This window comes from Pseudomonas sp. UBA6276 (assembly GCF_002438365.1).
In the GTDB taxonomy this organism is placed as follows: domain Bacteria; phylum Pseudomonadota; class Gammaproteobacteria; order Pseudomonadales; family Pseudomonadaceae; genus Aquipseudomonas; species Aquipseudomonas coleopterorum.
Genome location: NZ_DJUS01000084.1, coordinates 1 through 55,549, shown reverse-complemented (window position 1 = coordinate 55,549; position 55,549 = coordinate 1). Strand labels below are relative to the sequence as shown.

The 55,549-nt window shown below is 59.3% G+C and carries 50 protein-coding genes and 2 pseudogenes; 31 read left to right on the top strand and 21 right to left on the bottom strand.

The genetic code is table 11. The annotated features are described in order from the left end of the window. A pseudogene (locus tag B2V21_RS10100) lies at nucleotides 1-413 on the bottom strand (transposase); the annotation flags it as partial. Between the two features lie 373 nt (nucleotides 414-786). Here B2V21_RS10100 and B2V21_RS10095 point away from each other — a divergent pair. The 13 genes and pseudogenes from B2V21_RS10095 (at nucleotide 787) to B2V21_RS10035 (ending at nucleotide 15,528) form a co-directional block, all read left to right on the top strand. Then, nucleotides 787-2,289, top strand: coding sequence for an MFS transporter (locus B2V21_RS10095; protein WP_286916768.1), 1,503 nt, complete (start codon nucleotides 787-789; stop codon nucleotides 2,287-2,289). Between the two features lie 296 nt (nucleotides 2,290-2,585). Beyond that, nucleotides 2,586-3,311: an autoinducer binding domain-containing protein gene (locus B2V21_RS10090; protein ID WP_286916767.1), complete on the top strand. Its 726-nt coding sequence runs from the start codon at nucleotides 2,586-2,588 to the stop codon at nucleotides 3,309-3,311. Nucleotides 3,312-3,493: 182 nt separating this feature from the next. Beyond that, nucleotides 3,494-4,033: an acyl-homoserine-lactone synthase gene (locus B2V21_RS10085; protein WP_286916766.1), complete on the top strand. Its 540-nt coding sequence runs from the start codon at nucleotides 3,494-3,496 to the stop codon at nucleotides 4,031-4,033. A gap of 131 nt (nucleotides 4,034-4,164) precedes the next feature. After that, nucleotides 4,165-5,595, top strand: coding sequence for an NAD(P)/FAD-dependent oxidoreductase (locus B2V21_RS10080; protein ID WP_286916765.1), 1,431 nt, complete (start codon nucleotides 4,165-4,167; stop codon nucleotides 5,593-5,595). Continuing rightward, on the top strand, nucleotides 5,592-6,437 hold the full coding sequence (locus B2V21_RS10075) for a N5-glutamine methyltransferase family protein (RefSeq protein ID WP_286916764.1): 846 nt from the start codon (nucleotides 5,592-5,594) through the stop codon (nucleotides 6,435-6,437). The genes B2V21_RS10080 and B2V21_RS10075 overlap by 4 nt, the downstream gene beginning before the upstream one ends. After that, the gene (locus B2V21_RS10070; protein ID WP_286916763.1) at nucleotides 6,434-7,705 is read left to right on the top strand and encodes an aminotransferase class I/II-fold pyridoxal phosphate-dependent enzyme; all 1,272 of its coding nucleotides are present in this window, start codon (nucleotides 6,434-6,436) and stop codon (nucleotides 7,703-7,705) included. The genes B2V21_RS10075 and B2V21_RS10070 overlap by 4 nt, the downstream gene beginning before the upstream one ends. Before the next feature lie 18 nt (nucleotides 7,706-7,723). Beyond that, complete coding sequence (locus tag B2V21_RS10065; RefSeq protein WP_286916762.1) at nucleotides 7,724-8,059, top strand: chorismate mutase; 336 nt, start codon at nucleotides 7,724-7,726, stop codon at nucleotides 8,057-8,059. A gap of 2 nt (nucleotides 8,060-8,061) precedes the next feature. Continuing rightward, nucleotides 8,062-10,086 (top strand): aminodeoxychorismate synthase component I, encoded by a 2,025-nt coding sequence (gene pabB, locus B2V21_RS10060; RefSeq protein WP_286916761.1) that lies wholly within the window; start codon nucleotides 8,062-8,064, stop codon nucleotides 10,084-10,086. 4 nt (nucleotides 10,087-10,090) lie between these two features. Continuing rightward, complete coding sequence (locus B2V21_RS10055) at nucleotides 10,091-10,975, top strand: prephenate dehydrogenase dimerization domain-containing protein (protein ID WP_286916760.1); 885 nt, start codon at nucleotides 10,091-10,093, stop codon at nucleotides 10,973-10,975. 197 nt (nucleotides 10,976-11,172) lie between these two features. Then, nucleotides 11,173-11,520, top strand: a pseudogene (locus B2V21_RS10050) (GNAT family N-acetyltransferase); the annotation flags it as partial. A 300-nt stretch (nucleotides 11,521-11,820) separates the two neighbouring features. Beyond that, nucleotides 11,821-12,987, top strand: a complete 1,167-nt coding sequence (locus B2V21_RS10045; protein ID WP_286916759.1) for an SMP-30/gluconolactonase/LRE family protein — start codon at nucleotides 11,821-11,823, stop codon at nucleotides 12,985-12,987. Between the two features lie 201 nt (nucleotides 12,988-13,188). Beyond that, nucleotides 13,189-14,760, top strand: coding sequence for a gamma-glutamyltransferase family protein (locus B2V21_RS10040; RefSeq protein ID WP_286916758.1), 1,572 nt, complete (start codon nucleotides 13,189-13,191; stop codon nucleotides 14,758-14,760). Between the two features lie 75 nt (nucleotides 14,761-14,835). Next, complete coding sequence (locus B2V21_RS10035; protein WP_192000891.1) at nucleotides 14,836-15,528, top strand: GntR family transcriptional regulator; 693 nt, start codon at nucleotides 14,836-14,838, stop codon at nucleotides 15,526-15,528. Between the two features lie 21 nt (nucleotides 15,529-15,549). On the opposite strand, the gene B2V21_RS10030 is transcribed toward B2V21_RS10035, so the two are convergent. From B2V21_RS10030 to B2V21_RS10015, 4 genes are read right to left on the bottom strand one after another with little or no spacing between them, the layout of a single operon-like run. Then, nucleotides 15,550-16,773 carry an amidohydrolase family protein gene (locus B2V21_RS10030; RefSeq protein ID WP_286916757.1) on the bottom strand — a complete coding sequence of 408 codons (1,224 nt, stop codon included), beginning with the start codon at nucleotides 16,771-16,773 and terminating at the stop codon, nucleotides 15,550-15,552. After that, nucleotides 16,770-19,262: an ATP-binding cassette domain-containing protein gene (locus B2V21_RS10025; protein ID WP_286916756.1), complete on the bottom strand. Its 2,493-nt coding sequence runs from the start codon at nucleotides 19,260-19,262 to the stop codon at nucleotides 16,770-16,772. The genes B2V21_RS10030 and B2V21_RS10025 overlap by 4 nt, the downstream gene beginning before the upstream one ends. Further along, complete coding sequence (locus tag B2V21_RS10020; RefSeq protein WP_286916755.1) at nucleotides 19,259-20,128, bottom strand: branched-chain amino acid ABC transporter permease; 870 nt, start codon at nucleotides 20,126-20,128, stop codon at nucleotides 19,259-19,261. The genes B2V21_RS10025 and B2V21_RS10020 overlap by 4 nt, the downstream gene beginning before the upstream one ends. 3 nt (nucleotides 20,129-20,131) lie before the next feature. Further along, a complete protein-coding gene (locus tag B2V21_RS10015; RefSeq protein WP_056843876.1) occupies nucleotides 20,132-21,325 on the bottom strand; it encodes an ABC transporter substrate-binding protein in 1,194 nt (397 codons plus the stop codon). A 185-nt stretch (nucleotides 21,326-21,510) separates the two neighbouring features. On the opposite strand from B2V21_RS10015, the gene B2V21_RS10010 reads away from it, so the two are divergent. The 3 genes from B2V21_RS10010 (at nucleotide 21,511) to B2V21_RS10000 (ending at nucleotide 23,611) form a co-directional block, all read left to right on the top strand. Continuing rightward, nucleotides 21,511-21,909 carry a nuclear transport factor 2 family protein gene (locus B2V21_RS10010; RefSeq protein ID WP_043185044.1) on the top strand — a complete coding sequence of 133 codons (399 nt, stop codon included), beginning with the start codon at nucleotides 21,511-21,513 and terminating at the stop codon, nucleotides 21,907-21,909. A gap of 218 nt (nucleotides 21,910-22,127) precedes the next feature. Then, nucleotides 22,128-22,946: a hypothetical protein gene (locus B2V21_RS10005; RefSeq protein ID WP_286916754.1), complete on the top strand. Its 819-nt coding sequence runs from the start codon at nucleotides 22,128-22,130 to the stop codon at nucleotides 22,944-22,946. Between the two features lie 56 nt (nucleotides 22,947-23,002). After that, a complete protein-coding gene (locus tag B2V21_RS10000; RefSeq protein WP_236690546.1) occupies nucleotides 23,003-23,611 on the top strand; it encodes a hypothetical protein in 609 nt (202 codons plus the stop codon). Between the two features lie 43 nt (nucleotides 23,612-23,654). Here the strand turns inward: B2V21_RS10000 and B2V21_RS09995 are convergent, their stop codons facing one another. Beyond that, nucleotides 23,655-23,879, bottom strand: a complete 225-nt coding sequence (locus B2V21_RS09995) for a DUF465 domain-containing protein (RefSeq protein WP_049862317.1) — start codon at nucleotides 23,877-23,879, stop codon at nucleotides 23,655-23,657. Nucleotides 23,880-24,084: 205 nt separating this feature from the next. On the opposite strand from B2V21_RS09995, the gene rnd reads away from it, so the two are divergent. The 3 genes from rnd to B2V21_RS09980 all read left to right on the top strand — a co-directional run bounded on the left by rnd (nucleotide 24,085) and on the right by B2V21_RS09980 (nucleotide 26,509). Beyond that, nucleotides 24,085-25,218 carry a ribonuclease D gene (rnd, locus tag B2V21_RS09990; RefSeq protein WP_049862316.1) on the top strand — a complete coding sequence of 378 codons (1,134 nt, stop codon included), beginning with the start codon at nucleotides 24,085-24,087 and terminating at the stop codon, nucleotides 25,216-25,218. Further along, the gene (locus tag B2V21_RS09985) at nucleotides 25,215-25,508 is read left to right on the top strand and encodes a YcgL domain-containing protein (protein ID WP_049862315.1); all 294 of its coding nucleotides are present in this window, start codon (nucleotides 25,215-25,217) and stop codon (nucleotides 25,506-25,508) included. Before rnd ends, B2V21_RS09985 begins: the two co-directional genes overlap by 4 nt. Nucleotides 25,509-25,573: 65 nt before the next feature. After that, entirely contained in the window at nucleotides 25,574-26,509 is a 936-nt protein-coding gene (locus B2V21_RS09980) for a D-2-hydroxyacid dehydrogenase (protein ID WP_049862314.1), read from the top strand. 56 nt (nucleotides 26,510-26,565) lie between these two features. Here B2V21_RS09980 and B2V21_RS09975 read toward each other — a convergent pair whose 3' ends face one another. Continuing rightward, a complete protein-coding gene (locus B2V21_RS09975) occupies nucleotides 26,566-27,159 on the bottom strand; it encodes a nitroreductase family protein (RefSeq protein ID WP_043185056.1) in 594 nt (197 codons plus the stop codon). A gap of 188 nt (nucleotides 27,160-27,347) precedes the next feature. Between B2V21_RS09975 and B2V21_RS09970 the strand changes: the two genes are divergently transcribed. Further along, nucleotides 27,348-27,797, top strand: coding sequence for a YcgN family cysteine cluster protein (locus B2V21_RS09970; RefSeq protein ID WP_056843871.1), 450 nt, complete (start codon nucleotides 27,348-27,350; stop codon nucleotides 27,795-27,797). Nucleotides 27,798-27,872: 75 nt separating this feature from the next. Here the strand turns inward: B2V21_RS09970 and B2V21_RS09965 are convergent, their stop codons facing one another. From B2V21_RS09965 to B2V21_RS09955, 3 genes are all read right to left on the bottom strand, one after another. Then, entirely contained in the window at nucleotides 27,873-28,244 is a 372-nt protein-coding gene (locus B2V21_RS09965; RefSeq protein WP_286916753.1) for a YgaP family membrane protein, read from the bottom strand. Between the two features lie 65 nt (nucleotides 28,245-28,309). Further along, entirely contained in the window at nucleotides 28,310-28,780 is a 471-nt protein-coding gene (locus B2V21_RS09960; protein ID WP_056843870.1) for an RNA methyltransferase, read from the bottom strand. Nucleotides 28,781-28,788: 8 nt separating this feature from the next. Further along, the gene (locus B2V21_RS09955) at nucleotides 28,789-29,154 is read right to left on the bottom strand and encodes a YajD family HNH nuclease (protein ID WP_043185061.1); all 366 of its coding nucleotides are present in this window, start codon (nucleotides 29,152-29,154) and stop codon (nucleotides 28,789-28,791) included. A gap of 157 nt (nucleotides 29,155-29,311) precedes the next feature. Between B2V21_RS09955 and tcdA the strand changes: the two genes are divergently transcribed. After that, nucleotides 29,312-30,124, top strand: coding sequence for a tRNA cyclic N6-threonylcarbamoyladenosine(37) synthase TcdA (gene tcdA / locus B2V21_RS09950; RefSeq protein WP_286916752.1), 813 nt, complete (start codon nucleotides 29,312-29,314; stop codon nucleotides 30,122-30,124). A 29-nt stretch (nucleotides 30,125-30,153) separates the two neighbouring features. Here the strand turns inward: tcdA and B2V21_RS09945 are convergent, their stop codons facing one another. From B2V21_RS09945 to B2V21_RS09920, 6 genes are read right to left on the bottom strand one after another with little or no spacing between them, the layout of a single operon-like run. Further along, on the bottom strand, nucleotides 30,154-30,555 hold the full coding sequence (locus B2V21_RS09945) for a SufE family protein (protein ID WP_286916751.1): 402 nt from the start codon (nucleotides 30,553-30,555) through the stop codon (nucleotides 30,154-30,156). Then, the gene (locus B2V21_RS09940; RefSeq protein WP_286916750.1) at nucleotides 30,552-31,757 is read right to left on the bottom strand and encodes an aminotransferase class V-fold PLP-dependent enzyme; all 1,206 of its coding nucleotides are present in this window, start codon (nucleotides 31,755-31,757) and stop codon (nucleotides 30,552-30,554) included. Before B2V21_RS09940 ends, B2V21_RS09945 begins: the two co-directional genes overlap by 4 nt. 55 nt (nucleotides 31,758-31,812) lie before the next feature. Continuing rightward, the gene (dapD, locus tag B2V21_RS09935) at nucleotides 31,813-32,847 is read right to left on the bottom strand and encodes a 2,3,4,5-tetrahydropyridine-2,6-dicarboxylate N-succinyltransferase (protein ID WP_049862305.1); all 1,035 of its coding nucleotides are present in this window, start codon (nucleotides 32,845-32,847) and stop codon (nucleotides 31,813-31,815) included. Nucleotides 32,848-32,882: 35 nt separating this feature from the next. Then, entirely contained in the window at nucleotides 32,883-33,230 is a 348-nt protein-coding gene (locus tag B2V21_RS09930) for an ArsC family reductase (protein WP_049862304.1), read from the bottom strand. A gap of 56 nt (nucleotides 33,231-33,286) precedes the next feature. Then, complete coding sequence (locus tag B2V21_RS09925) at nucleotides 33,287-34,627, bottom strand: ATP-binding protein (protein WP_286916749.1); 1,341 nt, start codon at nucleotides 34,625-34,627, stop codon at nucleotides 33,287-33,289. 44 nt (nucleotides 34,628-34,671) lie between these two features. Next, on the bottom strand, nucleotides 34,672-35,373 hold the full coding sequence (locus B2V21_RS09920; protein ID WP_286916748.1) for a response regulator transcription factor: 702 nt from the start codon (nucleotides 35,371-35,373) through the stop codon (nucleotides 34,672-34,674). A 151-nt stretch (nucleotides 35,374-35,524) separates the two neighbouring features. On the opposite strand from B2V21_RS09920, the gene B2V21_RS09915 reads away from it, so the two are divergent. The 3 genes from B2V21_RS09915 (at nucleotide 35,525) to B2V21_RS09905 (ending at nucleotide 41,529) form a co-directional block, all read left to right on the top strand. After that, nucleotides 35,525-36,688, top strand: coding sequence for an efflux RND transporter periplasmic adaptor subunit (locus tag B2V21_RS09915; protein ID WP_313661457.1), 1,164 nt, complete (start codon nucleotides 35,525-35,527; stop codon nucleotides 36,686-36,688). Further along, nucleotides 36,688-39,792, top strand: coding sequence for an efflux RND transporter permease subunit (locus tag B2V21_RS09910; RefSeq protein WP_286916746.1), 3,105 nt, complete (start codon nucleotides 36,688-36,690; stop codon nucleotides 39,790-39,792). Before B2V21_RS09915 ends, B2V21_RS09910 begins: the two co-directional genes overlap by 1 nt. Nucleotides 39,793-39,882: 90 nt before the next feature. Further along, nucleotides 39,883-41,529, top strand: a complete 1,647-nt coding sequence (locus B2V21_RS09905; protein WP_049862303.1) for a Na+/H+ antiporter — start codon at nucleotides 39,883-39,885, stop codon at nucleotides 41,527-41,529. 78 nt (nucleotides 41,530-41,607) lie between these two features. Here B2V21_RS09905 and B2V21_RS09900 read toward each other — a convergent pair whose 3' ends face one another. Beyond that, nucleotides 41,608-42,765 (bottom strand): sensor histidine kinase, encoded by a 1,158-nt coding sequence (locus B2V21_RS09900; RefSeq protein ID WP_286916769.1) that lies wholly within the window; start codon nucleotides 42,763-42,765, stop codon nucleotides 41,608-41,610. 117 nt (nucleotides 42,766-42,882) lie between these two features. Here B2V21_RS09900 and B2V21_RS09895 point away from each other — a divergent pair, with 117 nt between their 5' ends. The 7 genes from B2V21_RS09895 to B2V21_RS09865 all read left to right on the top strand — a co-directional run bounded on the left by B2V21_RS09895 (nucleotide 42,883) and on the right by B2V21_RS09865 (nucleotide 50,209). Then, nucleotides 42,883-43,746, top strand: a complete 864-nt coding sequence (locus B2V21_RS09895) for a LysR substrate-binding domain-containing protein (RefSeq protein ID WP_286916745.1) — start codon at nucleotides 42,883-42,885, stop codon at nucleotides 43,744-43,746. A 144-nt stretch (nucleotides 43,747-43,890) separates the two neighbouring features. Further along, nucleotides 43,891-44,967, top strand: a complete 1,077-nt coding sequence (locus B2V21_RS09890) for a putative 2-aminoethylphosphonate ABC transporter ATP-binding protein (RefSeq protein ID WP_286916744.1) — start codon at nucleotides 43,891-43,893, stop codon at nucleotides 44,965-44,967. Between the two features lie 16 nt (nucleotides 44,968-44,983). Further along, complete coding sequence (locus B2V21_RS09885) at nucleotides 44,984-46,693, top strand: putative 2-aminoethylphosphonate ABC transporter permease subunit (protein ID WP_376787124.1); 1,710 nt, start codon at nucleotides 44,984-44,986, stop codon at nucleotides 46,691-46,693. A gap of 15 nt (nucleotides 46,694-46,708) precedes the next feature. Continuing rightward, nucleotides 46,709-47,536 (top strand): phosphonoacetaldehyde hydrolase, encoded by an 828-nt coding sequence (gene phnX / locus B2V21_RS09880; RefSeq protein WP_286916742.1) that lies wholly within the window; start codon nucleotides 46,709-46,711, stop codon nucleotides 47,534-47,536. Between the two features lie 52 nt (nucleotides 47,537-47,588). Continuing rightward, a complete protein-coding gene (locus tag B2V21_RS09875) occupies nucleotides 47,589-48,599 on the top strand; it encodes a putative 2-aminoethylphosphonate ABC transporter substrate-binding protein (protein ID WP_286916741.1) in 1,011 nt (336 codons plus the stop codon). A 13-nt stretch (nucleotides 48,600-48,612) separates the two neighbouring features. Beyond that, nucleotides 48,613-49,752 (top strand): TIGR03364 family FAD-dependent oxidoreductase, encoded by a 1,140-nt coding sequence (locus B2V21_RS09870; RefSeq protein WP_286916740.1) that lies wholly within the window; start codon nucleotides 48,613-48,615, stop codon nucleotides 49,750-49,752. A 139-nt stretch (nucleotides 49,753-49,891) separates the two neighbouring features. After that, nucleotides 49,892-50,209, top strand: a complete 318-nt coding sequence (locus B2V21_RS09865) for a hypothetical protein (RefSeq protein ID WP_286916739.1) — start codon at nucleotides 49,892-49,894, stop codon at nucleotides 50,207-50,209. Here B2V21_RS09865 and B2V21_RS09860 read toward each other — a convergent pair. The 4 genes from B2V21_RS09860 to map all read right to left on the bottom strand — a co-directional run. Continuing rightward, nucleotides 50,206-50,940 carry a M12 family metallopeptidase gene (locus tag B2V21_RS09860; protein WP_286916738.1) on the bottom strand — a complete coding sequence of 245 codons (735 nt, stop codon included), beginning with the start codon at nucleotides 50,938-50,940 and terminating at the stop codon, nucleotides 50,206-50,208. The genes B2V21_RS09865 and B2V21_RS09860 overlap by 4 nt on opposite strands. Nucleotides 50,941-51,006: 66 nt before the next feature. Beyond that, nucleotides 51,007-52,203 (bottom strand): succinyldiaminopimelate transaminase, encoded by a 1,197-nt coding sequence (gene dapC / locus B2V21_RS09855; RefSeq protein WP_286916737.1) that lies wholly within the window; start codon nucleotides 52,201-52,203, stop codon nucleotides 51,007-51,009. A gap of 1 nt (nucleotide 52,204) precedes the next feature. Beyond that, nucleotides 52,205-54,907, bottom strand: a complete 2,703-nt coding sequence (locus B2V21_RS09850; protein WP_056843854.1) for a [protein-PII] uridylyltransferase — start codon at nucleotides 54,905-54,907, stop codon at nucleotides 52,205-52,207. Nucleotides 54,908-54,960: 53 nt separating this feature from the next. Then, nucleotides 54,961-55,549, bottom strand: a 589-nt coding sequence (map, locus tag B2V21_RS09845) for a type I methionyl aminopeptidase (RefSeq protein ID WP_286916736.1), incomplete at its 5' end; no start/stop codon positions are given.

The window sequence follows — 55,549 nt, the reverse complement described above, 5'->3', positions numbered from 1 at the left end:
GCGCCTGCGGTCGCTGAGGAAACTCAATTCAGTGTCCGGGATCAGTTGACCACTATAGACCGAGCGCAACAAATCAACTGGCTCCTGTAAGCGGAATTCATCGGCTAACGCAAGCGCTAGGGTCCCTGGGCCATCAAGAGCGCGGTAGGCTTTTTTTTAAACCGATTTCTATCGTTCCAGACTGCGGATTTGAGCTCCCAGCTCCTGGATTTTCTGCTGCTCAGGTTTCAACGCTTTGCTGGTCGGTGTAGCACCGCCTCGTTCCGGTTGAAGCTGGTCGACCCACCGGCGCAAAGCCGACTTTACCAACCCAAGCGACAGGACTGCATCAGCGTGGCTGTAACCTGGTCGAGCACTGGGCTGGCAGTTTCGCGCTTGAACACGGGGGTAAAGGCACGTCTTTGCTTGCTCATCAAATCTCTAGGTCGCGATGCTTGCCGCCTAAAAAGGTGTCCGGGGTTTTCAAATCACTACAAGTCATTACGCAGCTCGCGTAGACGCCGGTCTCTTATACTTTGGCAATACCTTCACGGTCACGCTGCACGATGATCGAGCGTTCTCGCCAGCTCGGTCGTTTGCCAGTTGCACGAGGGACGCTCGACGTAAATCTTGACACAATCTAATCGACCAATAAGTTGCGACCCTCTTGATCTGGCAGTAATTTCGATCTCCCCACACCAAGGAGGGTGTGACAAACAGGCGGTAACCTTAACCCCGGGCACATTACGCCCAACCTAATTGGCGTAGCCTGCGCCCGATACTTTGACGTTCAGGGAGAACCGATAAATGCCAAAAACTTCAAGCCCGCTGCTGTCCATTATCACCGACCGCTCCAAACTTGCTGGGCTGTTGACGATTCTGCTGCCCGTGCTGCTCGTCACCCTCGACAACACTATCGTTAACTTCGCTCTACCCAAAATCGCCGGCGCCCTTGGCCCCTCGGCTGCCGAACAGCTATGGGTAATCGATGCCTATTCATTAGTGCTCGCTGGCCTTTTGATCACCATGGGCAGCACTGGTGATCGCGTAGGCTACCGGCGCCTGTTGTGTGTGGGGTGCACTGGTTTCGCCGTTGTCTCGGTTGTCATTGTGTTCTCTCAACAGGCCTGGCACCTAATCGCTGGCCGTGCAGTATTAGGGTTGTTTGGCGCGATGATCTTACCTGCGACGCTCGCCCTGATCCGCACCGCTTTCGATGACCGAGAAGAAAGGCGCCTTGCCGTCGCGGCATGGGCGACTTGCCTGACATTGGGTGCGGCGGCTGGACCACTGCTCGGTGGTGTGCTGCTCCAATTCTTGAGTTGGCAGTCGGTGTTTCTTGTTGCAGTACCGTTCCTGCTACCGGTGTTGCTGCTTTCACCAATGATTCCAGAGTCCCAAAGGCAGGCCGGGGTGATGATCGATTATCCGAGCATCCTTTTGAGTCTAGGGGCTATGACGGGCGTGATGCTTTCTCTCAAGCATTTGGCCACGGTGGGTGTAGATGCCTACGCAACTGTGGGAATGCTGATGGGTCTTCTCATGGGGATCGCTTTCGTCCAACGGCAGTTGCAGCTGCAAGAGCCCCTACTCGATCTACGCCTGTTTGACTCGAGCACATTCTGCGTGTCTATCACCGTCAATCTCGTCAGCCTGGGGGCGCTGATAGGGTTCCTCTTTTTCGCTACCCAGCTGTTGCAACTGGTCTTGGATCTGCCACCCATTGCCGCAAGCTTGATACTGCTACCTGGTCAAGTCTGTGCAGTGGCCGCAGGTATCGCTATCGTACCGATTGCACAACGGGTGGCGCCGAACATAGTCATTCCAGGTTGCTTGTGTTTGGCAGCGAGTGCGTTTGCAGTAATGGCGTTATTTACAGCGACGGCGATGAGCGTAGCAGCGGCTTTTATACTGCTCAATGCTGCAGTTGCAGCGATTACCAGCGTTTCCAACGACCTTGTACTGAGCGCAGTGCCCGCTGACAAGGCAGGGAGCGCGTCTTCTGTGAGCGAGACGGCGTATGAGGTCGGCGTGGTGTTGGGGACAACTTTAGTGGGAGGGGCCGTGGCGGCTTGGTATCGATTGAGTCTGGTTTTGCCCGAGGAGCTAAAGGACACAACGGCTGCTATTACGGCGACGTTGGGAGGTGCTCATTCACTTGCGCAGGATTTACCTGCCGAAGTTGGACTGGTGTTGACTGAAGCCGCGAACACCGCTTTCAGTGTAGCAGTAGCAATCGCCAGTGGTCTGGTCGCGGGAGTGATCGTTTTGTTTGCCATATATGCCCGTCATGGCTTACGCAAGGTGTGACGGCCTGAATTGATTCTTGGGCTGGGTGTTGTCGACCTCAAGCATCAACCAACTGGGTCCCAGGGAACGAGGGATATTGAAATGCTTTGTTATGGCGGTGGAACTTGGATGGTATCCGCCTAGCATGGCTAGCCGCTGAGTTTCTATGAGGTCATGATGTAATAATAAACGGGGATACTGCAAGGTTTAGGCTACTTGGGTAACCTGGGTTTAAGACATACAAACTCGTACTTAATCGTTGGGGCGTAGTTCGTCTATCAGTAAGTTGCGAATTCGCAAGTAAAGGAGGTTGTGAAATGGCGCCGTCTAGACGTGACGCAGAATTTGTTGATTGGTGGCTCGATGTCAACACACGCTTCGGCAACTGCGTAACGTCCGATGATCTTTTTGCGCAAGTGGAACAGGAGATTCGGGCGTTGGATTTCGACTGTTTCGCGTACGGATATCGAAGGCCTGTTCCTTTCAATCAGATCGAAGGATGCGTTAAGGGAAGTTATCCCGCAGAGTGGCTGTCGTACTATGAGGAGAGACGTTACGGGGAGATTGATCCGTCAGTGATTATGGCTCGAGAAATAGGATTTGTGATCTGGGCCGACCACAGGGAAATGATGGGTTCTCCAATGTTTTGTGAGGCAAGGGAGTGGGGTTTGAACATCGGTGCGACCTTCATGATGCGTGGCAGAGATCAGACTGTGCATGCGATAGGTGTTTCACGCCGTAGTGGATCAGTGTCTGCAAACGAAGCGCTGCTACTACGATTGAAAATTAGCAATATCTTGGCATTATTGGAGGACTACATCCATCCAGTGGATATAATCACCGCGTCGAATATAAAGTTGAGCTGCAGGGAGCTCGAAGTTCTGAGATGGATCGGTGATGGAAAATGCTCACAAGATGTGTCTTGCATTTTAGGTATTTCTGAGAACACTGTGAATTTCCACGTCAAGGGAATTCAACGGAAATTTGGATCAAGTAACAGAGTGCTAGCAGCGGCATATGCTGCCGCATTGGGATTAATCTAAGTGCAGCAAAATAAATCTACGCTATGACTGACTATTGCGACCGGGTCTGCAGCGACAATCCGACCTAGAAGCTGCCCTGTCGACCTAGCAAACCTACTTTTTTTAGTAGTTGTGACCTCTTTTTGGTTGTTCTAAATTCTACCCTGTTGCACGAGAATAGATAGCCACAGGGGATACTCTCAATGTACCGGTTTGAGTGTAAACAATATATCCAATTGGATGAGGGCGTGATTCAAGATTTAGGAAGATTTAGGGACAGGATATTCATTGGCAGGCTCAAGTGGAGTATCGGCGATACGCAAGAAAATGCAGGTGTGGAATTAGACCAATTTGACGTGCCGAATACTTACTACGTAATTGCTCGGGATGCTAGCGGGAATATCGTTGGATGTACTCGATTATTGCCTACCGTGAAGCCTTTTCTGTTGGGGGATATTTTTCCCGAACTATGTGGCGAGGGCGTGCCTCGAAATCAGCACACATGGGAGATATCCCGCGGCGCAGCATTGAATATCAACAAGGGTCGCTTGGCGGCAGAACTGTTCGATCTTTCACTTCGATTCGCACTGGCACAGGGTGCTCTAAATGTTGTTGCTGTGGTGACCTGCAGCCTTGAACGCTACTTTAAGCTACGAGGGTTCGACTGTGTTCGATTGGGTACGGCGGTGAATTATGGGCACGATCTGCTAGTCGCCCTGAGCTTCTCCACCGAACAGTTTTAGTTTAAAGCTGGAAGTAGATAATTCTGAAGCAATTTTTGAACATGCTTATTAGTTTAATTAGCATGTGCCTTTGCGTAGGCCGCATGTTTGTAAAGTGATTGCTACTATGATTTGATAGCTTGGAGGCGGGGATGATTTACGATGTAGTAGTTGTTGGAAGTGGAGCTATAGGCGGCTCGATTGCGTTTGAGTTGGCTAGCCGAGGCTTGAAAGTATGCAGAGTGGGAGAAACTGTTCGTACTAATGCTGCTTCAAAGGCTGCCGGCGCTATGAACGGATGCTTTGGTGAGGTCACTGCAGGCCTGATGGCCAGTGAGCATGGCCGCCTTAAGTTACAGATGGATATTCAGGCGAAAGGGATGTGGGATGCGTGGTCGGAACGACTTACTAATGCTTCAGGGGACACGAGACCACTCTTCGCTGCGCATGGAACGCATGTGATCCTTAATTCCGCCGGTATGGCCGACATTGACAGCGTCAACTATGCTGCGATTGTGCAGGCATTGGATGACCATGGTGAGCCCTCGACAGTGGTAGATCCATCTGAGCTTGAATGGATTAAAGCCAATGACTTGGTACGGCCACTACAGGCGCTTCTAATCGCTAACGAACATGCCCTGAATTCTCACGTGCTGCTTGAAAAACTTGATCAGGCGTTGCTTTCGTCGAGCGGAGATGTTGTCGAAGCGAATGTCCGCACGTTAGTGACAGAGCAGCGTGTTATCTCTGGAGTAGAGCTAGAAGGTGGAGAGGTAATATCTGGCAAGCAGGTCGTAGTAGCCGCTGGAGTTCATTCTCTTGGACTGTTTGATAGCTTGCATGATGTAAAAGACCTTATTCCACCTCTGTTCGCCGGTTACGGCGTATCGATATTAGTCAAAGTCAAACGAGGGCACACCGTTCCCTCCACGGTCATTCGCACTCCTAATAGGGCTTTCGCCTGCGGCCTGCATTGTGTGCCGCGCTCACCTGAACTGCTCTATCTAGGAGCAACCAACATTTTGGCTGAAGAGCCCCGTTCTCATGCATCGGTTTCCGACGTACAGTTTCTCCTTGACTGCGCGGTCGATCAGTTAAACCTAGACCTGCACGATGCGGAAATTATGAGTATTCAGGTCGGTAATAGGCCTATACCGGCTGATGGGTTCCCACTGATTGGCCCATGCGGCTATAAGGGGCTGTGGATGGCTACAGGCACTTACCGGGATGGTCTGCACCAGTCTCCGCTGTTAGCTAACTGGATGGCTGATCAGATACTAGGTATTGCTAATGATATAGATCTATCCCGCTTCACCCCTATGCGTAAGCCGTTACAAGGTATTTCACGAAGCATGACTGTTGTGGAAACAGTTAAGCAGATGTTTGCTACAGGTTATGAGTATCGTTGGAATATCAAGCCGTACTGGCTGCCGCTGTTAGATAAGGGCATGACCAATAACTACGAAGATTTAATCAATTCTCTGCATCCAGAATTCACTCCCCCGCCTGAACTTGTCGCGTTCGCTTATCTGTATCCCTCGATGTATGACCATCTCGCCCGCTATTACGGAGCATGGTCATGAGTACAGAGCTAGAACAGGAGCGTGCATGCGCGCTGGCAGCATTGCTCAAAGCGGGTGTCTGGGATGCTCAGGGTGATCTACAAGCTCTGGTTGAACACAATTTTCCAAGTACTGAGGTGCTAAGCGACCGAGCAGTCAACACATTTCGGCAAGACGTTTCCGAACGCTGCTTGCGGATTCCGCTAGGGCATATTCTCGGTTACGCCGACTTCGCAGGTATCCGCTTCGTAGTGGGTAGTGGGGTATTTGTTCCCCGGCGGCAGAGCATGGCTATTGTGCAGTGGGTGGAAAAAAAGCTAAACCTGGATAGGACATCGAAAGTTTACGACCTGTGTGCCGGGGTAGGGGCGATTGGCTTATCTATAAGTTCTCGGTTAGGAGTTGGCGTGGTGTGTGTCGATAAAGATCCCACGGCGCTAACCTATCTACAACGCAATTTTTACCGACTTGGCGCCTCAAAATATGGTGCCATATATAAGTCAGCAGATATTATGAATCTTGCGGACTTTCAAGCCGCCGCCGGTACTGTCGATGTCGTAGTTTCCAATCCGCCATATGTTCCTGAAGGCACGACATTGGAGCCTGAGTGGAGTGAGAACCATCCCCCTGGTTCTATCTTCGCACCTGATGAGGGCAAAGGTCTGATTGAAGCGTCGGCACGTGTAGCCAGCCTGCTACTCAAACCCGGTGGTACGTTTCTACTTGAGCATAGTGAAGTGCAATCTTTTCAAGTAAGTATGATTCTAGATGGTGCTGGATTCAACACGGTGCGCACCTTATTGACCGAAGAGTTTAGCGACGCCACAGGGCCGTCTGTAATCACCGTTGGAGTTAGAGCATGAAAAAAATTACAGGAGATTCAAAGAGTAATACTAATGTGCGTAGAGATACCTGGATGAACATTCGAGAGCGACGTACAAGTGACGTAACGACCACAGCTTCTGGAACAGGCGTTACAGCCTTTGAAGTAGTTTCTCGCAAGGGAAAAGTACTCATGTTGGCAGATGGGACCAGCTGTACCGAGTTCATATCATGTTCGTATCTTGGATTGGAAAGCCACCCGGCATTAGTCGGAGCAGCTCAATCGGCTTTAGAGCGCATAGGAGTTCATCTATCTGCCAGTCGGAGCGCGATGAGCCCTTCATATCTGCGAGAGCTTGAGCAATTGCTAAGTGATATCTATGGAGGCTGCAGCATTACTGTCTTCACCTCAACAAGTAATGTGCATCTTGGTGTCCTACCTCTCTTGGGTAGTGGAAGGATGGAAGGCTATCCCACAAAGCGCGCCGTTAAGTGGCTAGTTGATCGCACAGCTCATGCGTCGATGCAGATCCTCCGCGGGGTAATGTCTCAGTTCGGAGACGTCGATCGTGTGGATACTCGAGATCTAACAGGGTTGAAGACAGCGTTGGCAACGTGTGTCAGAGATCACATTACGCCTGTCCTGCTTATTGATGGAGTGGGCTCCATGTCAGGGTTGCTCCCGGTGAATGAGCTCAGCGATCTTCTGGCAACCGCTGGGGGTTACCTTTATGTAGATGACGCACATGGCATCTCCATCACGGGGCGTCATGGTGCAGGTTATGCGTTCGAAGCACTCGGGTACTGCCTACGTCCAAATACGCTGATTGCTGGCTCGCTGAGCAAGGCATTTGGCGGCGCAGGTGGTTTCATAGTTCTAAACGCAGATTATAACTCGGCGCAGCTACGCGCTCTAGCTAATCCGCTAGTATTCGGACATACCGTCTCGGTACCACTTTTGGCTGCCAATGTCGCTTCAGCTCGGCTCCACCTCTCCTCGGATATAGTTGAGTTACAGAATGCGTTGTGGGCAAACGTTCGTCGTTTCGATGGACAAATAGAACACAAATTAATGAACGCTTCTCTACCTGCGCCTATTCGTGGTGCGTTGTTCCACACTGAAAAACAGGGCGTTACCGCAGCTAGCAACTTGCGGGATGCTGGTCTTGTGGTATTTCCGGTCTTCTATCCAATTGTTGAAACCGGTAAGGCAATGCTGAGGTTCGCTTTTTCGTCGCTTCACACTCCAAGTCAGATAGATGCTTTGGCCCATCAAATCACTAGTCAACTTTACCACGCTGAGCTTTGAATAGGGTAAGGAGTTCCCATGTCCACAGATAGCGATACAGATCTATTACGCGCCAGTCTGGTACTTTCACCTTACCGCGAGCAGATTGACCAGCTAAATCATATACTTGTGGATCTTTTGGCGAAGAGGATGGAAATCTGTCGGGGGGTCGCGAGGGTCAAGTGTGCTAATAATATCGCCATGATGCAGCCGCAGCGCGTGACATCAACTTTGGATCAGATGAAATTGCTAGCTCCTTCGCGGCAACTTAGGCCTGAGTATCTAGCGGAAATCTTTAACATCATTATTGAGGAGACTTGTGAAGAAGAACGGCGCTTAATGGACGCGATTTCGAATTCAAAAAAGGAGGGTTGACTGTGAAAATTTTGATCGTGGATAATTTTGATTCCTTCACCAATAATATTTCTCAATACCTTTATGAAGCCTCTGGTGAGCACCCAACGGTCTTGCCCAATACTGTTACGTTTGAGTGCCTAGAACTTGATAAATACGATGCAGTAGTTCTATCTCCGGGGCCAGGGCATCCAGCACGCGAAGCGGATTTCGGCATCTGCCGTCAAGTATTGGCTCGCAGCAAATTACCGATACTAGGCGTATGTCTTGGTCATCAGGGAATCAATTGCTTCTATGGCGGAACGGTTGATCATGCGCCGAAGCCTGTACATGGTTACCGAGCGCGTATTAGCCACTCGGGCACAGACCTCTTTGAAGGTGTTCCCCAGTACTTTGAAGCAGTTCGATATCATTCATTGGTCTGCACTGATATACCATCCTGTCTTGAGGTCACGGCAAGTTCAGCATGTGGGTTAGTGATGGGGATTGCCCATCGTGATCTGCCGATCTGGGGAGTGCAGTTTCACCCCGAGTCAATTGAATCAGAATATGGTATTAAGATATTTAGAAACTTTGTTCAGATGGCAAAAACATATGCCATAGACTGTGAGGACTCCGAAGGAAGTACCGTTCAAGCCGCAATTCAGAAGGTTGGCGGCCCTGCGCACTTGTTCGTCACTTTCGAGCGTCTAGCGCAGAGAGTATCTTGTGCGGAGCTTTTTACCGCTAATTTTCCTGACAATAAACCGGTGTTTTGGCTTGACTGTGAATTATCTAGTAACTCGCAATCGCACTACTCGTTGATGGGTAACTGTAGTGCTGATTGTGCTTTGATTTTCAGTTATGATGTCAAAAACAGAGTTCTATCCATCCATGGCCCTGCAGGATCCGCGACAGTCACAGGTGATTTCTTCAGCTTGATGGAGAAGTTTACCAATTTGCTTACGGTCGAAACGCCACGCCAACTTCCTTTTCCTTTCAAAGGCGGGCTGGTTGGCTACCTCGGCTATGAACTAAAAGCTTTGGTCGGTACAAGCAACTCACATGAGTCGGAATTGCCAGATGCCATATTCTATCTTCCTCAGAATATTCTTGTGATTGATCATGCTGAAGAAGTTACTTACTCATGCCATCTATGGGGACGAGATCCTGTAGTGCTTGCTTCTAATCCAACGACCCCGTTGAATAAGTTAAAGTACTCACCAGGGCCCGTTGAAGAATCTAAGCTTTCATTGGCAGATAGTTCAGTCGCGTATATGGCAAAGGTTAATGAGTGTCTTCAGCAAATAATCAATGGAGAGTCATATGAGATCTGTCTTACCAATCGAGCCCAGGTTAAGTGTGAAGTGTCTCCCATCAGCTGTTATTTACGAATGCGGCGTATCAGTCCGGTTCCATATGGCGCTTACATTAATACCGGCGCGTTCTGGATTTTGAGCGCATCACCTGAGACGTTTCTCACCATTCAGCCTTCTGGCCGTATTACCTCAAGACCTATTAAGGGGACTCGGCCTAGAGGTCAAACGCCCGAGACAGACGCCATGCAAAAACAAAGCCTTGCTTCCTCGGCTAAAGATCGCGCAGAAAATCTGATGATCGTTGACCTTGTGCGCCACGATTTAAATAGCGTTTGCGTGCCTGGCTCCGTCAGGGTTCCCCAGGCCTTCGATATCATGAGCTACTCCTCCGTTCATCAACTGGTTTCCACTGTAGAGGGGAGGCTGCGCATGGGGGTTACACCCTTCGCAGCAATCAAAGCATGTTTTCCAGGTGGTTCAATGACGGGCGCGCCAAAGCTCCGTACCATGGAGATTATCGACCAGCTTGAGACGTCCGCGAGAGGTATCTACTCTGGAGCTCTGGGTTGGATAGGACTGGACGGTTATACGGATCTAAGCATTGTCATTCGGACCGCGGTGATTAAGGATGGAATTGCTTGCTTTGGGATTGGTGGTGCTATCGTCGCAGACTCTGTTCCTTGCGACGAAATGGAGGAAACGTTAGTCAAGGCGAGTGTGCCTTTCTATAGCATCACAGGGCAGGAGTAAAAACTTGAATAATGTTTTGATATTGGGCGGCGCGGGAAGGGTGGGGCAATTCATGGCTAAGATTTTAGAGCCTCACACCCGCGCTATAACTATAGTCGATCTTGTAGCGCCACCGCCGCAGTATCGCCACTACCTGCTGAGCGCGCTGGACGTGGTTGAACATAGATCGGATATATTGCAGGAAAACACCACAATTGTTTTTGCATTGGCTGAGGACTTGGCGATCGCAACACTCGAAAGTCTTTCCCGAAAACATTCTCCAGTCGAAGTCATCATAAATACTTGCTCAATTCAAGAGGCATTTCATGCGAAGACCGCGGTGTTATTTCCAAGCGTAGTTTCAGTAGGAGTAAATTTTATGTTCTCCCCAGATCTTGACTGCCGTGGTCGGAGTGTAGCGGTGTGCGAGTACCGTCAGAGCAAGGCAGGAGAGTTGCTTGAGACAATACTTTCGCACAATGAAATGGAGGTTGCCAAGGTGGCGCCTGCTGAGCATGACGCACTAATGGCTGTATGCCAAAGCCTGCCTCATGCTGCGATTCTAGCCTTTGCTTTAGCACTGCAGGGATCAGGATTTGACATAGAAACATTGAACGCTCTGTCCCCTCCGCCTATGAAAGCTATGTTGAGTATGGTTGCTAGGGTTCTCCGCAATTCGCCTGAGACGTATTGGGATATCCAAAAAAATAACCCTGGTGCTCAGCAGCAGCGTGATCGGATGATTTCAAGCCTAGCGCTGCTCACTAATTTAAGTCTAGAAAATAGCAGTGACCATTTTTCCGATGAGTTGTGTGAAGTGCGAAAGTATCTGGGTAAGCATCTCCAGATCTACACTGACGCTAGCGCGCAGTTTTTCGATGTTCTTAGTCGTAATCGGATCACCAGTTGACTTATCAGTAAATATGGCTCTATAAATGCCATAATGTCTTGCTGCTAGCATAAAGGGCAACTTGAGTTAGTAGTCCTTTAATATGATACTTGATAGTAGCTCAGATACTATCAAATAGGTCGCGAAAGTGTCAGTTGCGCTAATGTTCCAGCCGTCCACGGTATTACTTCGTCACCGAAATGCTGCTGTTGACCTAGACGACCGGTGGGACCGAGGATGGATATTACACACTGATGGAAAAGCACTTCTATCTGGGCTGTATAAAGGGAAAGCCTGTGGCTACAGGAATGCTTGACCTTGCAAAAAGCGGAATAGGCGCGATCTTTGTGCATCTTAGCTTTAGACAAAGAGGCACTGGTGGGAAAATCCTGTATCACCTCGAATGTCTGGCACGGGATTTGGGCTTGGAAGAAGTCAAACTTGATGCTACTTTGAATGCGGCTGACTTTTACCGACGCTACGGCTTTGTTATTCAGAAGCCTGCGATTTACCGTTCTCCTTCGGGGCTTCAGCTGGCGTGTGTTCCTATGGTAAAGCGACTGTGACTGGTTTGCTTAATGTTCAGGAATTGGGGCATCGAATGATGTGATCGTAGTTTTCTGAAGAATCACTTCTTAGTTTTCGGGGTAAATTTCAGTTATTTGTCAACCGTGGTGCAGGCCATTCCCAACTACACGTTGCCATCCCCTGGAACTTTCCCACCCCAACCCCTTTCAATACCCATGAACCTGTCGCGCCGTGTGTTCCCTTCGACACCCGTACAGGTTTTTTTTCGCACACCTCTGAAACCGGTTTCACAACTCGGTGCAGACCAGCCCATCTCATCCCGCAGGAGCCCGGAAAGGATGACCAAAAATCCATTGAAGCAAGCCTCGATCACCGCCCTGGCGGTCGCGATGTTGGCTTTGACAGCGAATGCAGCTCAGGCCGAAACCATCGATCGCAGCCTGGTTCCCATTGGTTCGATCCAGGAGGTGGCGGCGTTCAGCGGCCCAGGGCCGTCGGGCATCGTGGTTACTCCGGAAGGGCGCACCTTTGTCGGCTTTCCGCGTCATGCCGATGATCACGCTGGCATGACGCTGGGCGAGTTGGTCAACGGTAAGCTGGTTCCCTATCCCTCCGCCGATGTCAGCCTGCCGTCTGGGCTGTCCGACGCCAAGCGTCTCGTTTCCCTGCATGGCATGACCCTGGATAAGCGTGGGCGCCTCTGGTTGATTGACGATGGCAAGCGCGCCGGCAAGCAGGGCATTCCGGCGGGTGCGGCGAAGGTGGTGGGTATCGACTTGAGCAGCAACAGCATCGTGACGTCCATCGAGCTCAAGGATGCTCTGCGTCAGGACAGCCACATGAATGACCTGCGCATCGATCTGACCCACGGCAGCCAAGGCACCGCTTATGTCGCCGACTCATCCTTCGGCGACGACCCGGCTTTGGTGGTGGTGGATCTGGCCACCGGGAAGCAGCGTCGTGTGCTTGCCGGTCATCCTTCCATCGTGGCGCAGAAGGATTTCGTCACCCAGCTCGACGGTGTGCCCATGCGCTACGACGGCAAGAACACCGCATTCCCTCACGGTGGCGTCGATGGTCTGGCGCTGACGCCCGATAGTTCGCGTCTGTTCTACTCGCCGCTCACCAGTCGACACCTGTGGAGTGTGCCGACCGCGGCACTTTCCGACTTCGGCCTCGATGATCGACAACTGGCTGCCCAGATCAAGGATGAAGGGGAGAAGGTGATGGTCGACGGGATGGACATGGACGCTCAGGGCCGTCTGTACATGACCGATGCCGAGCATCATCAGGTGCTGCGTCGCTGGCCGGATGGCCGCCTCGACGTGGTCGTGCGCGACCCGCGGCTGGTGTGGCCGGACGGCGTGTTCGTGACCGCCGATTCGGTGTACGTGACGTTGGGGCAGTGGAGCCGGATGGGCAAGGGGTTCGACACCCGGCAGCCGCCGTATCTGTTGGTCAAGGCGCCTATCGAGGCAACCCCTCAGTTCAACGCCGCGCAATGACCGGAGCGGGGGCGCAGATCGTGTCCCCCGCCGATAAGAAACACTGTCTGAAAGCCTGATAATCCTCTTCGCCGCCATTGATTCAGCCCAGTGCTATTTGCCCATTCCAAGCCTCACCAGCCACCAAGAAAAAGCGCGGCACACTTATTGCTCTGCTAACAATAAATTCATAGATAGCTAGCAAAGTTAGGGCTTCGAATCATGATCGCTACCTCTTCTCGTGCTGTGATCTGCACGCCTCACGCCCAAGCCAGTGCCGCAGGGATGCAGATACTCAATGCGGGTGGCACGGCCATTGATGCCATGCTGGCAGCCAGTGCGATGCTGGCCGTGGTGTTTCCGCACATGACCGGCCTGGGTGGGGATGCCCTCTGGATGATCCACGACACCCAGGTCCGCACCATCGTGGGGATCGGGCAGGCCGGGCAGCGGTTGCCCGACGGCGGAGTCATCGGTTTGAGAGGTCCATCCTCGGTCGCCACCACGGCAGGTGCGCTGGCGAGTTGGCAGACGGCGGCGACTATCAGCCGGCAGGAGTGGGGCTCCCATTTGGGTTGGGCCGACCTGTTGCAGGACGCCGCTAGCGTGGCGGAGGCGGGCACGCCTGTTTCACAGTCCCAGCTGTTTTGGCAGACACTGCGGCAGCCACTCATCGAGCAGTTGCCGGACCTGCACGGTGTCTGCAAGACCGATGGGCGCTGGTTGCGCGCAGGCGATACGCTGCGTCAGCCGGCGCTTGCCAACACCCTGCGGCATCTGGCCAGGTACGGGGTCGAGGATTTCTATCAGGGCGAGTTGGCTCACGCGTTCGGGGCGGCGTTCGATCGGCTCGGTTGTGGCTTGACCCAGGCCGACCTGGCGGCCACGCACGCACCGCTGGTGGCCCCTGTTTCGGTGCCTTACCGGCAGGGCCGACTCTACAATGTCGCACCGCCGTGCCAGGGTCTATACACCCTGCAAGCCATGGCCGCACTGCAGCATAAGCCACTCGCGCAGGTCGGCAATGGCAGCGCGCTTTACTACCACTATCTGATCGAAGCCATCAAACAAGGTCTGCTGCGCCGCAACGCGCAATTGTGCGATCCGCTGAGCACCGCTTGGGATTTCGCCGCCAGTCTCGATGAGCGGCACGTTCAGGGGTATGCCGATGCCATCGACGACCAGCGTGCAGCGCCGTGGAACGAGCCGGGACGCCCGGCCGATACGGTCTGGATGGCTGCAACCGATGCCCAGGGCCGGACGGCCTGCCTCATCCAGAGTCTGTTTCACGACTTCGGCTCGGGCTGTATTCTGGGCGACACCGGGGTGCTGTGGCAGAACCGTGCTGCGGGTTTCAACGTCAGCCCCGAGCACGTCAATGGCTGGGCCCCCGGCAAGCGTCCCGCGCACACGCTCAACCCATCCTGTTACCTGGCCGACGATGGTCGCCGCTGGTTCTTCGGCACTCAGGGAGGCGATGGTCAACCGCAGACGCAGATGGTCCTGGCGACGCAGCTCATCGACTATCAGCAGCCTATCGATCAGGCCTTGCGCACCCCGCGCTTTTTGCTGGGCCGCAGTTTTTTCGACAGCACCGACAACCTCAAACTCGAAGGCGACATGAGCGCCGCGAGCATCGAAGGCCTGGAGGCACTGGGTCATGGGGTGGAAATCATACCGGCGCAGAGCCCGATGACGGGCCATGCCGGTATCATCGCCATCGATGCCCAGGGGCGGCGCAGTGCCATGCATGATCCGCGAGGCGAGGGTACGGCACTTGGTCAGGCAGACTGAAGGTTGAACGGGTATTTGCCGGATACTAGCCATCTCGTGTATAGGCATGAGGCTTTCTAGACAACAGAGGAAACGATGGGGTTGAGTACCGTCACTGCCAAACAGCTTGAGGTGCAGCGTATCGTCGATGCGCTGTTCAAGGCTATTGCCCACCATCGCCTGCCGCCCGGCACTCGCTTGGTCGAAGCCCACATCGTCGAAACCTTGCAGGCCAATCGCAATCACGTGCAAGTTGCCTTGCAGCGGCTGGCGATGCAGAAAGTAGTGACCATCGAAGCCAATCGGGGCGCCATGGTGGCCCAGCCTACAGCCAAGGAGGCGCGGGATATCTTCAGTGCCCGTCGCGCCATCGAACGGGCGATCGTCGAGGCCATTACCCCGGCCGTGATGCGCAAGCACCGCCAGCGTATTGCCAGCCATATGAACAACGAGCGCAAAGCCACCAGCGATACCGATCGACGCGCCATCGTTCGCGAGCTGAGTGAGTTTCACCTCATGCTCGGCGAGATCAGTGGAAACGTCGTGCTCAGCGATATCCTGGGCAATCTGATGGTGCGCAGCTCATTGATCGTGGCGCTGTACCAGCGCAACGATGTGCCGTCATGCGCGTCGGACGAACATCAGCAGATCATCACCGCGCTGGAACAGGGCGATAACGCGGGGGCCGTACGGGTCATGCTAGAGCACCTGGACGAACTTGAAGCGCAGTTGGCCCTGGAAGAGCGAGCCTTGGAGGAGTTCAACCTCAAGCAGGCGCTGAGTGGCTGACGAGCAGGCTTGCCCGTTCAATCATGGCCTCAGCAACGTCCCGACCGGTCGACTGAATGTTTGCCTGCCACCCTTGAAGCCCATCACCGGGGTGCTTATCTCGGCGATCACCGCTGCTGGCGAAGGCGCGTCGAAGACGATGAAGTCGGCGCGGCAGCCCGGTAGCAGGCCGTAATCTTTCAGCCTGAGCAGGCGTGCCGATTCGCTGGATACCCAGGCCAGGCACTGCAGCAACTGCGGCACTGTGCCCATCTGGCTGACGTTGGCGAAAAGGTTGGCCTGACGCACCAGCGAAGCATCGCCATAGGGCGTAAAGGGGTTGCCGACATTGTTGGTGGACACCGAACACGTCACGCCGCAGGCGTGCAGATGCGCCAGCGGTGCCAGCCCCCGAGGTTTGTTGTGGAACACGTCTCGCCCCATCAGGAACAGGTCGGTGCTGGGCAGGCAGGTCACCTGAACGCCCGCTTCGGCCAGCTCCAGTGCGAGCACCGTCAGTGATTCCTGGGGCAAGGCGGACAGCTTGGTCACATGGCCGATGGTCACACGTCCGCCCCACCCATGCAGCCGAGTACAGCGCGCGACCTCCATGACGGTCAGGCCTTCAGGGTTCAAATCGAAATCCAGATGCAGGTCCAGGTCGCAGTCGTAGCGTGTGGCCAGTTCGAATAGCCGCTGGATCTGCCCCAGCGGGTCACTGTCCATATACGGGCACCCACCCAGGACCGTTGCACCGCTTTCCAGTGCCTGGCACAACAGTGCCTCGGTCCCTGGGTTGTTGAGCATTCCTTCTTGCGGAAACACACACAGTTCAAGGGTGATCGCCCATGCATAGTCGGCCTGCAAACGGCGAATGGCATGGAAACCGGTCAAGCCGATCTGCGGATCCAGCTCCACATGGGTGCGCATGTGCGTGGTGCCTTGCACGATGGCCTTGTCCAGCACCTGCGCACCGCGCCGATACACATCGTCTTCGGTAAACCCGGCTTTGGCCGCTCGGGTTTGGGCCACCGCTTCCGCCAGCGTGCCTTCCTGTAGTAGGCATCGCTGCATGATGCAGGCTTTGTCCAAGTGAATGTGGGTTTCGATCAGGCCGGGCATGACGAGCTGCCCATGCAAATCGAGGGTTTCCCACGGGCTTGCGTTTGCGCTCAAGGCTTCGACGAAATAGCCGTTCTCCACCTGTAGCTCGCTCAAGTGGTTATCGGCGCCAAGCCGCACATTGATGATCTTCATCGCCTTCATGCACTGACACCTTCGCCCAGGTAGGCCGCAGCCAGGTCTTTGTCTTCGCGCAATTGAGCGGCGCTGCCGGTTTTCACAATGGTCCCGGTTTCCAGCACATACGCACGATCAGCCACTTGCAGCGCCAGGTTGGCCATCTGGTCCACCAGCAGAATGGTCACGCCCTCGTCACGCAGGGCAGCCAGCGCGTCGTAAAGCTCGCCGATCATGGCGGGCGACAGGCCCAGGGAGGGTTCGTCGAGCAACAGGATTTTTGGCTTCGCCATCAGGCCGCGCCCCACGGCGACCATTTGCTGTTCGCCACCGGACAGCAGGCCGGCCGGGTTGTCGATGCGATCGCGCAGGCGAGGGAAGCGCTTGAGGATGGCCTCGATTTCAGCGTCGGTATCGAAGGCTTCACGGCGTGAGTAACCGCCCAGTAGCAAATTGTCGCGCACGCTCAGGTAAGGGAAGACCTGACGGCCTTCGGGCACCAGTGCCAGGCCCTGCGCGGCAATCAGGCTGGCGCTCGTCTGTTCGATATTTTCGTTGTCGAGCAGGATGCTGCCGCTGCTGGCGCGATGCAGGCCGGCCAGGCATTGCAGAATGCTCGATTTGCCAGCGCCGTTCGCGCCGAGAATGGCCACGAGTTCGCCGGGATTGACCAGCAGATTGACCTTGTTGACCACGGCGGACGCGCCGTAGTCGATGACCAGATCCTTGACGTACAGACGCGCATCGCGGCTACCGGCCCAAGGTTGGGCACGCGCGGTGGCCTGATAGTCGGTGCCGCCCAGATAGGCCGCGATCACTTGCGGATTCTGGCGGATTTCAGACGGCGGTCCCGAGGCGATCGGCTTGCCAGCGTCAAGCACCAGCAAATGCTCGGACACCGACATGACCAGCGTCATGTCGTGCTCGACCAGAATGACCGTGAGGCCGAAGTCCGCCAGCTTGCGCAGCAGTGTCGCCAGATCGTCGGTGTCGCGACGACTGAGGCCTGCCGCAGGTTCATCCAGCAGCAATACCGCCGGTGCGGTCGCAAGCGCCCGGGCTATTTCCACCAGGCGACGGTCTACGTGAGGCAAATCTTCGGCGGGAATATTCACCTCGCCGCGGTAGCCCACCAATGCCAGCAGATCCAGCGCCAGGCTGCGTTGTGTGTCCAGGGCGCGGCTGAACGGCAGACCCAGGCGTCCCTTCTGCATCGCCACCAACAGGTTGTCGAGTACGGACATTTCGCCGAACAGCAAGGTGGTCTGGTAAGTACGGGCGATGCCGGCCCTGGCGGTTTTCCAGGCGGGCAGGCCGGCCAGCGGTTGCTGCAATTCGATCTGGCCGCTGTCCGGTGCGTAGAATCCACTGATCATATTTAGAACGGTGGTTTTGCCCGCGCCGTTGGGGCCGATGATGCTGGTGATACTGCCAGCGGGTGCCCGCAGGCTGACGTGTTGCGCGGCCTGCACACCACCGAAGCGAATGCCGATATCGGAAACCCGCAACCCTGAGGACGGGCCCCGGCTGCGCAGATGCGCGGCCATGCGTGCTTGATCGATGGACGTCGGCGGCAGCAAGCGCACCGGTTTGATCAGGCGTCGGGCAAGGGCGCCCAGCAGTCCGTTGGGCGCGATCCACAATACGATGAGCAGGAGGAGGGAGAAGATCAGCAGCCGGTACTCGGCGAAATCCGAGAGCAGTTCCGGGACCAGCACGATCAACACTGCGCCGATCAGCGGCCCGAACAGCATGCCACTGCCGCCCACTATCACGGCCAGAACGAACAGGATGGATTGGGAGAAGGGAAAGGATTCCGGGTTGATGAACATCAGCAATGGCGCGAGCAAACCGCCTGCCAGCCCGGTCAGGGCGGCGGACAATGCGAACGCCAAGGTCTTGCTGATCACCGGATTGAAGCCCAGCGAGCGTGCCGCGATTTCCGAGGTTTTCACCGCACGCATGGCCTTGCCCCAGCCGCTCTGGCTCAGGCGTCGATAGAACAGCAGCGCGCCGATCATCAGCGCGGCGGCCAGCAGGGCGAGCAGGATCGCAGGATCCAGGCCGGCGAACTCCGGTAGCGGGATACCCATCAAGCCGTTGGAGCCTCCGGTCACGTCTCGCCATTCGATCAAGCCGTGATGCACCACGAACGCAAAGGCGATGGTGATCATCGCCAGGTAAGGGCCGCTGACCCGAAGCGCGGGGATCGCCAGCAGCGCGCCAATCAGACCCGCCACCGCACCGGCCATTGGCAGGGCCAGCCACAGCGTCCATCCGGCCATGCTCAGGAGTGCCGATACATAGGCGCCTATCGCGTAGAACGCGATATGCCCGAAGGAAATCTGTCCGCTCAGGCCAATCAGGATATTGAGGCCGACGCCGACCACCGCCGCCAGGGCGCAGAGGGTAAAAACCAGTAACGAGTAGCTGTCGAGCGTGAACGCCATGACGCCGCAGACCACAGCGAGCAAGGCGATGAACGCTGGAGCGACCAGGGTTTTGAGGTTGTTCATACTTTCACCAATACCCGGCTGCCGAACAGGCCGTTAGGCCGAATCGCCAGCGCCAGAATGACCAGCGCGAACGTGAATATCTGGGTGAATGCCGAGCCGAAATACAGGGTGATCAACGCCTCGGCCAGGCCGAACAGCAATCCGGCGGCGAACACACCGCCCGCGCTGCCGATGCCACCGAGAATCGCCACCGCAAAGGCTTTTAGGCCGAACAACAGGCCCATTTCCGCGTTGACGCTGAACAATGGCGCAATCAACAGGCCCGCCACCGCCGCGAAGACGGTCGACAGCGCAAAGGCGATGGCGACCACGCGATTGACGTTGATGCCCATCAGCATCGCAGCGCGCGGATTCTGCACGCAGGCTTCCAATACCTTGCCCAGCCGGGTGTAACGCCGTACCAAGTACAGCGCTAGGGCGACGGCCGCGCCCGCCAACGGAATCAACAGCTGCAGGGCGCTGATATGGCTGCCGAACAGCTCGACATTCAGGTTCACCAAGCGGCTCTCGAACTGCCGAGGTTCCTTGCCGAAGGTAAACAGCGCAAGGTTGTCCACCAGAATCCCGCCCGCCACCGTTGCCATCAGCCAGGCCTGCGAACCACGGCTGTGGAAGGGCCGCACCAGGTAGCGCTCGATCACCAAGCCATACACGGCACAGAGGATCAATGTCAGTGGCACGCCCAGCCACAGTGGCCAGCCCCAGTTGATGCAAAACAGGTAGCCGAGCACCGCACCGACCATCATGGCGCTGCCCTGGGCAAAGTTGACGGTGCGCGATACGACGTAGGTGAGGTGAAAACCCAATGCCAGCAAGGCGTACATGCTGCCCAGGCCGAGCCCGGTGATAACGGCGGCGGTGAACATCGCTTACTCCTGAGGCTTGAGCGGCACGATCTGGTCGTTGACGAAGTGGGTGAAGATATAGTCGTCAGGGCCTAGGGCATCATGCTTGGATGGGCTGAACGGCTGCTTGTAGTGCTTGATCAAGCCGTCATAGTCCGTGACTGCGTAGAAACCGTCGCGCACGGCAGGGCCCTGCGTGGTGCCGGCCTTTTCGATGGCTTGAGCGGCGAGATGCAGCGCGTCGTACGCATTGGCGATGCCGACTGCCGGGGTGACGTCGGCCACGGTCTTGATCTGCGGGTAGGCCGTCTTCAATGCGGCCAGCAATGCATCGCCCTTGGCACCGTTGTGTTCCGTGAACACGTAGGTCTGAATGAAATGGACCTTGGACGCGTTCGGCCCCGCCAGTTCGCCGAAACGACCACCCGCCGGCCCCCAGTGAGAAACCACAGGCACGTCCCAGCCCATGCGGTCCAGGGATTTGACCACCTGTGCCGAAGGACCCACGTTGCCCACCATCAGCAGAGTGTCCGCGCCGGCGTTTTTCAGGCGAGTCAGTTGCGGAACCACGTCCAGGTCGCTGTCCTGAATGCGCTCGACACCGGCATTGGCCAGGCTGCGTTTTTCCAGAGCGCGTTTGAAACCTGCCTCGTTGGATTCGCCCCAGGGATTATTGATGAGGATCATGCCCGGCTTTTTCATGCCGTTGTCGACCCCGTATTGCACCAGGGCCTCGTCCACCAGCTCATCGACGGCAGAGACCCGGAACACGTAGTTGTCTGCCGCACCGTTCTCGGTGATTTTCGTACCCGCGGCCCAGATGCCCATGAACGGTACTTTCAGCTGATTGGCCAGCGGCACGATAGCCAGGGAAACTGGCGTGTCCAGTCCGCCGAACAGCACGGTGACCTTCTCGCGCTGGACCAGCTCGCGCGCGGCGAGCATCCCCTTGGACGGGTTGCTTTCGTCATCTCGACGCACCAGCTCCAACTGACGGCCAAGCACGCCGCCGCTGGCATTGACCTCATTGATGGCCATGGTGAGGCCGCGGGTCAGGGCTTCCCCAGACTTGGCCGATTGGCCCGAAAGGGCGGCTACCAAACCGACTTTGATCGGCGGTTCGACCGCTTGCGCGCCTTGGATCATCGCCAGGTTAAGCGTGGCTGCCGCAGCCACGGGGAACAGCAGACGTTGCAGGTTTGGAAGCCAGGTGGCCATGGTCTACTCTCCTGATTGCTAGCATTTGCATATTTATTGCTAGCAAGTAGGATGCCAGCCGCTGGATCCATAAAAATGGCCGATATGTCCGTGAATACCGCAGTCTGCGCGCCAAAATAAAGCGTTTTGCACCAAGCGGATGCATCCGCCATCAGCGGACTTCCCATGATTCAGGAGTTATGACGATGATCGATATGAACAAAGACGTACAGATTGTTAGCAGTTTCCTCGAAGCCTCGATGGCTCCGGATCCGGTCCGCGCCGCGACGTTCATGAGTGAGGATGTGCAGATCACGTTCACCGGCGGACGGGTGATGCCTGATCCCCAGGCAATCACTGCGTTCAACGGTTCACGTTACGCGTGGGTCAAGAAGGCCCTGGGTGATTTCGACTGGATGGACCGTGGTGATCACACCGTGGTGTATTCAAACGGAACGCTTTATGGCGAATGGGCTGATGGCCGCAGTTTCTCGGGCAACCGTTACCTGGATCGATTCGAGGTGCGTAATGGCAAGATAGTCCGCATGGACGTCTGGAATGACAGCGCCGAATGGCTGCTGACGCCAGAAATTGCCAAGGCCTGAAAACCACCCGGCAAACTTCCGACCCGTGTTTCAGCCACCCGTACCTCTGTGCAAAGTGAGCCGTTGCGTTCCGGCTCGCTAGCCCGTGCTTTCGCCAAAAAAGCTGCGCAGCAGAAACCCTGTAAGAAAAATCTGAAAATCCCCCCTTCGCCTATCATCCCACCCCGTCCACTGCCAACCTCCCGCATCCCTACCTGAGACCCGAGCCGGAGAGCTGCATGGACGTCGCCTTGTGCACCATCAACAATACCGTTTACGACATTGCCGGATTCGAGGCGCTGAGCCCCAAGTGCATCGGTGTCATGCGGCGCAATCTGTTGTGTCCGCGTTGCATGGGGCCAGGGTTCTATCGCAAGGCGGCGCGCAGTGGTCAGGCCTCCTGCTTCGGTGCCCGGCCCCACGCCGAGTTCTGCGACATGGGCGGGCCGCAGAGTGCGTCGTACCGCGGTGACACGCTGGAGCAGGACGATGTGGTCAACCGGGGCGAGCGCATCGAGGTTGACTTTGCCTTTGGCGCACCGTTGCATCATCACACCGTGGAGGAGGGCGCAGAGGCCACCTATGGCGCAGGCCGGCAGAGTGGCGGGCATGCCGCACAAAGAACCCAGACCCGTCATCGGCGCTTGAGCACGTTGCTGAAGAACCTGATCCTGAGTGAGGACTTTCGTCGTTCGGAGCAGTTGATCTCGGTGGAAAGCGGGCTGTTCAAGGTCCGCGATTTCTTCGTGCCGTTCGCCGATGCCGAGTTTGATGAGCTGGAGCGCATGCGCGGTTATTGGGGATTGATCTCCGATGCGGCGCAGTCGGGCGATCAGCCGCCGAGCCTGTGGCTCAACACCGGCGGGCGGCAGGACTTGAGTGTGGTGGTCGACAGTTCGCTGGCCGATGATTTCACCCAGCGCTTTCCGATACATGAGCTTGAGGACCTGGCCGGTGCCTACGTACTGGTGTTTGGATGCGTGCGTGTGTCGAAGAATGCCAAGAAGTACATCGCGGTCCACGATATCTCGCGTATAACGCTCAACAAGACGCCTTGATGTCGCGCCGGATCTACACGACCGGCGCAGTTGGTTCGATTGTGAAGGAGTGATGCATGTTGTTGGAGTACGGTGCTATCACCGTGATGTTTCCCATTGCGCTGGTGATTGCCGGCTGGTTGTGGTTCAGCGGCGCCCGCGCCGCATGTGCCGTGTGGTTGCTGACGGTGCTGTGCGCCTACGCCCTGGTCGGCGCCAGCAAGATTCTGTTCAAGGGCTGGGGCATCGGCCTGCCGTCGTTGAACATTGCCGTGTTCAGTGGCCATGCGATGAATGCGTGTTTGATGATGCCGGTGCTGGCGAGTGTGCTTGCGCGGCAGATCCACCCACGGCTGCGATGGCCAGCGGCGCTAGCGGGTCTTGGCTTTGGGGTCTGGTTCGCGGCAACGCTGGTGGGCAATGTGATCCACCCGATGGCGGAGGCCATCATGGGTGCGGTGATCGGCGGGAGTGCCGCGTTCGCGTTTCTTCTGGTATTGGAACGTTGGAACCTGCGACGTCTCGGGCTGGCTGCGCTGGTGCCCGGGTTGATGCTGATCGTGCTCGCTGCCAGTGCGCCAAAATTTACCGCCGAGCATTGGCTCGATCAGGTGGCCACATCCTTGTCCGGGGCGACCAAACCGTTTCGCCATGCGGACCTGAAGCGCGAATCCTCGGCGCTGTGAAGACTGTGGAAGCGGCGCGCCTGCGCCGCCTCCCATGCTCGCACTAGCCCAGCTGCTGGACGATCTTGTCCTTGATCAGCAGGCGTTTTTCCTTGAGCTTCTTGACCTCGTCGTCCGGCGCGGCGCGGTCTTCGGCCTTGACCACGTCGGCGTCGCTGACGTGGTATTCGGTGAGTAGCTGGCTGAGTCGATCGTCGCTCTTGGCGCGGGTTTCGACCTCTTCCTTGCTCAGTTTCAGGTCAGCGAACAGGTTGTGTTTTACCGGCATCTCGACACCTCTGGTCAGTGTGGACAGAATGGCGGGCCATCGAAAACGACCCCATGCCTAGGTTCGACCCACAGTCGGGGGCAGATCGTTCAATGCATGTGCCCGCAACGGGGGCTCTCAGGATTGGCGACCGCAGGCACGGATGGATGTCCCCGTGGGGGCAGGGCCGATATATACTGCGCGCCATTATTCGTGGGAGAGGCTTGTGGCCATCGATATTCACTGGATTCGCGACGATGCCAGCCTGGCTGAGCATTGCGCCCACTGGCAGCGCCTGCCGTACGTCGCCCTCGACACCGAATTCATGCGGGTCGACACCTTCTACCCGATCGCCGGACTGCTGCAGATCGGCGACGGCGCCAGCGCTTTTCTGATCGACCCCTTGTCGATCACCCAATGGCAACCGCTGACTCAACTGCTGGAAAACCCTGCGGTGATCAAGGTGCTGCACGCCTGCAGCGAAGACCTGGAAGTTTTGTTGCGCCTGACCGGCAGCCTGCCGGCGCCGCTGTTCGACACCCAATTGGCGGCGGCCTACCTCAACCTGGGTTTCTCCATGGGTTACTCGCGCCTGGTTCAGGAAGTGCTGGGCATCGAGCTGCCCAAGGGCGAAACCCGTTCGGATTGGCTGCAGCGGCCGTTGTCCGATACCCAGGTCAGCTATGCCGCCGAAGATGCCGTGCACCTGGCCGAAGTTTTCGAGAAGCTGCGTCCGCAGTTGTCCGAGGACAAGTACGCCTGGGTCCTTGAAGACGGCGCCGAACTGGTTGCCCAACTGCGCCGCGAAGTGAACCCCGACGAGCTGTACCGTGACGCCAAGCTGGCGTGGAAGCTGTCGCGCGCGCAATTGGCAGTGCTGCGCGAGTTGTGCGCCTGGCGCGAGCGGGAGGCCCGTGCGCGCAATCTGCCACGCAACCGCATCGTGCGTGAGCAATCGCTGTGGCCGCTGGCCAAACTGCAACCGGACAACCTGCAGACCCTGGCCAAGATCGAAGACATGCATCCGCGTACTGTCCGCCAGGATGGCGAGCAGATTCTGGAGTTGATCAAGACCGGTGCCAGCGTTCCGCCCGAACAGTGGCCAGCGGCGCTGCCCGAGCCTTTGCCCATCGAAAGCTCGGCCGTGCTCAAGCAGCTGCGCGCCATCGGCCAACGCGAAGCGGAGCGCCTGAACATGGCACCCGAGCTGATGCTGCGCAAGAAAACCCTCGAGGCCCTGCTCAAGACCGGCTACCCCGATGGCCCTTATCAATTGCCCGATTCGCTGCGTGGATGGCGACGCGAGCGCATGGGGCAGGCCCTGCTCGACAGCCTGGCCAACGCTGGAGACCCGTCATGAAACGTATCTGCTCGATCTATCGCAGCCCGCGCAAGAACGAAATGTACCTCTATGTGCTCAAGAGCGACGCGTTGGAGCGCGTGCCCGAAGGCCTGCTGGGGGTGTTCGGCAAGCCGGTGCACGCCTTCGACCTGGTATTGAGCCCCGAGCGCGCCCTGGCGCGTGAAGATATCAACCTGGTGCTGGAACACCTGGACACCCAGGGCTACCACCTGCAGATGCCGCCCGCCGAAGACGAGTACATCGAGCATCTTCCCGAAGAACTGCTGCGCCGCAACGACCCCATCTGATCATCCCTATCTGCTGCCGCCCTGCTGAAACAGGGTCGGCCAGCTGTCTTGACCAAGGTTTCGCAATGACCCGCGTTCTGATCGCCGAACACGATTACGCCGTATACGCCAGGTTGCTCGGCGCAGCTGCTCCTCATTTGAATGTACAGACCAGCGGCGATCCGGCCGAGCTGGCGCGGTTGGCGGCAGATTGCCCGGTGTGGCTCGGCCAGCCGGACCTGTTCGTCAACCTGTTGCGCACCGGCGCGACGCCGCAATGGGCGCAGTCGACCTGGGCGGGCATCACGCCGCTATTGAAGGAAGGCTTGCCGCGCGGCTATCGCCTGACCCGTGCGGTGGGTATTTTCGGTCAGGTGATGGCCGAATACATGCTGACGTACATGCTCGGCCATGAACGCGAGGTGCTGGCGCGACTGGTCAGCCAGGTCGAGCGCAAATGGGATCCGCGTCCCGGCTCGAGCCTGGCCGGGCGCAGCGTGCTGATCGTCGGTGTCGGCGAGATTGGCCAGGCGGTGGCGAGTTTCCTGCAACCCTTCGGTGTCACCCTCAACGGGGTGGCGAGCAGTACAAGAACGCTGGCGCCTTTCGCCGAAGTGGCGCCGCTCGCCGAGCTCGGGCGACTGGTGGCGCAGGCCGACTATGTCATCAACCTGCTACCCGACACCCCGCAGACCCACGATCTGTTCGATGCGGCGATGTTCAAGCGTTTCAAGCCCGAAGCGCTGTTCATCAACGCCGGACGCGGCGTGGCGGTGGTGGACGCGGATCTGGTGGAAGCACTCAAGGAAGGGCACCTGGCCGGTGCGGTCATTGACGTCTGTCGGCAGGAGCCGTTGCCGGTCAAGCATCCCTTCTGGACCGCGTGGGGCTTGCTGCTCACCGGCCACAGCGCAGCACCGACCTCGCCGTCGGCCATGGTTGAGCTGTTCGTCGAGAACCTGCAGGCGTGGCAGGACGGCAAGCCGCTGCGCGGCGAAGTGGATTTCGCTCGCGGCTATTGAGTTGCGGGGATTGAGGGAAGCAGGGTCGGCGGCGGATGGCGAGCCGACCCTTCGGATCACAGCGTGAAGTCGCCTTCGGCTACCAGTTGGCTCAGAGGCAGACGCGGGCTCGGCAGCTCGCGGCCTTGCAGGTATTCGGCCAGGGTGGCCTTGTCGCCCAGCTTGCCGATGGCCACGGCGGCGTGCAGCGCGTATTCGGCGGGGACTTTCAGCTCTTCACGGGTCTTGTCCTGGTCGAAACCGGCCATGCCGTGGGTGTGCCAGCCGCTGATGCTGGCTTGCAGCGCCAGGTGAGCCCAAGCCGAACCGGTGTCGAAGGTGTGCCACAGCGCGGGCGATTCCTCGGTCGCGCCGGGTGCGGTGAAGGTGGTCTTCGAGGCGATGATCACGATCGCCGACGAATGCTGCGCCCAGGAGCGGTTGAATTCATTGAGCAGGCCCAGGTAACGCTCCCAGTTCGGCGTGCCACGGCGTGCGTAGAGAAAGCGCCAAGGTTGCGAGTTGTAGGCCGAAGCGGCCCAGCGAGCGGCTTCGAAGAAGCTGAGCAGGGTGTCCTGTTCGATCTCGACCGGCTCGAACGCACGGGGCGACCAGCGATTGATGAATTGCTCGTGGATGGCGTAGTCGGCGATGCGGGGATTGGCGCTCATGGCATTCCTGAATGAGAGAGTGATGGATGACAGGGGCAAAACCTACTGCGAATCGATCGCGCCTGACAAGTGAAGCTTGACCGATAGTCGCCAAGGCTTGGCCCGCGCGCCGCAGCGCACTAGACTGGCGGCCCTTTCAGGTACCGCCCATGCCTGAACCGTCAATTTCGTACAGGACACTCGGTAACATGGCCGCCATCGTCGAACCCTTCTGGATGCGCAAGACGCTCGACCAACTCGATCAGGTCGAGTGGGAGTCGCTGTGCGACGGGTGCGGCCTGTGCTGTCTGCAGAAGCTCGAGGACGAAGACGACGAGAGCGTCTACTACACCCGCGTGGCGTGCAAGATGCTGGACCTCAAGACCTGCCAGTGCAGCGATTACCCAAGGCGCAAGCTCGAAGTGCCTGACTGTATCCAGCTGACGCCGGGCCAGGCCGACCAGTTCAAGTGGCTGCCGCCTACCTGCGGCTACCGCCTGGTCAGCCAGGGGCAGGACTTGCCGCTGTGGCATCATCTGGTCTGTGGTGATCGCGAACAGGTGCACAAACAGCGTATTTCGCAGTCTGGAAAAATGGTCAGCGAGAAGGATGTCGATGAAGACGACTGGGAAGACTATCTGATTTTTCGGGCGGGCTGATCGAGCGCGGAAGTCGGTCAGTGAGAACGCAGCCCATCCCTGCAGCGTTGCAGGGATGGGCTGCCTACCGACAGCTTAGACCTTGGGGGTCACAGCCGGATCTTCACCGGTCACGGTCGCCGTGTCGGTGGCCGAATCGGCATTCTTCTTCAGATTCAGCAGGTCTTCGCCCGCGCGCTCGATCTTGCTGCGGATCTCTTCCAGATCGCTACGACCTTTTTCGGCCAGCGACTTGGCTGCGCAGTGACCGCTCCAACCGCGTGCCAGGGCGGCGCCGCCGATGGCCACCTGGATCAGGCCGAAGATCCCGCCGCGGCGCAGACCCTTGCCGATCGTGACGACGCCTATCAGCAGCGAGCCGGCACGTTCCCAACCCTTGACGTTATGGTAGTCGTAGTCGGGCTGAGTAACGGATTTGATGACGTCCACGGTTTTGCTGTCGCTCATGGTGAATCTCCTGATAGGGCAGTGATAACAAGCTGACTGCCAAATCGTCACGCTGTTCCATCGGCTTATTTGAATTTGGGCCCGGAGCGCGTGTTGTTGCCCTTGGCCAGTCGATCGTAGAGCACGACGTTGACCGTAGCCGCCAGGTTCATGCAGCCGCTGGTGGGGATGTAGATGGTGTCTTCGCACCAGTCGCGCACGCTCTGGTCGAGGCTGCCGTCTTCGGGGCCGAAAATGTAGATGGCACGGTCCGGGTGGGTGTACTCGGGCAGCGGGCGTGCGCCGTCGACCAGTTCCACGGCCACGGGCGTGCAGCCCAGGGGGATGATCTTCTGCAGGTCGTCGATGCCGATGAGCGGGATGTCGTAGTGAACCCGCTTGGTGTCGGTGACGAAATCCCGCGCACGCTCGTAGCGCTTGCCGGTGTAGAACACCGAATTGACCCCGTAGCAACCGGCGGCGCGCATTACCGAGCCGACGTTTTCCGGGGATTTGGGGTTGAACAACCCGATGCAGCTGTACCGTTTGTTGGCCACGTGCTCGCTCAGTCTTTTTTCATCAATCCGGCCAGGGCCGCGAAGGGGTTGTGCGTCGCCTTGGCGATGGTCGGGCTGCTGGTCGAGCCCTCGGCGTAGTACTGCTGATCGGTGTAGCGCGAGTGCTCGTTGTCGTGGCAGTACAGGCACAGCAATTCCCAGTTGGAGCCGTCCTGGGGGTTGTTGTCGTGGTTGTGGTCGCGGTGGTGCACGGTCAGCTCGCTCAGGCGCTTGCCGGCGAACTCGCGGGCGCAACGGCCGCATACATGGGGGTACATGCGCAGGGCCTTGTCGCGGTAGCCGCTTTCGCGCTCGCGCTGGGCATCGGCCAGAATGCGATCGAGCTTGGCGGTGTGGGGTGTGGACGAACTCATGGGGTTCACCTCGGATAATGACGGTCAGGCGCTATATTAACGGTTTCCCTCGTCCGTAGGAGCGGTCCGTGACCGCGAAAAGGGCGGCGCATCCCATGACCGCTCCTGCATCAGGCTGTGATGTATACTGCGCGCCGGTTTTTTGAGGTGCCGCCCCATGGATACAGAAGATCCCCGTTTCGCCGGTATTGCCCGCCTGTATGGCCTGGAGGGCATGCAGCGCCTGCGTGATGCGCACGTGGCCATCGTGGGTGTGGGCGGCGTCGGCTCCTGGGCGGCGGAAGCGATTGCCCGCACCGGGGTGGGCGAAATCTCGCTGTTCGATTTGGACGATGTCTGCGTCAGCAACGCCAACCGTCAGTTGCATGCGCTCGACAGCACCGTGGGCAAGCCCAAGGTCGAGGTGATGGCCGAGCGGCTGCGTGGCATCAACCCCGGTTGTACCGTGCACGCGGTGGCTGATTTCGTCACCCGCGACACCATGGCTGAATACATCACGCCGAACATCGATTGCGTGATCGACTGCATCGACAGCGTGAATGCCAAGGCCGCGCTGATCGCCTGGTGCAAGCGGCGCAAGATCCAGATCATCACCACGGGCGGCGCCGGCGGGCAGATCGATCCGACCCTGATTCAAGTGTGCGACCTGAACCGGACGTTCAACGATCCGCTGGCGTCCAAGGTGCGCTCGACACTGCGTCGCGACTATGGCTTTTCACGCACGGTCACCCGTCACTACAGCGTGCCCTGCGTGTTCTCCACCGAGCAGCTGCGCTATCCCAAGCCCGATGGCAGTATTTGTCTGCAGAAGAGTTTCGTCGGTGACGGGGTGAAACTGGACTGCGCGGGGGGCTTTGGCGCAGTGATGATGGTGACGGCGACTTTCGGCATGGTGGCGGCGACCAAGGCGGTCGACAAGATCGTCGCCGGAGTGCGGCGGCCGGCGGACCGGGTCAAGGCGGGAGTCTGAGGGAAGGGCTGCTCACCCGACCAACAGGTTCACGCCAGTTCGCTCATCCGCTTCAATACTGCGTTCAGCCCATTGCTGCGCGAAGGTGACAGCTGGCGGCCCAGGCCCAGTTGCTCGAACCAGGCGTTAAGATTCAACTCACGCAACGCTTGGGAATCGAGCCCCTGAACCCGCACCAGCAGCAGCGCCAGCAAGCCGCGGATCATTCGGGCATCGCTGGCCGCGTTGAAGTGCCAGTGCTCGCCCTGCCGCTCGGCCACCAGCCACACCACGCTCTCACAGCCGTGCACGCGATTGGCCTCTACCTTCTGCTCGTCGCCCAGCGGTTCCAGGCGTTCGCCCCACTGCATCAGCAACCGCGCACGTTGCTCCCAGCCGGCGGCCTGGGTGAACACCTTCAGTGCTTCTTGTGCCTGTGGACTCATCGTCATACGAGTATCTCCAGCGACTTGTCCAACGCGTCGAAAAACCGCTGCAAATCCCCTGAGTCGTTGTACAGGCCAAGGGACACGCGAATGGCGCCCGACAAACCCAGGTGCTTCATCAGCGGCATGGCGCAGTGATGTCCGGCCCGCACGGCGACGCCCTGATCGGTCAGCATGTGCGCCAGGTCGGCATTGTGCACGCCCTCCACGACAAAGCTGGCCAACGCGACCTGCGGTGCGCCGAGCAGTTGAACGCCACTGCGCGCGCGCAACCCTGCCAGCAGTTGTGCATGCAGGGCTGCCTCGTGTTCGGCGACCGCCTTCGCGTCCAGGCCGCTCAGGTAATCCAGAGTCGCGCCCAGGCCGATGACGCTGGCGATAGGCGGGGTGCCTGCCTCATGGCCCAGGGGCGCGGGATGGAAGCTGGCGCTCTGGTAGTCGGCCTGGTGCACCATCTCGCCGCCGAACTGCCAATGCGCCAGCTTCTGTAACGCCTCGCGGCGTCCATACAACACGCCGACGCCGTCCGGGCCGTACAGTTTGTGGCTGGAAAACACATAGAAGTCGCACTGCATGTGCTCCACATCATGGCGTCCGTGCACCACGCCCTGGGCGCCATCCACCACCGTGATCGCACCTTGAGCCCGAGCCAGGGCCAGCAGCTCCGGTAGCGGTTGCCACGCACCGAACACATTGGACAACTGACTCACTGCCAATACCCGAGTACGCGGGCCGATGATCTGTGCGGCCGCTTGCAGATCGACCACGCCGCTGGCTTCCAGTGGCAGAACCCGCAACGACAGGTCACGACGCTTGGCCAGTTGCTGCCAAGGCAGCAGGTTGGCGTGGTGCTCGGCGGCGCTGATCACCAGTTCATCGCCTGGCTGAAACTGCTCGGCCAGGCCATACGCCAGCAGGTTCAGGGCACTGGTCGCGCCGTGAGTGAAAACGATCTGCTCCGGACTGCTTGCATTGAGCCACTGCGCGACCTTCTCGCGGCTGGCTTCGAACGCACGCGTGGCCAAGGAGCCAGGCAGATGCTGCGCGCGATGCACATTGGCTGCACCCTGGGCGTAGTACTGGCCGATGGCGTCGATCAGGGCGTGTGGTTTCTGCGTGGTGGCAGCGCTGTCCAGGTAGGTCTGCTGCTGGTGTTGCAAGGCGGCGATGGCTGGGAAGTCAGAGCGCCAGGGGGAGGCGTGGAACATGGTCGAAGACCCCGGGCAAGAGGCCCGGCAGAGATGCCGGGCCCGATATCGCCACTTAGTTGTGAGCGTGCAGCGCTTCGTTGAGTTCGATGGCCGACTTGTGGCTCTTGCACTCCACGGCGCCGGTGACCGAATTGCGACGGAACAGCAGGTCGGGCTGGCCCGCCAGGTCGCGTGCCTTCAAGGTCTTGACCAGTTGGTTCTGCTCGTCGAGCAGGGCCACCTTGGTGCCCGCCGTGATGTACAGGCCGGCTTCCACGGTGTTGCGGTCGCCCAACGGGATGCCGATACCGGCATTGGCGCCGATCAGGCAGCCCTCACCGACCTTGATCACGATATTGCCACCACCGGACAGGGTGCCCATGGTCGAGCAGCCGCCGCCCAGGTCCGAGCCCTTGCCGACGAACACACCGGCCGAAACACGGCCTTCGATCATGCCCGGGCCTTGGGTGCCGGCGTTGAAGTTGACGAAGCCCTCGTGCATGACGGTGGTGCCTTCGCCGATGTAGGCGCCCAGTCGCACACGGGCGCTGTCGGCGATGCGCACACCGGCCGGCACGACGTAGTCGGTCATCTTCGGGAATTTGTCCACCGAGAACACTTCCAGCAACTCGCCCTTCAGGCGCGCTTCCAGCTGACGCTCACCCAGTTCGGCCAGGTCGACCGCGCCTTGGCTGGTCCAGGCGACGTTGGGCAGCAATGGGAAGATGCCGGCCAGGTTCAGACCGTGCGGCTGGGCCAGACGGTGCGACAGCAGGTGCAGCTTCAGGTACGCCTCGGGCGTGGAGGTCAGCGCGGCGTCTTCGGCCAGCAGGGTCGCGACCAGTGGCTTGTGGCTCTCGGCCAGGCGAGTGAGCAGGGCAGCCTGGGACGGGTCGACGTGCTTGAGCGCTTCGGCCAGTTGCGAAGCCTGGGTGTTGCTGAAGGTGATGGCCTGGTTGCCGCCGGTGTAGTTCAACAGGGGGGCAATGGCATCGACCAGCGCGGCAGACGGGTTGGTCAGGGGCTGGGCGTAGAACACTTCCAGCCAGGTGCCTTGACGGTTTTGCGTGCCGACGCCGAAGGCCAGGCTGAACAGAGAATTGGACATGGAATTACCTCGTGCAGAATGAGTGCGGGCCCGTGTCAGGCAAGGGCCGCTGCGTAGATATCGGGCTTGAAGCCGATCACGGTCTTGTCGCCAACCTGCAACACCGGGCGCTTGATCATCGACGGCTGGGCGAGCATCAGTTCGATGGCACGGGCTTGGTCGATGTCGGCCTTCTGTTCGTCGGCAAGCTTGCGGAAGGTGGTACCGGCCTTGTTCAGCACGACCTGCCAGCCGTGCTCGTCGCACCAGCGGGCCAGGTGCTCGCGGTCGATGCCAGCGGTCTTGTAGTCATGGAAGGCGTATTGCACCTGGTGCTCGTCGAGCCAGGTGCGGGCCTTCTTCATCGTGTCGCAGGCTTTGATGCCGTAGAGAATATGCGTCATTGATCTAGGAGGGGCTACGAATGCGCCCCACTGCCTCCCGAAAACGAATCGGGGAATTATGCGGCATCGACTGTGACAGCGCCATGCTTGCATGGCGGAGTAGGGGGCAGGTGAATGTCGAAGCGGCTACCGCCCATTGGCGATACGTCAACGGTGACATCACCGTCTTGGCATTGAATGGCGCGCCGACTGATGGACAGCCCAAGTCCAAAGCCACCAGTTGCGCGGTCGCGGCTGCGATCCATTCGGTAGAAGGGTTCGAAGATCCGCACGCGTTCACCGGCCGGAATACCGATGCCATCGTCTTCGATGCGGATCACCAAGCCGCGTTCATGCGTGGTGATCGCCGATACTCGAACCTGATGCTGACAGTACCGCAGGGCATTGCCGACGAGGTTCTGCAGGGCGCGAGCCGTCAGCTTGGGATCAAACGCGAACAAGTCCGGAGCCAGCGTGGTATCAACAAGCAGATCAATGCCGCGTCGTTCCTGCTCTTCGATGAAACCGATCAACACGCTGTCCAGAAATGCTGCGGTATGCACGGGCTCCAGATGGGCACGTTCGTAAGGCGATTGTAGTCGGGTATAGGACAACAGTTCGCCAACCAGCGAGTCGAGCTCTCGCACATGACCGATCATTTGATCCAGCCTGATGCGCGTGGAGGGGGCCAGTTCGTCCGAGCGGATCAGTGCCATGCCGAACTCGAGCCTGGACAGCGGGGTGCGCAGTTCATGGGAGACCGCGTTGAGCAGGTCTTGTCGCTGAGCCAGAAGTGCCTCTATGTCCTCGGCCATCCTATCGAATACCTGGGCCAGTTCACCGATGTTGGAGCGCTGCGATATCTGCGTTCTTGCGCCCAACTCGCCGCGGCCCAGTCGAATCGCGGTGAGCTTGAGGCGCTGCAGATCTCGCCAGTGCGGGCGCACCCATATCAGCAGACAACCCAGCAGTGCCGCACCGATAAGAATGTTCATCAGCCAATACATCGCATTGATGTCCACGGGCGGGTCCGGCCAGACCACCTCAACCGCCACGCGCTTGGAGAGTGGCGTCAATGCGATACCCAGTTCGCCGTAGAAACCCATCCGCACCGCGTTTCGCCCCTGGGTCAGATCCTGTACCTCCTTGGTACTCAGGTGAACATCATCGATGCCAATCAGGCGCAGTTGCAACGGCGCAAAATCCTGTTGAAGTGCCCGTTCGACGTCACCCCAAGTCGCTTCGGGAACAGCCTGGAAGCGTTGCTGGATAAGCTTCAGTGGCCCTCGGGCTTCTTCCATGTTGTAGATGAAGTTGCGTTCGTCGAACAGCTTGAGTACCGCTTCGGGCACGACATAGAGCGCAAGCCCATAAGTTACAAGCAAGATCAGGTAAAGCCGGGTCAGCATCTTGAACATGGTCGATGGTGCTCGAGTGGCGGAGAAACGCAATGGGCACAGAGTTAGTCGTCCCACTCGCGTCGACTCAGCATGTAGCCCTTTCCCCACACGGTTTTGATTCGCTGGGGATCGCTAGGATTCTCTTCGAACTTGCGGCGCAGTTTCGAGATCGCTACATCGACCGATCGGTCGATACCATTGAACTCGATGCCCCTGAGCTCGTGAATCAATTGGTCGCGGCTCAACACTTCACCGGTGTGCCGAGCCAGGATTACCAGCAGGTTGTATTCCCCGGAAGACAGGTCAACCCGTTGTGACCGCCATTGCACCTGACGCTCTGCCAGGTCCAGGGTCAGTTGACCTAGAACGATTCGCTTGGCTTCGCTCGGCTGTTCGCCATGGGCGCTGCGCCGCAGCAATGTGCGGATGCGGGCCAGCAGCACACGGGGCTCGCAGGGCTTGGCTACATAGTCGTCCGCACCCGTTTCCAAGCCCAGAATCTGGTCGTCGCTGTCATGTCGAGCGGTCAGCATGATAATGGGCAGTTCGGCATCGTGCTGCCGGATCAGGCGGCAGACTTGCAGTCCATCCAGACCTGGAATCATCAGATCCAGCACGATCAGATCAGGCCGCTGCCTGCGTATGGCATCCAAGGCTTGATCGCCACGATGAACCACGCTGACGCCATAGCCGAACCGTTGCAGATAGCTTGCGATCAGCTCGGCCAGCGCTTCGTCGTCCTCCACGAGCAGGATTCCAGTCATTTCGTTTCAGCCTGGTTTGAAAGCGCTAGCATAACCAACGAAACCGGCAGCAGTCCGTTCTCTTGACACTCCTTAACAACTTCCAACACTTCTTTACAAGTTGCGCAGCCAAGTGTCGCTAGCATGGGCGGATCTTTCCGGGAACGCCATCATGTCTTTGCTACGTCAACTTCGATTCCATCGACTGCTTCCATGCTTGGTCCTTCTGCTGTTGGCAGCTTGTGGCAAGCCAGCAGCGCCTGAACAGGCATCGCCACCTCAAGTGACCGTGGAATTGGTAAAGCCGCAAGCGTTGACGGTCACTACCGAACTGAACGGGCGTCTGGTTTCTCCTCGTACGGCCGAAGTTCGTGCCAGGGTTGCAGGCATCGTCCTCAAGCGCGTTTATCGCGAGGGCAGTGACGTGAAGCAGGGCGACGTGTTGTTCCTTATCGACCCGGCGCCGCTGCAAGCCGAAGTCGAGAGCGCCCAAGCCGGTGTCAAGAAAGCCGAGGCGAACCTTTACCAGACCCGCCTGCAAGCCGAGCGATACGAAGAACTGGTCAAGATCGACGCGGTGAGCCGCCAGGAGGCCGAGAACGCCAAGGCTGGTTTTCTGCAGTCTCAAGCCGACGTCGCCTCCGCGCGGGCGACCTTGAAAAAGGCTCGCCTTGATCTGGGCTACGCCACAGTCACCGCACCCATCTCCGGGCGTATCGGCAAGGCTCTGGTCACCGAAGGCGCCTTGGTGGGCCAGGGCGATACCACCGCGCTGGCCATGATTCAGCAACTCGAACCGATCTACGCCGACGTCAACCAGTCCACGCGGCAGATCAGTCAGCTGCGAAAATCGCTACAGACCGGCCGGCTGCAAGCTCTTTCCAAGACGCAGATAAGCGCCACCCTCATTCAGGAGGATGGCACCGCCTACCCGCTCAAGGGCGTCCTGCTGTTCACGGATCTGGCGGTTGATCAAAGCACGGGGCAGATCACCTTGCGCAGCGAGTTTCCCAATCCGCAAAAGCTGCTGTTGCCCGGCAGCTTCATTCGCGTGCAACTGGATCAGGCCCACGATGCGAACGGCATCACGGTGCCGCAGCGAGCTGTGCAGCGTGATGCGGCAGGCAAGGCCATCGTGTTGCTCGTCGATGCTCAAGGCCAGGTCGAGGAGCGTCAAGTCGAGGTCGACGGCGTCAGAGGCAATCGCTGGATCGTGCAGCGCGGATTGAGCGCTGGCGAGCGAGTGATTATCGAAGGCTTGCAACATGTTCAACCTGGCATGGCCGTGACTGCCCAGGAGTCTGGCAATGTTGCGGATTCTGGAGCAAACCGCTGATGGCACAGTTTTTTATCGGCCGGCCGGTGTTCGCCTGGGTCATCGCGTTGTTCATCGTGCTCGCCGGACTGATTGCCATCCCCAATCTGCCCGTGGCGCAATACCCGAGCGTGGCCCCGCCGCAGATCGAGCTCACGGCTACCTACCCGGGAGCGTCCGTCCAAACCATTGACGAGACCGTGGTAAGCCTGATCGAGCAAGAGCTCAACGGGGTCAATCATCTTCTGTATTTCAGCTCCAGCAGCAGCCAGGGCACGGCAACCCTGACCATCACGTTCCAGCCAGGCACCGATCCGGAGTTGGCCAAGGTCGATGTTCAAAACCGGCTGAAAGTCGTTGAGCCGCGCCTACCCCGGGCCGTGACTCAGCAGGGCCTGCAGATTGAAGAGACGTCCGCCGGCTTTCTGATGATCGCAACACTGAGCTCGATCGACGGGCGCCTGGACGAGATCGCCTTGAGCGACTATCTGGCACGCAACGTGGTCAACGAGATCAAACGCCTGGATGGCGTCGGCAAGGCTCAGCTGTTTGGCTCCGAGCGTGCCATGCGGGTCTGGGTGGACCCGCAGAAACTGGTGGCGTTTCAGCTGACACCCGGGGAAGTCAGCCAGGCCATTGCCGACCAGAACGTACAGGTGTCGGCAGGTAGCATTGGTGACCTGCCCAGTTCGACCGACCAGGAGATGACCGCGACGGTCATGGTGAAAGGGCAGCTCGGCACCCCGGAGGAATTCGCCGCCGTCGTGCTCAAGGCGAACCCGAACGGCTCCAACGTGACCGTGGGCGATGTCGCCAGGGTAGAAGTCGGAAGTCAGAGCTACAACTTCGGAACGCGCCTGGATGGCAATGCATCCGTGGCCGTGGGTGTGCAGCTGGCGCCCGCCGGCAACGCCTTGAATACAGCCACGCAGGTGCGGGCCAAGCTCGACGAGCTGTCGCGGTTTTTCCCGGCAGGCGTCAAATACGACATACCCTACGACACCTCGCCGTTCGTGAAAATATCGATTACCAAGGTCATCCATACCCTGCTCGAAGCGATGGCGCTGGTCTTCATCGTGATGTTCGTGTTTTTGCAGAACATTCGTTACACCTTGATCCCTGCACTGGTCGTACCCGTAGCACTGATGGGCACCTTTGCCGTGATGTTCCTGCTCGGCTTCTCCATCAACGTGCTGACCTTATTCGGCATGGTGCTGGCAATCGGCATTCTGGTGGACGATGCCATCGTTGTCGTTGAAAACGTCGAACGCCTCATGGCGCAGGAAGGGCTGTCGCCCAAGGACGCCACCCGCAAGGCCATGACCGAGATCAGCAGCGCAATCATTGGTATCACGCTGGTGCTGACCGCCGTGTTCATTCCGATGGCCTTCATGCCAGGGTCGGTTGGAGTGATCTACCAGCAGTTCTCGATTTCCATGGCAGTAGCCATCGTCTTCTCGGCGTTTCTGGCCCTGAGCCTCACGCCCGCCCTGTGCGCCACGCTGCTCAAGCCCATTGCCGATGGAAACCACCATGAAAAGAAAGGGTTCTTCGGCTGGTTCAATCGCAAGTTTGATCGCGCCAGCGAGCGCTATGAAGGCTGGGTGCGCGGCGCAGTACGCAGAGTGGGGCGATACATGCTGGTGTTCGTGATGTTGGTCGTGATTCTGGGCGTGTTGTTCAGTCGCTTGCCTTCATCCTTTTTGCCCATGGAGGATCAGGGGTACACCATCACCGACATACAGCTGCCGCCAGGCGCCAGCCAGAATCGGACCATTGCCGTAGCCAAACAGGTCGAGGCGCACAACGCCCAGGAATCGGGTGTTGCCAATACGGTAATGATCTTGGGTTTCAGTTTTTCCGGCAGCGGGCAGAATGCGGCCCTGGCGTTCACTACCTTGAAGGACTGGTCGCAGCGCTCCGCAGAGGATTCGGCACAAGCGATCGCCGATCGCGCCAGTGCGGTATTTTTCGGGCTCAAGGATGCCATTGCATTCAGTCTGCTACCGCCTCCGGTAGAGGGGTTGGGAACTTCCGGCGGTTTCGAGGTGCGTTTGCAAGACCGGGGCGGGCAAGGCTATGCCGCTCTTCAACAGGCGCGCGATGAGCTTTTGGGCAAGGCCTCGTCCAGCCCATTGCTGCAAAGCGTGCGCGAGGCGTCATTGGCGGAAACGCCGCAGATCGACATCGAGATCGATCGCCAACAAGCCAACGCAATGGGCGTCTCCTTCGCCGACATTGCCAGCGTGTTGTCCACATCGCTCGGTTCGGCCTACGTCAACGACTTTCCCAACCTGGGGCGCATGCAACAGGTCATCGTGCAAAGCGAGGGCGATCGTCGTCAGCAGATTGATGACGTGATGCGTCTTGAAGTCAAAAACAACCAAGGTCGCATGGTGCCCGTATCGGCATTTGCCCAGGCGAACTGGACCAGGGGGCCGGCGCAGCTCAATCGGTACAACGGTTATCCTTCGGTGAGTCTGTCCGGCGAGCCTTCGGCGGGCCATAGCACCGGCCAGGCAATGGAAGAAATGGAGCGACTGGCTTCGAGTCTGCCAAAGGGATTCGCGCTGGAGTGGACCGGCCTATCGCTGCAAGAGCGAATCTCGGGCGGACAGGCGCCGCTGTTGCTGGGCTTGTCGATGATCGTCGTTTTTCTTTGTCTGGCGGCGCTGTACGAAAGCTGGGCAATCCCCACTGCTGTATTGCTGGTAGTCCCGCTGGGCATCATCGGGGCCGTGCTGGCCGTAACTTTGCGTGGGATGCCGAACGATGTGTTCTTCAAGGTCGGGCTCATCACTATCATTGGCCTCTCGGCCAAGAATGCAATTCTGATCATCGAATTTGCCAAGAGCCTGCATGAGCAAGGCATGGGCAGGGTCGAGGCGGCCATCCGTGCCGCGCGTCTGCGTCTGCGGCCGATCATCATGACTTCTTTGGCGTTCATCCTGGGTGTCGTACCGCTGGTATTCGCGACGGGAGCAAGCTCTGCCAGCCAGCAGGCAATCGGTACAGGGGTGATAGGCGGCATGCTCACCGCCACCTTGGCAATCATCTTCGTGCCGGTGTTCTTCGTGCTGGTGATGGGCGTGGTGGAACGCATGAAAGATCGTTCACGCCCTTGAGGCAAGGCAGACAGCTCCGTGGGCATGCGCCGACAGCCTGTGAACCGTTACCATGGCCACTGTCTGTCGATTCAAAGGAAATCCTGCCCCATGCAAACCGCCTACACCGTGCTGATCCTGTTGATGCTGGTCGGCGTTTCGCGGTTGTTCGCCCGCGTCATTCCCTTGCCATTGCCCTTGCTGCAGATCGCCGCCGGGGCCATCCTCGCCTGGCCGACCCTGGGCCTGCACGTCGCACTGGAACCCGAGCTGTTCCTGTTTCTGTTCCTGCCGCCACTGCTGTTTTCCGATGGTTGGCGCATTCCCAAGCGCGATCTCTGGCATTACCGCGGCCCCGTGCTGATGCTGGCGGTGGGCCTGGTGCTGTTCACGGTATTGGGGGCGGGGTACTTCATTCACTGGCTGCTGCCCGACATTCCGCTGCCGGTGGCCTTCGCCCTGGCGGCGGTACTGTCGCCGACCGACGCCGTGGCAGTGTCGGCGATTGCCCAGGACCGCTTGCCGACCCCGCTGATGCGCATCCTTCAGGGCGAAGCGCTGATGAACGATGCCTCGGGCCTGGTGACCTTCAAGTTCGCCCTGGCGGCAGCGATCACCGGCGTGTTCTCGCTGGCCGACGCCAGTGTCACGTTCGTCCTGGTGGCGGTCGGCGGCCTGGCTTTGGGCGTGCTGCTGAGCTGGGTGGTGGGGCGCCTGCGGGTCTGGATGATTGCGCGGGGCTGGGATGATCCGGCCACCCATGTGGTGTTCATGCTGCTGTTGCCGTTTGCCGCCTATGTGCTGGCCGAGCGCCTGGGTGCCTCGGGCATCCTCAGCGCGGTGGCTGCCGGCATGATGCAGAGCTGGCTGGACCTGCTGCCCCGGCAGACCCGCACGCGCATCCTCAACCGCAGCGTCTGGGCGCTTCTGGAATTTGCCTTCAACGGCTTGATCTTCCTCCTCCTTGGTCTGCAGTTGCCGGACATCGTCAAGGCAGTGCTGAGCCACGAGCCGACGTTGTGGCCTGCGTTGTCGTGGCGCTGTCTGGAGGTGCTGGCGATCTTCGGCGTCTTGCTGGTACTGCGTTTCGTCTGGGTGCAAAGCACTTGGCGCGCGATGACGTGGATACGCCGCCTGCGCGGCAAGGCCACTATCACGCGGCTGCCCGATGCCCGCTCCTGCGCCCTGCTGACCCTGGGCGGTGTGCGCGGCGCGGTAACCCTGGCCGGCGTCATGTCGGTGCCGCTGTTGATGGCACCCGGTCAGGACTTCCCCCAGCGGGACCTGCTCATCTTCATTGCCGCCGGTGTCATCCTGCTGTCGCTGGTCGTGGCCTGCATCGCCTTGCCGCTATTGCTGCGCGGCGTGGCCACCAGCGATGATCAGGGCGCTCGCCAGGAAGTGCGGGATGCCTGGCGCCACACCGCCGAGTCGGCCATTCGCTCGCTCGAAGAGGAAGATCCGACGCAAAAAGCCACCGAGCAGGACGCCAGTCAGGCGGCCTTGGCGACCGAGCTCAAGGCGCGGATCATGTCCGAGTACCGCCAGCAGTTGGACGCGTTCGAGGATTCCGCCGAGGCCCAGGCGCTGGCCCGGCAAATGGATCAACTCGAACGCCACCTGCGGATCAAGGCACTGCGCGCGCAACGCCTGGCACTCTATGAAATGCGCCGCGAACGCCGGATCGGCGACGATGCCGTGCGCGAGGTGCTGGCCGAGCTGGACATGAGCGAAGCCAACCTCGGCCACGGGCGCTGAGCCCTGGCCGCGGGCTTGAAAGCGGTCTGCGGCGGGCCGCCAATAGAGCTCCCGCAGAACAGGCGCCGCGCGGGATGATCAGCGCTGCGCGTCTGTGGAGGAAGGTAGATCAGCGGCGCCGGTGGGAATCTCGACGGCAAACACGGTGCCCGCTTCAGCGCTCGAGGTGACGTCCACATGCCCCTGATGGGCGCTGACGATCTCGGACGCGATGAACAATCCCAGACCCAGGCTGGCATGCGGTCCTTTGTCGGTGGGTGACTCAGGTGAATATCTGTCCAATGGATTGAAGATCGATCCAAGTACATCTTCGGGGATGACCGCGCCCGTGTTGTGAACCGTGAACCTCAACGTATCGTCTGTGGCGACAAGCGCCACCGTGATGGCCCCCTGTGGATCACCATGTTGCACAGCGTTGCCTATGAGGTTGGAAAACACCTGTTCCAGACGTGTAGCGTCGTACAGGCCGATTGCGCTGACCGGGCTTTCCAGCAGGATCGTCGCGTTCGGGTTCACCATGCGCAGCTCCTCGACGACGCGTTCGAGCGCAGGCGCCACGTCGCTCCTGGTCTTCGACACCGGCAGGCCGGGGCCCAGTTGGGATCGGGTGAAGTCCAGCAGATCGCCCACGATCCGGGAAGCGCGCTTGACGCTGGTGTAGATCCGCGAGGTGATCTTGGTGGCCCGCGCACTCAGATCATCTGTGCGCAGCAGTGCGTCCGCCCCTAGCATGATCGCGCCCAGAGGGGTCCGCAGGTCATGCCCCAGTATGCCGAGAAAGACGTTCCGCGAGGCTTGTACCGCCTCGGTGTAGCTGCCCACCGATCGCGCCAGGGCTTGATCGATCGCCTCGTTGAACCGGATCATGTCTTCGACATCGATGTCGGCTTTCTTGCTGGCGTCGTTGACCCACTGCTTGATGACACTTGCGCGCAGGGCGCGAAATTCGGCGACGACCTGCTCGATGGTGAATCCGGAAAGCAGCCTGGAAAGCGCATGGACATTGGCTGCGGTGGTATCGTTCTGGGTGTCATGGCCCTTGGATTTCTCGGTCTGCTGCTGGCTCGATTGCGCATTGCGCAGATCATCGGCAATGGCCAGCAACATCGCGTGCGCATGATCCCTGAGGTCTTCACGATCGAGCGGCGTGCCAGGCGTTTCCAGGCTTCGCGCGAAATCTTCCCAGGTCTGAAGGATGGGTTCGATGTTCTTGAGGATGAAGTCTGACAGGCGCATGAAGACGGATCCGTTGTCATGAAGCCCCTGATGGCACCCCGGTGTACGGATTAAACCATTATTGCGCCGGTGGGTGTTCCGCAACCACGCCAGCGATCTTGAGGAGCCTGTTGAATCATGCTGAGTGCAGAGCTGAAGGCGTTCTACACCGTCGCCCTTTTGGGTAGTGTCACCCAGGCGGCCAAGAAGCTTGGCTTGAGCCAGCCGACGGTCACTACGCAGATTCGGCAGCTGGAAAGCCGCTACGCGGTCGAGTTGTTCTATCGAGGCGGGCGTCGTCTGACCGTCAGCGATGAGGGGGCTCGGCTGCTGCCCAAGGCGAAAGTCCTGCTTCAGCATGAAGCCGATATCGAGTTCCACCTGCGAAACTGCGGCCAGGGCAGGGGGGCACTCAGAATAGGTGCGACGGCGCCTTATTACATACTCGATCTGGTCAAGACATTTCGCGAACGTTTGCCCCACATCGACGTGTCAGTGGAAATAGGCAACTCTCAGGACGTCCTCGAGGCGCTGGAAGAGTACCGGGTAGACCTGGCGGCGTCCTCGCAATGGCTGGAGGATCCGCGTTTGATGCACCTGGTGCTGGGCACCGATCCCTTGGTGCTGGCCGTCCACAAGCAGCACCCGCTGGCCATGCATGATTGCGTGCCGCCCAGCGCGCTGGCCGGACAATGCCTGTTGATGCGTGAGCACGGTTCCACCACCCGAACGTTGACCGAGACCTTCTTGAGCACCCATCAGGTTCGCCCTGTTATCGAACTGGAAATCGGCAGCCGCGAATCCATTCGCGAGGCCGTTCTGCGCAATATCGGTGTGAGTCTCATTGCCCGCCAGGAGGTACCCGTCAATCCGGATCTGCGAACCATCGCGGTAGAAGGCGCGCCGCAGATCGCCGAGTATCTGTATTGCCTCAAGGATCGCAGGCAGGCACGCTTGCCCGCCGCCTTTCTCGACGTCGCTCGCGACAGTCTCGAGCGGTAGATGCTTAACAAATTTGCCGATATGACTATCGCCAGCTTTTGGCTATCTGCCACATCGCCGTCGCAATAGCACCCTAGCATTGCCTCATCGACACGAATGCCGCGTTGCACACGCGGCTCGTGCTCCATTTGATGAGGTGCATCCATGCTCTGTTCCCTTCCCACCGCTGAAGCCTCCCCGAGCGTACAGGTTCGGATCGCTGACTTGCAGAAGAGCTTCGGCGCCTTCAAGGCATTGGATAATGTGTCACTGGCCGTCTTGCCTGGCGAGCTGGTCTGCCTGCTGGGGCCATCGGGGTGCGGCAAAACCACCTTGTTGCGATGCATCGCCGGATTGGAGCGCCAGAACCGGGGCACTATCTATCTGGGGGGCAGGGATGTATCCAATCTGCCGCCCCAGGCCCGGGACTACGGCATTGTGTTCCAGTCGTATGCCTTGTTTCCGAATCTCAACGTCGAGCAGAACATCGGCTACGGGCTCACCGGCAGCGCCCGTGACATCGTTCGTCAGCGGGTTGCCGACATGCTTGAGCTGGTAGGGCTGACCGGAAGCGAGAAGAAGTATCCCGGCCAGCTGTCCGGCGGTCAGCAGCAGCGCGTGGCACTGGCTCGCGCACTGGCACCCGCACCGTCGTTGCTGCTGCTGGATGAGCCCATGTCGGCGCTTGATGCCCAGGTGCGCGAACACCTCTGTATGGAGTTGCGCAGCCTGCAGCAGCGCCTGGGCATCACCACGTTGATGGTCACGCACAATCAGGAAGAAGCCATGCTGATGGCTGATCGGATTGCAGTGATGAACCAGGGATGCATCGAGCAGTACGCCAGCCCGCAATCGATCTATGAACATCCGCAGACGCCATTCGTGGCCAATTTTGTTGGCCAGGGCAACTGGTTGAGTTTCGAAGGCAATGGTAGCGGTCACGCGCAAGTCGGGGCACTGCAGTTGCGACTGGCCGGTGGAGTCGCGCCTCGCGCCGCTGGGCGGCTTTTTTGTCGTCCCGAGGCAATCTGCGTGAATCCTCTGCAGGGGGAGGAGAACCTTTTCGCTGCGCAGATGAGGGAGGTGACCTTCCTTGGCAACAGATGCCGAGTGAGTTTCGAATTCGACGCATTGCCGGGTCAATCACTGACCGCCGAAATCAGTGCGCGTCAGCTGCCATCTCCGGGGACGCGCAATATCCAGGTAGCCCTGCCTCCAAGTAGCCTGCAGGTGTTTGCCTAATATGCTTGACGTGAACATGCCGGTTGGCGACCGGGTCCAGGTCCGCCGGATCGAACGCTCCGGTTGGGCCGACCGACTATTCGTATTCGGCGGGAAAGTACTGTTTCTCGCCGTTCTGGCGATGGCGCTGCTTCTGCCCCTGCTGGCGATCTTCTGGCGCGGCTTCAGCAACGACATGGGGCAGGGCGGCGGACTTGCCGCAGCTCGACAATTGCTGGCCAGCGAGCATTTCCATTGGTTGCTGGGCAACAGCCTGCGTGTCTCCCTGACTGTCGCGATCATTGTGGTGCCTCTGGCCTATGTGTTCGCCTACGCGCTGCAACGCACCTTGATTCCCGCCAAGGGCCTGTGGCGCGCAATATCCCTGCTGCCGCTGTTGGCGCCATCGATGCTGCCCGCCATTGCGTTGATCTACCTGTTCGGTAACCAAGGACTGCTGCGCGGCCTTTTTGCAGACAATATCTATGGTTTTTGGGGCATCGTGATCGGCGAGGTGATCTACACGTTTCCCCACGCGCTGATGATTCTGCTTTCGGCCCTCTCGCTGAGTGACGCGCGTCTGTTCGACGCGGCATCGAGCATGGGTGCAAGCGCCTGGCGGTCTTTCCACAGCATCACCTGGCCCGCCTCTCGACAAGCCGTGTTTGCCGCGTTCTGCCTGGTCTTCACGCTGACCATCACCGACTTCGGCGTGCCGGTGATTGTCGGTGGCGACTATCAGGTATTGGCCATCGAGGCCTACAAGGCTGTGGTGGGGCAGCAGCAATTCGGTCGTGGAGCTCTCATCGGTATGGTCTTGCTGGTGCCCGCGCTGATCAGCTTTTCCATGGATGCCTGGTTGCGCCGGCGCCAACGTTCGTTCATGAGTGGCCGCGCGCAGGTATTCACGCCACAGCCTTCGACATGGCGAGATGGCGGTTATCTGGTGATCGTCGTACTCATCTGCACAGCGCTGCTAGCCGTATTGGGGATGGCGGTGTTTTCCTCTCTGGTCAAGTTCTGGCCCTACAACCTGTCGTTGTCGCTCAAGCACTACCTGTTCAATGAAAACGCAGGCGGTGGATGGCTGGCCTATCGCAACAGCCTGGTACTGGCGAGCTGCAGTGCGGTGATCGGCAGCGCGTTAATCTTCACCGGTGCCTATCTGATGGAGAAAACCCGTGGGCAGGCTGGCCTTGATCTGGCCCTGCGCATACTCACCTTCATACCCATGGCCGTGCCAGGGCTGGTGCTCGGACTTGGCTATGTCTTTTTCTTCAATCTGCCCGACAACCCGTTGCACAGCCTATACGGCAGCATGGCTTTGCTGGTGATCTGCACCATTGCCCATTACCTGACCACTGCGCACATGACCGCGACCACTGCCTTGCGCCAGTTGGACACCGAGTTCGAAGCAGCGGCGCTTTCGCTCAAGGTCCCTTTGCATCGGCACTACCTGCGGGTCACCTTGCCGATTTGCCTACCTGCAGTGCTGGACATCGTCCGTTACTTGTTCGTCTCGGCGATGACCACCGTTTCCGCAGCCATTTTCCTGTACTCGCCAGACAGCATTCTCGCTGCCGTGGCGGTACTCAACATGGACGACGCAGGCAATGTCGGCGGCGCAGCCGCCATGTCGACGCTGATTCTGTTCACCTCGGCGGCCGTTTCACTTTTGCTCGCCTGGACGTCTCGAGGGCTGTTACGACGTTCACAAGCCTGGCGCCAGAGCACCCCATCCCACTGATCTGCGGAGACCCTGATGCACTATCGATCCCCCATACGGCTGCAGGCGGCCATTCTCGACTGGGCTGGCACCGTCGTCGATTTCGGCTCGTTCGCGCCTACTCGAATCTTTGTCGAGGCCTTCGCCACATTCGATATCGAGCTGAGCCTCGAAGAAGCCCGTGGCCCCATGGGCATGGGCAAGTGGGACCACATCCGCAGCCTGTGCAATCAGCCACAGATCGCTGCGCGTTTCGAGCAACGCTTCGCGCGACGACCCAGCGATGCTGACGTGACAGCCATCTACGAGCGGTTCATGCCGTTGCAGATCGCCAATGTCGGCAAGCACAGCGCCCTCATTCCCGGTGCACTCGCCGCAATCGAGCACCTGCGCCAGGCCGGGCTTAAAATCGGTACCACTTCGGGATATCCCCGGCAGGTGATGGATCATGTCGTGGCCATGGCCGCCGTGGCCGGCTATCAGCCCGATCATGTGGTCGCGGCCGATGACCTGCTCACTGGGCGACCTGGCCCAGCTCAGGCGCTGGCCAATGTGATCGCGCTGGGCATCGGCGACGTCGCCGCCTGTGTGAAAGTCGATGACACCCTGCCGGGTATTCTCGAAGGCCGCAGTGCCGGAATGTGGACGGTCGGGCTGCGCTTCTCCGGTAATTTCCTCGGTCTGGATTACCCGGCCTTCGAGGCGCTCACCCCCTCCGAGCTCGAGCAGCATCGACAGCGCATCGATGCGCTGTTCACCCCGGCACGCCCGCATTACCTGGCAGACACCATCGCTGATCTGCCAGCGCTCATCGATGAGATCAACCTACGTATGGCCCGGGGTGAAACACCCAGCAGTCCATGATCAAGCGTCTGACTGACCGACAACTTCTTCGCGAACCTCTCAGGATCACTCTATGTTCAAGCCCCTCGCCCTTGCCGCAGTGCTCGCAGGCTTCAGCCTCCACGTTCAGGCCGCCACGGAACTTACGGTGTATACCGCCCTGGAAGCCGAGCAACTGCAGACCTACGAAAAAGCTTTCGAGAAAGCCAACCCGGATATCGATATCAAATGGGTGAGGGACTCGACCGGAATCATCACGGCCAAGCTGCTCGCGGAAAAGGCCCGTCCGCAAGCTGATGCCGTTTGGGGGCTGGCAGCCTCGAGTCTGGCCATCCTCGATCAACAAGGCCTACTCGACGCCTACGCGCCCAAGGATCTGTCCAAGATTGGCGCCCAGTACCGTGATCCGGCCAACCCGCCGGCGTGGGTCGGCATGGATGTCTGGGCCGCCACCCTGTGCTTCAACACCATCGAAGCCGAGAAGCAGAACCTGCCGCGCCCCGTCAGTTGGCAAGACCTGACCAACCCGGTCTATCGCGGCAAGATCGTGATGCCCAACCCGGCCTCGTCCGGTACCGGGTTCCTGGACGTAAGCGCCTGGCTGCAGACTTTTGGCGAAGCACAGGGCTGGGCCTACATGGACGATTTGCATCGCAACATCGGTCAGTACGTCCACTCCGGTTCCAAGCCTTGCAAGATGGCTGCAGCGGGCGAGTTCCCTATCGGTATTTCGTTCGAGTACCCCGCAGTACAACTCAAACGCCAAGGTGCTCCGCTGGATATCATCCTGCCCAAAGAGGGCCTGGGCTGGGAGATCGAGGCAACAGCCGTGATCAAGGGCACCGCTCACCCCGAGGCTGCCAAGCGTCTGGCTGACTTCTCGGCGAGTGCCGCAGGCATGGCGCTGTACCAGGAGAACTTTGCAGTGCTGGCCCAGGCAGGCTTGGCCAAGCCGCCCACCGAGCTACCGGCCGACTATGAGCAGCGCCTGATCAAGAATGAGTTTGCCTGGGCCTCGAGAGAGCGCGACAACATTCTGGCCGAGTGGCGCAAACGCTACGACGGTAAATCGGCCAAGCAATAGGGAGGAGGTTGAAATGGATCGGTTTGCAAGCGACCTGCTGGTGGTAGGCGCGGGAATTCTCGGGCTTTCTCACGCCTATGCGGCTGCCAGGCGAGGACTGAAGGTGCGTGTGTTCGAGCGTTCAGCCACTCCCGTGGGCGCCTCGGTACGCAACTTCGGCCAAGCGTTGGTCACCGGGCAACCGCCCGGCGTCATGCTCGAATTGGCCAAAGCCAGCCGCGGGCTCTGGGCCAATTGGAGCGTAGCCGCAGGCTTCGAGCTCAAGCGCAATGGCTCGTTGCTGTTCGCGCGCACCGAAGCGGAAGAAACACTGCTCGCCGCCTTTTGCGCCGGGCGCGCCCAGCAACACGATTATCGGGTAGAACTGTTGAGCCGCGCACAACTGAGCGATTTGTATGGCGGTCGATTCAACCATCATCGAGCCGCCTTGCACGGCTTCGATGATCAGCAGCTGTATTCCCGCGAGGCCATACCGAAACTGATCGGCTATCTGCAGCGCGAACTGGGTGTCGAGTTTCATTTTTCGACCTTGGTCAGCGGAGTCGAACCTGGGCACCTGCAGAGCACTGCCGGTAGCTTTCGCGGTCGGCAGGTGGTGGTGTGTTCAGGGCATGACTATCTGACGCTGCTGGCCGAGCCCATGGCGGCACTGAATCCAAGGGTGTGCCGCTTGCAGATGCTGCGGGGGCGGCCCGACTCAAATCTGGATCTTAAGCATTCTGTACTGACCGGACTGAGCTGTGTTCATTACGCAGCCTTTGCAGATCTGCCTGAGGCCGCCGCCGTGCGCGCCGAAATCCAACGCAATTATCCTCATCTGGAAGAACACGGCATTCACCTGCTGGTCAGCCCCACACCGTATGGGGATCTGATCATCGGTGATTCCCATGATTACGCCACGGACGCTTCACCGTTCAACTCCGAGCAGGTGGACCAGTGGATGCTGGCGCTCGCAGAGGACACCCTGGGTTGCAAGATCCAAGTCGTGGAACGCTGGCAAGGTGTCTATGGCGCCAAGGGACCGAATCCCTTTTCGCGGTTGGACATCGCGCCGGGGTTGAGTGCAACGCTGATGCACAGTGGGGTCGGCATGAGTGTCGGCCCAGCGTTGGGGGAACAGGCAGTGACCGCCATGTTCGGCGCACCCGAGTGAACCCTGTAAAGCACGCGGGGTGGGCCGCACGCCTTGGGCGTCAGCTGGTCCGCCGAGCGGGAACCTCTCAGGGATTGATCACACAGCCCAGACTGGGTTACTGTATAAACATACAGTAACCCATGTGAGGTCATAGCCCATGCGCAGATTATCCAAACTGTGGACAGCCGTCGCTAGCGCCATACCTGTGGTGGTGGGCTCGGCGCTCGGTGGGTTGGGGTTGGTCGACCTCAACGTCATGCTGGCAATCGCGCTCATACCCCAGGTGATATTCCTCGTGATCGGTGAGTGGCCCGATTTCGAGCGGACCTCTCGCCAACCGGTATGGGTGGAACAGGAATACGAAAAGCTTCCACGCTACGTCGTGCGCCGACAGCACCTGACCAACGCTGCCGCCGTGAACGAAGCGCTGGTCGAGTTCGACCTCGATCAAGCCAGCCTCGGCCGAGCCCGCTAGGCGACCACCTCCGGGTACATGCGCCGCACGAACCTGCGGTCGCGGCGGCTCAAGGTGTGATTGATGCCCACCTCCCAGTCGCCCACGGTCTGCTCCTGCAGCACCGAGTAATGCATGATCGAAGTACGGTCATACGCCGTGCCCTTGGCCAGCGCCTTGTCGATCTTGTCCAACAGGTTGATGTCGACGGTCTGCTGGTCGATGCCCTTGGCCGCGAAGTACGCATACAGCTTGGGGACGTCCCACGGAATATCCGCGTTGGGGTGTTGATGCTCGTGCAGCAGTCCCAATACGTGACCGAACTCGTGCAGCACGGTCCGCCCGAACAGCGGATCATCCGGCTTGATGCCCAAGGCCATGGTTGCATCCATCGGGCTGGCCAGCAGCGCGTCGGTGCCGACTTGGCTGTAGTTTTCTTCGCCACCGGTATAGATGCGGATGTCGGCGAACGGGCTGTCGACGAAGTCGAACTTCAGGTTGGCCCAGCACAGCCACTGCCGCGCCACCTTCTCGATGGCTGCCTGGTGCTCGACTGGGGTTTCATTGAAAAAACCGACGGTCAGCGTGCGGCCGGGTGCCCAGAATTTGGAGAACTGGCCCAGAGCGCGTTTTGAACGTCCGGAGGAAGAGGCGCTCAACGCATTGGTCGGGCGCTCGGCCAGGGCCACGCGGCGTGAAGCCGCGACGTCCAAGGCAGGAAGGGGTTTGCAGAACAGTAGATCACGCATCATCAATGGCTCCTGAAAAAGAGCCACCGATGATGGCGATCAAACGCCCGGCAAAGGCGTAGCTATGTGTTATCGACGCTCGAGAAAGTGGCGAATGCGCTGGGCGGCCTCGACACACTCGCTCAACGGTGCAACCAGCGCCATGCGTACGCGTCCGGCACCCGGGTTGAGCCCGTCGACTTCGCGGGACAGGTAGGATCCGGGCACCACCGTGACATGCTCCTGCTCGAACAGCTCGCGGCAGAATTGGGCATCGTCCATCGGCACCTTGGCCCACAGGTAGAAGCTGCCGTCGGGGCGCTTGACGTCCAGTACCGGCGTCAGGATGTCCAGTACGGCATCGAATTTTTCCCGGTACAGATCGCGGTTGGCCCGTACGTGAGCTTCGTCCTGCCATGCGGCGATGCTGGCCAGTTGAGTTTGTACGGGCATGGCGCAGCCATGGTAGGTGCGGTACAGCAGGAACGCCTTGAGGATCTGCGCATCGCCCGCCACGAATCCGGAACGCAGGCCCGGCAGGTTGGAGCGCTTGGACAGGCTGTGGAACACCACGCACCGCTTGAAGTCACTGCGGCCCAGCTCGGCACAGGCCGTCAGCAGACCAGGCGGCGGTGCGTCTTCGTCGAAGTACAGCTCGCTGTAGCACTCGTCGGCAGCGATCACGAAGTCGTATTCGTCGGCCAGGGCGATGAGTTTTTTCAAGGTCGCCATCGGCACCAGGGCGCCGGTCGGGTTGCCGGGCGAGCACAGGAACAGGATCTGGCAGCGCTGCCAGACATCGGCCGAGACCGCGTCGAAATCCGGGTTGAAACCGTTCTGGTCCAGGCACGGCAGGTAGTGCGGCGTGGTGCCCGCCAGCAGCGCTGCGCCCTCGTAGATCTGATAGAACGGATTGGGGCTGACCACCAGCCCGTTGACGTCGCGCTGAGCAACGGTCTGGGTGAAGGCGAACAGCGCCTCACGGGTGCCATTGACCGGCAGTACGTGGCGCGCCGGATCGAGCCAACCCGCCGGGACCTGAAAGCGCCGCTCGCACCACTGGGCGATGGCTTCGCGCAGGGCCGGGATGCCCTGAGTCGTCGGGTACACGGCCATCTGGTCGAGGTTGTCGGCCAGTGCCTGCTTCACGAAGGCCGGCGAGCTGTGCTTGGGTTCGCCGATGGACAGGGCAATCGCACGCTTGTCCGCAGCGGCGGTGACGCCACTGAGCAAGGCACGCAACTTCTCGAAAGGGTAGGGCTGCAGCTGGTTCAACGCATGGTTCATATCAAATGCTCAAACGGGACAGCTCGACGCCGGGCGCCTGGCTGACACTGAGTTGGTCGACGATGGTGGCCTGCAGCCGACTGCACAGCTGCGGGTCGGACAGGGGCAGATTGTGCGCATCGGTAATGAAGAAGACGTCCTCCACGCGTTCGCCCAGTGTGGACACCTTGGCGTTCTGCAACGACAAATCGAACTCCAGGAAAATCTTGCCGATGCGGGCCAGCAGGCCAGGCCTGTCAGGCGCGCTCAACTCCAGGATGGTGACCGGGCGCTGGGCATCGTTCTGGATGGTCACCTGCGGCGGGAAGGCGAAATGCTTTAGCTGGCGCGGCACGCGGCGATGGATGATGTTGGGATAGTCATCGGGATTGCGCAGCGCATCGCTCAGGCCCTGGCGAATCTGCGCGACGCGGCGCGGGTCGTTGCCGATCGAGCCGCCGTCGTTGTCCAGCACGATGTAGGTGTCGAGGGTGAACTGGCTGCTGGAAGTGATGATGCGTGCGTCGTGGATGTTCAGGTTGAGCTGGTCCATGGCCGCGACCGTCACCGCGAAAAAGTCGTGCTGGTCGGGCGCATAGATGAAGATCTGCGTGCCGCCCTCGAACTCGCGCTGCGTGGTTTCCTTGATCAGCACCAACGGATCGCCGTTGGCAGGCTGCTGCAGGATGGCGTCCGTATGCCAAGCCACGTCGCCGGCGTTGTGGCGCAGGAAATAGTCGTCGCCCAATTGGGACCAGAGCTGCTCGATGTCGTCCTGATCGGTGCCGCCGCGTACCAGTATCTCCAGGGCGGCGCTCTGCGTGCGACGAATCTGCTCCTCCCGGTCCAGCGGGTTTTCCAGACCCCGACGCAGCGCGCGCTTGGTCTCGGTATAAAGCTGGCGCAACAGGCTGGCTCGCCAGGAATTCCACAGGCTGGGGTTGGTCGCGTTGATGTCGGCCACCGTCAGCACGTAGAGGTAATCCAGGTGCACCTCGTCGCCGACCTGCTGGGCGAAATCGTGGATCACCTGCGGGTCGGAAAGGTCCTTGCGCTGCGCGGTGGTCGACATCACCAGGTGGTTCTGCACCAGCCAGACGATCAGGCGACTGTCCCAGGCCGGCAACTGGTGACGCTGGCAGAAGTGCTCGGCATCCACCGCACCCAGCTCGGAGTGGTCGCCGTTACGCCCCTTGCCGATGTCGTGGTACAGCCCGGCCAGGTAGATCAGCTCTGGCTTGGGCAGGCGGCCCATGACCTTGCTGGCCAATGGAAACTTCTCCGAGACCTGGGTGTACTGCAGCTTGCGCAGGTGCTTGATCAGGTTGAGCGTGTGCGCATCCACCGTATAAATGTGGAACAGGTCGTGTTGCATCTGCCCAACGATATGGCCGAACTCGGGCAGGTAGCGGCCAAGGATGCCGTAGCGGTTCATGCGACGCAGGTTGCGGTGAATGCCCACTTCGCACTTGAACAGCTCGATGAACAGGCTGGTGTTGCGGATATCGTTGCGGAACGTATCGTCGATCAGGTGGCGGTGCTCACGCAGCAGGCGGATGGTGTCCGCGCGTACGCCCTTGATCTCCGGGTTCTGCGCCATCAGCACGAAGATTTCCAGCATCGCGAACGGAGTGCGCTTGAACACCTGGGTGTGAGTCGCCTCGATATAGCCATCATGCAGCTGGAAGCGCGAGTTGATCGGTACCGTGGAACCGGCATCGGGGTCGCCGAGAATCACTTCCTCGAAATGCTGGATGATCAGGTCGCTGAGCTCGGCGATGCTCATGACCACGCGGTAATACTTCTGCATGAACCGCTCGATCGCCAGCTTCGCGTCGCTGTCCTTGTAACCCAGCAGGCCGGCGATGGAACGCTGGTGATCGAACAGCAAGCGGTCTTCGGCACGCCCGGCGAGCATGTGCAGGGCATAGCGGACCTTCCACAGGAACTCCTGGGAAGAGGCCAGCAGGTTGTTTTCGCTTTCCACCAGGAAACCTTCCCCGGCCAGCGCGTGCAGGTTCAGCGTGCCGAACTGGCGGCGCGCCACCCACAGCAGGGTCTGGATATCGCGCAGGCCGCCGGGGGAGCCCTTGACGTTGGGCTCCAGGTTGTACTCGGTGTCGTTGTACTTGTGATGACGGGCGGACTGTTCGGCGCGCTTGGCCAGGAAGAACTCGCGGCTGGGCCACATGCGCTCGGTACTGGTGACCTCGAGCATGCGCTTGCGCAGCCGCTCGGGCCCGGCGATGGTGCGGCTTTCCATCAGGTTGGTGATGACCGTGATGTCGGCACGCGCCTGCTCGGCGCACTCATCGATGGAGCGCACGCTCTGGCCCACTTCCAGGCCAATGTCCCACAACAAGGTGAGAAAGCGCTCGATCGAATCGCGAAAAACCTCGTAGTCGGGGCTTTCGAGCAGGATCATCAGGTCGATGTCGGAGTAGGGGTGCAGTTCGCCGCGACCGTAGCCGCCTACGGCGACCAGGGCGATGTCGGCATCCTCGCTCCAGTCGAACTGGTTCCACGCCCGTTCCAGGATATTGTCGACGAACCAGGCACGGTCTTCGATCAGCCGACGAATGTCGCGGCCGTTGCGAAAGCGCTCGTCGAGCACGTCGTGAGCCTGGCGAATCGCCTTCTTGAAAGCCGCGATGGGGCTTGCCTTCAATGCCAGTTCGGCCTGGAACTGGCCGCGATCGAACAACTCCGGATCCACCTGCGGCATGTCGTATTCCTGAAGAGATTAGTGGCCTGAACGGTTCGCCCGCCTACGCGGCATCACGCCGAAACGCGGGCGATGGTGTCGTCGCTGCGCAAGGTGAAGATCTCGTAGCCGGTAGCCGTCACCACCAGGGTGTGCTCCCACTGCGCCGACAGCTTGCGGTCCTTGGTGATCGCCGTCCAGCCATCGCCCAGCACCTTGGTGTCGGCCTTGCCCTGGTTGATCATCGGCTCGATGGTGAAGGTCATGCCTTCCTTGAGCTCCATGCCGGTCCCGGCACGCCCGTAGTGCAGCACCTGGGGTTCTTCGTGGAACACCTTGCCGATACCGTGGCCGCAGAATTCGCGGACCACGGAAAAACCGTTCTTCTCGGCGTGCTTCTGGATGACTTCACCGATGTCGCCCAGACGGCAACCTGGCTTGACCAGTTCGATGGCCTTGTACAGGCATTCCTGGGTCACCTGCGACAGACGCTCGGCCCATACTGGCACGGTGCCGACGTGGAACATGCGGCTGGTGTCGCCGTGGTAGCCATCCTTGATCACGGTGACGTCGATGTTCAGCACGTCACCGTTCTTGAGCGGCTTGTCGTTGGGGATGCCGTGGCAGACCACATGGTTGATCGAGGTGCAGATCGACTTGGGG

What these genes read in the sequence shown, in the direction of transcription:
- B2V21_RS10095 (WP_286916768.1), top strand. Translation starts at nt 787, where the DNA reads ATGCCAAAAACTTCAAGCCCGCTGCTGTCCATTATCACCGACCGCTCC.
- B2V21_RS10090 (WP_286916767.1), top strand. Translation starts at nt 2,586, where the DNA reads ATGGCGCCGTCTAGACGTGACGCAGAATTTGTTGATTGGTGGCTCGAT.
- B2V21_RS10085 (WP_286916766.1), top strand. Translation starts at nt 3,494, where the DNA reads ATGTACCGGTTTGAGTGTAAACAATATATCCAATTGGATGAGGGCGTG.
- B2V21_RS10080 (WP_286916765.1), top strand. Translation starts at nt 4,165, where the DNA reads ATGATTTACGATGTAGTAGTTGTTGGAAGTGGAGCTATAGGCGGCTCG.
- B2V21_RS10075 (WP_286916764.1), top strand. Translation starts at nt 5,592, where the DNA reads ATGAGTACAGAGCTAGAACAGGAGCGTGCATGCGCGCTGGCAGCATTG.
- B2V21_RS10070 (WP_286916763.1), top strand. Translation starts at nt 6,434, where the DNA reads ATGAAAAAAATTACAGGAGATTCAAAGAGTAATACTAATGTGCGTAGA.
- B2V21_RS10065 (WP_286916762.1), top strand. Translation starts at nt 7,724, where the DNA reads ATGTCCACAGATAGCGATACAGATCTATTACGCGCCAGTCTGGTACTT.
- B2V21_RS10045 (WP_286916759.1), top strand. Translation starts at nt 11,821, where the DNA reads ATGACCAAAAATCCATTGAAGCAAGCCTCGATCACCGCCCTGGCGGTC.
- B2V21_RS10040 (WP_286916758.1), top strand. Translation starts at nt 13,189, where the DNA reads ATGATCGCTACCTCTTCTCGTGCTGTGATCTGCACGCCTCACGCCCAA.
- B2V21_RS10035 (WP_192000891.1), top strand. Translation starts at nt 14,836, where the DNA reads ATGGGGTTGAGTACCGTCACTGCCAAACAGCTTGAGGTGCAGCGTATC.
- B2V21_RS10030 (WP_286916757.1), bottom strand. Translation starts at nt 16,773, where the DNA reads ATGAAGGCGATGAAGATCATCAATGTGCGGCTTGGCGCCGATAACCAC.
- B2V21_RS10025 (WP_286916756.1), bottom strand. Translation starts at nt 19,262, where the DNA reads ATGAACAACCTCAAAACCCTGGTCGCTCCAGCGTTCATCGCCTTGCTC.
- B2V21_RS10020 (WP_286916755.1), bottom strand. Translation starts at nt 20,128, where the DNA reads ATGTTCACCGCCGCCGTTATCACCGGGCTCGGCCTGGGCAGCATGTAC.
- B2V21_RS10015 (WP_056843876.1), bottom strand. Translation starts at nt 21,325, where the DNA reads ATGGCCACCTGGCTTCCAAACCTGCAACGTCTGCTGTTCCCCGTGGCT.
- B2V21_RS10010 (WP_043185044.1), top strand. Translation starts at nt 21,511, where the DNA reads ATGATCGATATGAACAAAGACGTACAGATTGTTAGCAGTTTCCTCGAA.
- B2V21_RS10005 (WP_286916754.1), top strand. Translation starts at nt 22,128, where the DNA reads ATGGACGTCGCCTTGTGCACCATCAACAATACCGTTTACGACATTGCC.
- B2V21_RS10000 (WP_236690546.1), top strand. Translation starts at nt 23,003, where the DNA reads ATGTTGTTGGAGTACGGTGCTATCACCGTGATGTTTCCCATTGCGCTG.
- B2V21_RS09995 (WP_049862317.1), bottom strand. Translation starts at nt 23,879, where the DNA reads ATGCCGGTAAAACACAACCTGTTCGCTGACCTGAAACTGAGCAAGGAA.
- B2V21_RS09985 (WP_049862315.1), top strand. Translation starts at nt 25,215, where the DNA reads ATGAAACGTATCTGCTCGATCTATCGCAGCCCGCGCAAGAACGAAATG.
- B2V21_RS09980 (WP_049862314.1), top strand. Translation starts at nt 25,574, where the DNA reads ATGACCCGCGTTCTGATCGCCGAACACGATTACGCCGTATACGCCAGG.
- B2V21_RS09975 (WP_043185056.1), bottom strand. Translation starts at nt 27,159, where the DNA reads ATGAGCGCCAATCCCCGCATCGCCGACTACGCCATCCACGAGCAATTC.
- B2V21_RS09970 (WP_056843871.1), top strand. Translation starts at nt 27,348, where the DNA reads ATGGCCGCCATCGTCGAACCCTTCTGGATGCGCAAGACGCTCGACCAA.
- B2V21_RS09965 (WP_286916753.1), bottom strand. Translation starts at nt 28,244, where the DNA reads ATGAGCGACAGCAAAACCGTGGACGTCATCAAATCCGTTACTCAGCCC.
- B2V21_RS09955 (WP_043185061.1), bottom strand. Translation starts at nt 29,154, where the DNA reads ATGAGTTCGTCCACACCCCACACCGCCAAGCTCGATCGCATTCTGGCC.
- tcdA (WP_286916752.1), top strand. Translation starts at nt 29,312, where the DNA reads ATGGATACAGAAGATCCCCGTTTCGCCGGTATTGCCCGCCTGTATGGC.
- B2V21_RS09945 (WP_286916751.1), bottom strand. Translation starts at nt 30,555, where the DNA reads ATGACGATGAGTCCACAGGCACAAGAAGCACTGAAGGTGTTCACCCAG.
- B2V21_RS09940 (WP_286916750.1), bottom strand. Translation starts at nt 31,757, where the DNA reads ATGTTCCACGCCTCCCCCTGGCGCTCTGACTTCCCAGCCATCGCCGCC.
- dapD (WP_049862305.1), bottom strand. Translation starts at nt 32,847, where the DNA reads ATGTCCAATTCTCTGTTCAGCCTGGCCTTCGGCGTCGGCACGCAAAAC.
- B2V21_RS09930 (WP_049862304.1), bottom strand. Translation starts at nt 33,230, where the DNA reads ATGACGCATATTCTCTACGGCATCAAAGCCTGCGACACGATGAAGAAG.
- B2V21_RS09925 (WP_286916749.1), bottom strand. Translation starts at nt 34,627, where the DNA reads ATGTTCAAGATGCTGACCCGGCTTTACCTGATCTTGCTTGTAACTTAT.
- B2V21_RS09920 (WP_286916748.1), bottom strand. Translation starts at nt 35,373, where the DNA reads ATGACTGGAATCCTGCTCGTGGAGGACGACGAAGCGCTGGCCGAGCTG.
- B2V21_RS09915 (WP_313661457.1), top strand. Translation starts at nt 35,525, where the DNA reads ATGTCTTTGCTACGTCAACTTCGATTCCATCGACTGCTTCCATGCTTG.
- B2V21_RS09910 (WP_286916746.1), top strand. Translation starts at nt 36,688, where the DNA reads ATGGCACAGTTTTTTATCGGCCGGCCGGTGTTCGCCTGGGTCATCGCG.
- B2V21_RS09905 (WP_049862303.1), top strand. Translation starts at nt 39,883, where the DNA reads ATGCAAACCGCCTACACCGTGCTGATCCTGTTGATGCTGGTCGGCGTT.
- B2V21_RS09900 (WP_286916769.1), bottom strand. Translation starts at nt 42,765, where the DNA reads ATGCGCCTGTCAGACTTCATCCTCAAGAACATCGAACCCATCCTTCAG.
- B2V21_RS09895 (WP_286916745.1), top strand. Translation starts at nt 42,883, where the DNA reads ATGCTGAGTGCAGAGCTGAAGGCGTTCTACACCGTCGCCCTTTTGGGT.
- B2V21_RS09890 (WP_286916744.1), top strand. Translation starts at nt 43,891, where the DNA reads ATGCTCTGTTCCCTTCCCACCGCTGAAGCCTCCCCGAGCGTACAGGTT.
- B2V21_RS09885 (WP_376787124.1), top strand. Translation starts at nt 44,984, where the DNA reads ATGCCGGTTGGCGACCGGGTCCAGGTCCGCCGGATCGAACGCTCCGGT.
- phnX (WP_286916742.1), top strand. Translation starts at nt 46,709, where the DNA reads ATGCACTATCGATCCCCCATACGGCTGCAGGCGGCCATTCTCGACTGG.
- B2V21_RS09875 (WP_286916741.1), top strand. Translation starts at nt 47,589, where the DNA reads ATGTTCAAGCCCCTCGCCCTTGCCGCAGTGCTCGCAGGCTTCAGCCTC.
- B2V21_RS09870 (WP_286916740.1), top strand. Translation starts at nt 48,613, where the DNA reads ATGGATCGGTTTGCAAGCGACCTGCTGGTGGTAGGCGCGGGAATTCTC.
- B2V21_RS09865 (WP_286916739.1), top strand. Translation starts at nt 49,892, where the DNA reads ATGCGCAGATTATCCAAACTGTGGACAGCCGTCGCTAGCGCCATACCT.
- B2V21_RS09860 (WP_286916738.1), bottom strand. Translation starts at nt 50,940, where the DNA reads ATGATGCGTGATCTACTGTTCTGCAAACCCCTTCCTGCCTTGGACGTC.
- dapC (WP_286916737.1), bottom strand. Translation starts at nt 52,203, where the DNA reads ATGAACCATGCGTTGAACCAGCTGCAGCCCTACCCTTTCGAGAAGTTG.
- B2V21_RS09850 (WP_056843854.1), bottom strand. Translation starts at nt 54,907, where the DNA reads ATGCCGCAGGTGGATCCGGAGTTGTTCGATCGCGGCCAGTTCCAGGCC.